The organism is Nonomuraea marmarensis (genome assembly GCF_043197025.1).
GTDB classification, from domain to species: Bacteria; Actinomycetota; Actinomycetes; order Streptosporangiales; family Streptosporangiaceae; genus Nonomuraea; species Nonomuraea marmarensis.
Window position 1 is genome coordinate 55363 of sequence record NZ_JBICRM010000025.1, and the last position, 56395, is coordinate 111757.

Annotated in this window: 56 protein-coding genes and 1 pseudogene (2 of these 57 running past the window's edge); 23 read left to right on the forward strand and 34 right to left on the reverse strand. The window is 68.9% G+C overall.

Annotated features, from left to right (window positions below):
* On the forward strand, positions 1 to 629 hold the 3' portion of the coding sequence (locus ACFLIM_RS33080; protein WP_393172229.1) for an MDR family MFS transporter. The gene continues 604 nt to the left of window position 1, outside the view; only the last 629 of its 1233 coding nucleotides appear in the window; its start codon lies off the left edge, out of view; the stop codon is at positions 627 to 629.
* Between the two features lie 222 nt (positions 630 to 851).
* On the opposite strand, the gene ACFLIM_RS33085 is transcribed toward ACFLIM_RS33080, so the two are convergent.
* The 3 genes from ACFLIM_RS33085 to ACFLIM_RS33095 form a co-directional block, all read right to left on the reverse strand.
* Positions 852 to 1571, reverse strand: coding sequence for a MerR family transcriptional regulator (locus tag ACFLIM_RS33085; protein WP_393172231.1), 720 nt, complete (start codon positions 1569 to 1571; stop codon positions 852 to 854).
* 38 nt (positions 1572 to 1609) lie between these two features.
* Complete coding sequence (locus ACFLIM_RS33090; protein WP_393172233.1) at positions 1610 to 3034, reverse strand: serine hydrolase domain-containing protein; 1425 nt, start codon at positions 3032 to 3034, stop codon at positions 1610 to 1612.
* A gap of 554 nt (positions 3035 to 3588) precedes the next feature.
* Positions 3589 to 4803: an MFS transporter gene (locus tag ACFLIM_RS33095; RefSeq protein ID WP_393172235.1), complete on the reverse strand. Its 1215-nt coding sequence runs from the start codon at positions 4801 to 4803 to the stop codon at positions 3589 to 3591.
* An 86-nt stretch (positions 4804 to 4889) separates the two neighbouring features.
* Between ACFLIM_RS33095 and ACFLIM_RS33100 the strand changes: the two genes are divergently transcribed.
* Positions 4890 to 5342 carry a winged helix-turn-helix transcriptional regulator gene (locus tag ACFLIM_RS33100; protein ID WP_393172237.1) on the forward strand — a complete coding sequence of 151 codons (453 nt, stop codon included), beginning with the start codon at positions 4890 to 4892 and terminating at the stop codon, positions 5340 to 5342.
* A gap of 131 nt (positions 5343 to 5473) precedes the next feature.
* On the forward strand, positions 5474 to 5740 hold the full coding sequence (locus ACFLIM_RS33105) for a hypothetical protein (RefSeq protein WP_393172239.1): 267 nt from the start codon (positions 5474 to 5476) through the stop codon (positions 5738 to 5740).
* A gap of 156 nt (positions 5741 to 5896) precedes the next feature.
* Here the strand turns inward: ACFLIM_RS33105 and ACFLIM_RS33110 are convergent, their stop codons facing one another.
* From ACFLIM_RS33110 to ACFLIM_RS33170, 13 genes are all read right to left on the reverse strand, one after another.
* Complete coding sequence (locus ACFLIM_RS33110) at positions 5897 to 6319, reverse strand: aconitase X swivel domain-containing protein (RefSeq protein WP_393172240.1); 423 nt, start codon at positions 6317 to 6319, stop codon at positions 5897 to 5899.
* Complete coding sequence (locus ACFLIM_RS33115) at positions 6316 to 7596, reverse strand: aconitase X (RefSeq protein WP_393172241.1); 1281 nt, start codon at positions 7594 to 7596, stop codon at positions 6316 to 6318. The genes ACFLIM_RS33110 and ACFLIM_RS33115 overlap by 4 nt, the downstream gene beginning before the upstream one ends.
* An 8-nt stretch (positions 7597 to 7604) precedes the next feature.
* Entirely contained in the window at positions 7605 to 8894 is a 1290-nt protein-coding gene (locus ACFLIM_RS33120; RefSeq protein WP_393172243.1) for an FAD-dependent oxidoreductase, read from the reverse strand.
* Between the two features lie 31 nt (positions 8895 to 8925).
* Complete coding sequence (locus ACFLIM_RS33125; protein WP_393172244.1) at positions 8926 to 10623, reverse strand: dihydroxy-acid dehydratase domain-containing protein; 1698 nt, start codon at positions 10621 to 10623, stop codon at positions 8926 to 8928.
* The gene (locus tag ACFLIM_RS33130) at positions 10620 to 11417 is read right to left on the reverse strand and encodes an ABC transporter permease (RefSeq protein ID WP_393172245.1); all 798 of its coding nucleotides are present in this window, start codon (positions 11415 to 11417) and stop codon (positions 10620 to 10622) included. The genes ACFLIM_RS33125 and ACFLIM_RS33130 overlap by 4 nt, the downstream gene beginning before the upstream one ends.
* A gap of 4 nt (positions 11418 to 11421) precedes the next feature.
* On the reverse strand, positions 11422 to 12267 hold the full coding sequence (locus ACFLIM_RS33135) for an ABC transporter ATP-binding protein (RefSeq protein ID WP_393172246.1): 846 nt from the start codon (positions 12265 to 12267) through the stop codon (positions 11422 to 11424).
* A gap of 23 nt (positions 12268 to 12290) precedes the next feature.
* On the reverse strand, positions 12291 to 13358 hold the full coding sequence (locus tag ACFLIM_RS33140) for an ABC transporter substrate-binding protein (protein WP_393172248.1): 1068 nt from the start codon (positions 13356 to 13358) through the stop codon (positions 12291 to 12293).
* Positions 13359 to 13441: 83 nt separating this feature from the next.
* Positions 13442 to 14236, reverse strand: a complete 795-nt coding sequence (locus ACFLIM_RS33145) for an IclR family transcriptional regulator (protein WP_393172250.1) — start codon at positions 14234 to 14236, stop codon at positions 13442 to 13444.
* Between the two features lie 172 nt (positions 14237 to 14408).
* Positions 14409 to 15245 carry an IclR family transcriptional regulator gene (locus ACFLIM_RS33150; RefSeq protein ID WP_393172252.1) on the reverse strand — a complete coding sequence of 279 codons (837 nt, stop codon included), beginning with the start codon at positions 15243 to 15245 and terminating at the stop codon, positions 14409 to 14411.
* A 16-nt stretch (positions 15246 to 15261) separates the two neighbouring features.
* Positions 15262 to 16233, reverse strand: coding sequence for a PDR/VanB family oxidoreductase (locus tag ACFLIM_RS33155; protein WP_393172254.1), 972 nt, complete (start codon positions 16231 to 16233; stop codon positions 15262 to 15264).
* A gap of 2 nt (positions 16234 to 16235) precedes the next feature.
* The gene (locus tag ACFLIM_RS33160; RefSeq protein WP_393172256.1) at positions 16236 to 16433 is read right to left on the reverse strand and encodes a hypothetical protein; all 198 of its coding nucleotides are present in this window, start codon (positions 16431 to 16433) and stop codon (positions 16236 to 16238) included.
* Positions 16430 to 17455: an aromatic ring-hydroxylating dioxygenase subunit alpha gene (locus ACFLIM_RS33165; protein ID WP_393172258.1), complete on the reverse strand. Its 1026-nt coding sequence runs from the start codon at positions 17453 to 17455 to the stop codon at positions 16430 to 16432. Before ACFLIM_RS33165 ends, ACFLIM_RS33160 begins: the two co-directional genes overlap by 4 nt.
* On the reverse strand, positions 17436 to 17747 hold the full coding sequence (locus ACFLIM_RS33170; RefSeq protein ID WP_393172260.1) for a hypothetical protein: 312 nt from the start codon (positions 17745 to 17747) through the stop codon (positions 17436 to 17438). The genes ACFLIM_RS33165 and ACFLIM_RS33170 overlap by 20 nt, the downstream gene beginning before the upstream one ends.
* A gap of 179 nt (positions 17748 to 17926) precedes the next feature.
* On the opposite strand from ACFLIM_RS33170, the gene ACFLIM_RS33175 reads away from it, so the two are divergent.
* A complete protein-coding gene (locus ACFLIM_RS33175; protein ID WP_393172262.1) occupies positions 17927 to 18871 on the forward strand; it encodes an ATP-binding cassette domain-containing protein in 945 nt (314 codons plus the stop codon).
* Between the two features lie 35 nt (positions 18872 to 18906).
* Positions 18907 to 19629 carry an ABC transporter permease gene (locus tag ACFLIM_RS33180; protein ID WP_393172264.1) on the forward strand — a complete coding sequence of 241 codons (723 nt, stop codon included), beginning with the start codon at positions 18907 to 18909 and terminating at the stop codon, positions 19627 to 19629.
* Here the strand turns inward: ACFLIM_RS33180 and ACFLIM_RS33185 are convergent.
* From ACFLIM_RS33185 to ACFLIM_RS33210, 6 genes and pseudogenes are all read right to left on the reverse strand, one after another.
* Positions 19613 to 22810, reverse strand: coding sequence for a BTAD domain-containing putative transcriptional regulator (locus ACFLIM_RS33185; RefSeq protein ID WP_393172266.1), 3198 nt, complete (start codon positions 22808 to 22810; stop codon positions 19613 to 19615). The genes ACFLIM_RS33180 and ACFLIM_RS33185 overlap by 17 nt on opposite strands.
* Positions 22791 to 22925: a DUF1707 domain-containing protein gene (locus tag ACFLIM_RS33190; protein WP_393172268.1), complete on the reverse strand. Its 135-nt coding sequence runs from the start codon at positions 22923 to 22925 to the stop codon at positions 22791 to 22793. The genes ACFLIM_RS33185 and ACFLIM_RS33190 overlap by 20 nt, the downstream gene beginning before the upstream one ends.
* 72 nt (positions 22926 to 22997) lie before the next feature.
* Positions 22998 to 23281: pseudogene (locus ACFLIM_RS33195) on the reverse strand (cytochrome P450); the annotation flags it as partial.
* A 142-nt stretch (positions 23282 to 23423) separates the two neighbouring features.
* On the reverse strand, positions 23424 to 23831 hold the full coding sequence (locus ACFLIM_RS33200; RefSeq protein ID WP_393172269.1) for a hypothetical protein: 408 nt from the start codon (positions 23829 to 23831) through the stop codon (positions 23424 to 23426).
* Positions 23832 to 23986: 155 nt separating this feature from the next.
* Positions 23987 to 25195: a cytochrome P450 gene (locus ACFLIM_RS33205; protein WP_393172271.1), complete on the reverse strand. Its 1209-nt coding sequence runs from the start codon at positions 25193 to 25195 to the stop codon at positions 23987 to 23989.
* Positions 25196 to 25266: 71 nt separating this feature from the next.
* Positions 25267 to 25746 (reverse strand): ATP-binding cassette domain-containing protein, encoded by a 480-nt coding sequence (locus tag ACFLIM_RS33210; RefSeq protein WP_393172273.1) that lies wholly within the window; start codon positions 25744 to 25746, stop codon positions 25267 to 25269.
* Between the two features lie 27 nt (positions 25747 to 25773).
* Here ACFLIM_RS33210 and ACFLIM_RS33215 point away from each other — a divergent pair, with 27 nt between their 5' ends.
* Both ACFLIM_RS33215 and ACFLIM_RS33220 read left to right on the forward strand, forming a co-directional pair.
* A complete protein-coding gene (locus tag ACFLIM_RS33215) occupies positions 25774 to 26280 on the forward strand; it encodes an SDR family NAD(P)-dependent oxidoreductase (protein WP_393172275.1) in 507 nt (168 codons plus the stop codon).
* Positions 26165 to 26626: a hypothetical protein gene (locus ACFLIM_RS33220; protein WP_393172381.1), complete on the forward strand. Its 462-nt coding sequence runs from the start codon at positions 26165 to 26167 to the stop codon at positions 26624 to 26626. Before ACFLIM_RS33215 ends, ACFLIM_RS33220 begins: the two co-directional genes overlap by 116 nt.
* Here the strand turns inward: ACFLIM_RS33220 and ACFLIM_RS33225 are convergent.
* From ACFLIM_RS33225 to ACFLIM_RS33235, 3 genes are all read right to left on the reverse strand, one after another.
* Positions 26598 to 28025: an FAD-binding oxidoreductase gene (locus ACFLIM_RS33225; protein ID WP_393172277.1), complete on the reverse strand. Its 1428-nt coding sequence runs from the start codon at positions 28023 to 28025 to the stop codon at positions 26598 to 26600. The genes ACFLIM_RS33220 and ACFLIM_RS33225 overlap by 29 nt on opposite strands.
* Before the next feature lie 25 nt (positions 28026 to 28050).
* On the reverse strand, positions 28051 to 29556 hold the full coding sequence (locus ACFLIM_RS33230) for an MFS transporter (protein ID WP_393172378.1): 1506 nt from the start codon (positions 29554 to 29556) through the stop codon (positions 28051 to 28053).
* Between the two features lie 274 nt (positions 29557 to 29830).
* A complete protein-coding gene (locus ACFLIM_RS33235) occupies positions 29831 to 30283 on the reverse strand; it encodes a MarR family winged helix-turn-helix transcriptional regulator (protein ID WP_393172279.1) in 453 nt (150 codons plus the stop codon).
* A 110-nt stretch (positions 30284 to 30393) separates the two neighbouring features.
* On the opposite strand from ACFLIM_RS33235, the gene ACFLIM_RS33240 reads away from it, so the two are divergent.
* Positions 30394 to 30852 (forward strand): MarR family winged helix-turn-helix transcriptional regulator, encoded by a 459-nt coding sequence (locus tag ACFLIM_RS33240; protein WP_393172280.1) that lies wholly within the window; start codon positions 30394 to 30396, stop codon positions 30850 to 30852.
* Between the two features lie 172 nt (positions 30853 to 31024).
* Here the strand turns inward: ACFLIM_RS33240 and ACFLIM_RS33245 are convergent, their stop codons facing one another.
* Positions 31025 to 32230: a serine hydrolase domain-containing protein gene (locus ACFLIM_RS33245; RefSeq protein ID WP_393172282.1), complete on the reverse strand. Its 1206-nt coding sequence runs from the start codon at positions 32228 to 32230 to the stop codon at positions 31025 to 31027.
* Between the two features lie 109 nt (positions 32231 to 32339).
* On the opposite strand from ACFLIM_RS33245, the gene ACFLIM_RS33250 reads away from it, so the two are divergent.
* Positions 32340 to 32714 carry a MarR family winged helix-turn-helix transcriptional regulator gene (locus ACFLIM_RS33250; RefSeq protein ID WP_393172284.1) on the forward strand — a complete coding sequence of 125 codons (375 nt, stop codon included), beginning with the start codon at positions 32340 to 32342 and terminating at the stop codon, positions 32712 to 32714.
* Between the two features lie 246 nt (positions 32715 to 32960).
* Here the strand turns inward: ACFLIM_RS33250 and ACFLIM_RS33255 are convergent, their stop codons facing one another.
* Positions 32961 to 33905: a LacI family DNA-binding transcriptional regulator gene (locus ACFLIM_RS33255; protein ID WP_393172286.1), complete on the reverse strand. Its 945-nt coding sequence runs from the start codon at positions 33903 to 33905 to the stop codon at positions 32961 to 32963.
* 215 nt (positions 33906 to 34120) lie between these two features.
* On the opposite strand from ACFLIM_RS33255, the gene ACFLIM_RS33260 reads away from it, so the two are divergent.
* From ACFLIM_RS33260 to ACFLIM_RS33280, 5 genes are read left to right on the forward strand one after another with little or no spacing between them, the layout of a single operon-like run.
* A complete protein-coding gene (locus tag ACFLIM_RS33260) occupies positions 34121 to 34861 on the forward strand; it encodes an ABC transporter permease (protein WP_393172288.1) in 741 nt (246 codons plus the stop codon).
* The gene (locus ACFLIM_RS33265) at positions 34858 to 35649 is read left to right on the forward strand and encodes an ABC transporter permease (protein ID WP_393172290.1); all 792 of its coding nucleotides are present in this window, start codon (positions 34858 to 34860) and stop codon (positions 35647 to 35649) included. The genes ACFLIM_RS33260 and ACFLIM_RS33265 overlap by 4 nt, the downstream gene beginning before the upstream one ends.
* Positions 35646 to 36623 carry an ABC transporter ATP-binding protein gene (locus ACFLIM_RS33270; protein ID WP_393172292.1) on the forward strand — a complete coding sequence of 326 codons (978 nt, stop codon included), beginning with the start codon at positions 35646 to 35648 and terminating at the stop codon, positions 36621 to 36623. The genes ACFLIM_RS33265 and ACFLIM_RS33270 overlap by 4 nt, the downstream gene beginning before the upstream one ends.
* A 24-nt stretch (positions 36624 to 36647) precedes the next feature.
* Positions 36648 to 37706, forward strand: a complete 1059-nt coding sequence (locus tag ACFLIM_RS33275) for an extracellular solute-binding protein (RefSeq protein ID WP_393172294.1) — start codon at positions 36648 to 36650, stop codon at positions 37704 to 37706.
* Positions 37703 to 38776: an adenosine deaminase family protein gene (locus ACFLIM_RS33280; protein WP_393172296.1), complete on the forward strand. Its 1074-nt coding sequence runs from the start codon at positions 37703 to 37705 to the stop codon at positions 38774 to 38776. Before ACFLIM_RS33275 ends, ACFLIM_RS33280 begins: the two co-directional genes overlap by 4 nt.
* Before the next feature lie 201 nt (positions 38777 to 38977).
* On the opposite strand, the gene ACFLIM_RS33285 is transcribed toward ACFLIM_RS33280, so the two are convergent.
* A complete protein-coding gene (locus ACFLIM_RS33285) occupies positions 38978 to 39703 on the reverse strand; it encodes an alpha/beta fold hydrolase (protein WP_393172298.1) in 726 nt (241 codons plus the stop codon).
* 254 nt (positions 39704 to 39957) lie between these two features.
* On the opposite strand from ACFLIM_RS33285, the gene ACFLIM_RS33290 reads away from it, so the two are divergent.
* Positions 39958 to 40863 carry a helix-turn-helix domain-containing protein gene (locus tag ACFLIM_RS33290; RefSeq protein ID WP_393172300.1) on the forward strand — a complete coding sequence of 302 codons (906 nt, stop codon included), beginning with the start codon at positions 39958 to 39960 and terminating at the stop codon, positions 40861 to 40863.
* 49 nt (positions 40864 to 40912) lie between these two features.
* On the opposite strand, the gene ACFLIM_RS33295 is transcribed toward ACFLIM_RS33290, so the two are convergent.
* Complete coding sequence (locus ACFLIM_RS33295) at positions 40913 to 41692, reverse strand: FadR/GntR family transcriptional regulator (protein WP_393172302.1); 780 nt, start codon at positions 41690 to 41692, stop codon at positions 40913 to 40915.
* A 181-nt stretch (positions 41693 to 41873) separates the two neighbouring features.
* Here ACFLIM_RS33295 and ACFLIM_RS33300 point away from each other — a divergent pair, with 181 nt between their 5' ends.
* Genes ACFLIM_RS33300 through ACFLIM_RS33325 form a run of 6 tightly spaced genes read left to right on the forward strand, consistent with a single transcriptional unit; the run spans position 41874 to position 48526 of the window.
* Positions 41874 to 42776: a proline iminopeptidase-family hydrolase gene (locus tag ACFLIM_RS33300; protein WP_393172304.1), complete on the forward strand. Its 903-nt coding sequence runs from the start codon at positions 41874 to 41876 to the stop codon at positions 42774 to 42776.
* A 13-nt stretch (positions 42777 to 42789) separates the two neighbouring features.
* Entirely contained in the window at positions 42790 to 44517 is a 1728-nt protein-coding gene (locus ACFLIM_RS33305; protein WP_393172306.1) for an ABC transporter substrate-binding protein, read from the forward strand.
* Between the two features lie 7 nt (positions 44518 to 44524).
* Positions 44525 to 45562, forward strand: coding sequence for an ABC transporter permease (locus ACFLIM_RS33310; RefSeq protein ID WP_393172308.1), 1038 nt, complete (start codon positions 44525 to 44527; stop codon positions 45560 to 45562).
* On the forward strand, positions 45563 to 46531 hold the full coding sequence (locus ACFLIM_RS33315) for an ABC transporter permease (RefSeq protein ID WP_393172310.1): 969 nt from the start codon (positions 45563 to 45565) through the stop codon (positions 46529 to 46531).
* Positions 46524 to 47528 (forward strand): ABC transporter ATP-binding protein, encoded by a 1005-nt coding sequence (locus ACFLIM_RS33320; protein ID WP_393172312.1) that lies wholly within the window; start codon positions 46524 to 46526, stop codon positions 47526 to 47528. Before ACFLIM_RS33315 ends, ACFLIM_RS33320 begins: the two co-directional genes overlap by 8 nt.
* Positions 47525 to 48526: an ABC transporter ATP-binding protein gene (locus ACFLIM_RS33325; RefSeq protein ID WP_393172314.1), complete on the forward strand. Its 1002-nt coding sequence runs from the start codon at positions 47525 to 47527 to the stop codon at positions 48524 to 48526. The genes ACFLIM_RS33320 and ACFLIM_RS33325 overlap by 4 nt, the downstream gene beginning before the upstream one ends.
* A gap of 33 nt (positions 48527 to 48559) precedes the next feature.
* Here the strand turns inward: ACFLIM_RS33325 and ACFLIM_RS33330 are convergent, their stop codons facing one another.
* Positions 48560 to 48949 (reverse strand): cupin domain-containing protein, encoded by a 390-nt coding sequence (locus ACFLIM_RS33330; protein ID WP_393172316.1) that lies wholly within the window; start codon positions 48947 to 48949, stop codon positions 48560 to 48562.
* 148 nt (positions 48950 to 49097) lie between these two features.
* Here ACFLIM_RS33330 and ACFLIM_RS33335 point away from each other — a divergent pair, with 148 nt between their 5' ends.
* On the forward strand, positions 49098 to 50129 hold the full coding sequence (locus ACFLIM_RS33335; protein ID WP_393172318.1) for a hypothetical protein: 1032 nt from the start codon (positions 49098 to 49100) through the stop codon (positions 50127 to 50129).
* 57 nt (positions 50130 to 50186) lie between these two features.
* Here ACFLIM_RS33335 and ACFLIM_RS33340 read toward each other — a convergent pair whose 3' ends face one another.
* Entirely contained in the window at positions 50187 to 53369 is a 3183-nt protein-coding gene (locus ACFLIM_RS33340; protein ID WP_393172319.1) for a hypothetical protein, read from the reverse strand.
* Positions 53370 to 53574: 205 nt separating this feature from the next.
* On the opposite strand from ACFLIM_RS33340, the gene ACFLIM_RS33345 reads away from it, so the two are divergent.
* A complete protein-coding gene (locus ACFLIM_RS33345; RefSeq protein ID WP_393172321.1) occupies positions 53575 to 54111 on the forward strand; it encodes a DUF302 domain-containing protein in 537 nt (178 codons plus the stop codon).
* An 88-nt stretch (positions 54112 to 54199) separates the two neighbouring features.
* On the opposite strand, the gene ACFLIM_RS33350 is transcribed toward ACFLIM_RS33345, so the two are convergent.
* The 3 genes in view from ACFLIM_RS33350 to ACFLIM_RS33360 are tightly spaced (at most 23 nt apart) and all read right to left on the reverse strand, a layout consistent with a single transcriptional unit that may run on beyond the window.
* Complete coding sequence (locus ACFLIM_RS33350) at positions 54200 to 54385, reverse strand: hypothetical protein (RefSeq protein WP_393172322.1); 186 nt, start codon at positions 54383 to 54385, stop codon at positions 54200 to 54202.
* A 23-nt stretch (positions 54386 to 54408) separates the two neighbouring features.
* Positions 54409 to 55239, reverse strand: a complete 831-nt coding sequence (locus tag ACFLIM_RS33355) for a carbohydrate deacetylase (protein WP_393172324.1) — start codon at positions 55237 to 55239, stop codon at positions 54409 to 54411.
* On the reverse strand, positions 55236 to 56395 hold the 3' portion of the coding sequence (locus ACFLIM_RS33360) for an MFS transporter (RefSeq protein ID WP_393172326.1). 232 nt of this gene lie beyond the right edge of the window; the window shows 1160 of its 1392 coding nt (coding positions 233–1392); its start codon lies off the right edge, out of view — the gene reads right to left on this strand; the stop codon is at positions 55236 to 55238. Before ACFLIM_RS33360 ends, ACFLIM_RS33355 begins: the two co-directional genes overlap by 4 nt.

The window sequence follows — 56395 nt, forward strand, 5'->3', positions numbered from 1 at the left end:
GGGACGTCGCGACGAACCGGCGGTTCCGGACGTTCGCGCTTTCCATGGTCGGCTCGTACGTGCTGTCGTTCCAGATCTACCTGGCCCTGCCACTGGAGCTGGGTGACGACGGTGCCGTCAGCCTGCTGTTCGTCGTGTCGGCGCTGGTGGCCCTGCTCGGTCAGGTGTGCGTCACCGACTGGGCGCGCGAGCGCTGGACCGCCTCGCAGGCCATCACGCGCGGCCTGGTGCTGATGGCGCTCGCCTTCGTGCCGCTGATTCCATACGGGATCGCGGACGCACCGATGCCCGTGGCCGCCGCGCTCGCCTGCACGGTGCTGCTCACGCTGGGAACGGTGTTGGCCTACCCGTTCGAGATGGACACCATCGTGGCGTTGTCGGGCGGGCACCGGGTGGCCACCCACTACGGCTTCTACAACACGCTCGCCGGCATCGGCGTCGCCACGGGGAACCTGGCCGTCGGTCGGCTGCTCGACCTCGGACCGGTCTGGGCCTGGACTGCGCTCGCCGTCGTGGGGGCGGTGTGCGCGCTGGCCGTACGCGTGCTCGCCCGGGATCGGGCCACCGCTAGCAGGTACCGCCTTTGGGGGCGTCCGCGCCGTATTTCGTCCACGAGCACACCGTCTTGAACGCGATCTTCCACGTGCCGCCCTGCGACACCACCCGGCCGCGTGCTGGCCGGGTTGATGCAGGCGCGAGCCGCGGACGCATCTCCACCGCATCCACGGATTCGAGTGTCTCCGCCGACATCGGAAGATCCTTCCCGCGGAACCATCACGCTCGGCCGGGCAGACTGAGATCAGATCCACCGAGATCTGACACTCCGAACCGAGCAGCACACACAATCGAGGCTAGCCTTTCATGAGTTGGGCCAGGCGGTCCCAAGCTGGGGATGAGGCTCCGGGCTGGGATTGCGCGGCCAACCGGGCGATGGCCGTGTTATGGACGGGACGGGTCTCGGATCGGCTGTGGTGATTGGTGAACCAGTTCCGGGTACGGTCCGCGAGGGCGGGGAGGCGGGGATCGTTCGGCGACCAGTCGTAGGCGGCGTCATGTTCGAGGTAGAGGGCGCGGAACTCGGGATCGGCTATGAGCTCGCGCTTTTCGGCGAGCCACAGGGAGGCGTCCTCGGGTGAGGCGGTTTGCATGAGGATCCAGCCGTCGCGTTCCAGGCGTCTCTGGCGCTCGCTGACGCCGAGTTCGCGCAAAACGTCGAGATAGTCGGCCACTTCCGGGGAAACGAAGAGCCGGTCGCCGCCGCGCAGCTGGGCGAGTTGATCGCGGGTTCGCCGCAGCTGCGCGATGCGGTCTTGGAGGTTGTGGTCGATCTCGGCGATGGCCGCCGTCAGCGCGTCCGGGTCGGCGTCAAGAAGGTCTTTGATGCGGGCCAGTGGCACGCCCGCATTGGCCAGGGTCCTGATCTTGACGAGGTCGATGGCGTCTTTGGCGGTGTAGCGCCGGTAGCCGGAGGAGTCGCGGCCGGGCTCGGCCAGCAGACCGCGCTCGTGATAGTGGCGGATGGCTTTGATGGTCACTCCGGCGTAGTCCGCGAGCTGCCCGATCGTGATCATGTTGGACATCCTTCCACCCGGCAGGTCGTTCGGAACGGTCAGGCCCGCCGGGTCAGGCGGCCGCCGCCGTTGCGGAAGAGCGCTTGGCCGTCGCGAACGTCGTGGTAGGAGACGAGCAGCAGTCGCAGATATCCGTTGAACGTCTCCAGCGGGTATCCGGCCGGCGCGAAGAGGCCGGGCCGGATGGGCACGTAGCGCTGCGGCGGGGCGGAGGTCATGCCGCCGGCGAACTCGGTGAAGATCCGCTCCTGCGATTCGTCCGCCGGTGTGTAGGTCGTCCGCTCCTCGAGCTGGCCTTCGACGATGCTGACGTCGATGCGGAGCTGATTGGAACGATAGGTGCCAACGTATGGGGTGAGGTCGACGTCCTGCTCCACTTCGGTGACCAGAGTGGGAATGTGGACACCGAGATGCTCGCTCAGGAGCCGCTGCAGGATCTGGTCCTGCAGCATGATCGCCCCCGAGGTGTTGCCGAAGGCGGTGAAGACCAGGTCGTGTTCGGGTACGACGCACAAGATGGACACGCCACCGGGCGACGCGCCCGACATGGCCAGGATGATCGTGTCGCCGAACGGGTACCGCACCCAGCCCAGGCCCATCGGCGGGACGTTCGGAGTCGCCATGTCGTGCGAGACCTGCTGCATCAGCGTGGTCGACTCGGCCGACAGAACGCGTGTGCCAGAGGGGGACACACCGCCGGCGAGGTGGGTGCGTCCGAAGGCGAGCAGGTCGGCGACGGTGCCGATCGGCGTGCCGCCGGCCGGCCCCCAGGTGTCGGGCAGCATGAACATGCCTGTGGGCTTGGCCGCCATGGTCTCGGGGTCCAGGAAGTGGCCGACTGCCGTGCTGCGCAGGATGGCCCGCTCGGCTGAGGTGCTGGAGTCCTTCATGCCGACGGGTGCGTAGACGTCGCGCTCGAGCAGTTCGGGGAAGGGCATGCCGGTCACCACTTCCAGCAGGCGGCCCGCGACGATCATGCCGCCGTTGGAGTAGCTGAGCTGCTCGCCGGGTTCGAACAGGGGGCCGCAGCTGCTCGCGAGACCGGTGACGTAGGTCTTCAGGGCGTCGCGGCCCTTGGCATCGGGAAAGAACAGGTCCGCATCGATGCCGTTGGTGTGGGAGATCAGGTGCCGGACCAGGATCTTGTCCGCCGCACCCGGCACGGTCAGGGCGAATTCGGGAAGGTATTTCACCACCGGCGTGTCGAGATCCAGCAGTCCACGCTCGACCTGCCGCAGAACCAGCGTGGTGGTCAAGACCTTGGTGACGGAGCCGAAAAGGAATCCGGTGTCTTCGAGCATCGGTGCGCCGGTGGCAACGTTCGCAGTGCCGTGGGCGACGACGATCTGCTCGCCGGCATGGTAGACGCCGGCGACGAACCCGGGGACGTTGTTGGACTCGCAGTAGGAGCCGGCCTGCTCGCGGATCTGGGCTTCGACGGTGTGCAGTGCGTTGTTGTTCATGCAGAGCATCGTCGAACCTTGACCTTGGGGCAAGGTCAAGCCCACCTACGGAAGACCGGTGAGCCTCTTTGGTCGTCAATGCGAACGCTGACGACGGCACCGCCAACCGGCACCTCCTGATCGACAAGCAGTCCGTCATGGACGGCCGGCCCAGCCAGCAAGGTCTGGATCACCGCGGCCTCCCATTGCCAGACCGCCACGGCGTCGGTGTTCGGCCTCGACCCCAAGACCGCCATCGACTACCTCGAGAACGATCAGGCGCTCCTGACGACCGCCGCAGACGAACAAGACCCCGTCGAACAGCCACCGGAGCACCAGCACCGCCTGGCGGAAACACCCCAGCGCTCGCGTGCCCTTGCGCGTTCGCCGCCTGCGGCGGCCGATCGCCGGCCTCGCGGGCGAACCAGGTGACGACCTCCCGATCCGCCGGCAGAACCCAGCGGTAGCCGACGCTAGGAGACCGTGGAAGCCCTTCTGAAGTAGCGGGCATGGGAAACGGCTGCAAGGCCGGTCAACGGTGCTCGCTCAGCGCTATGCGCTCGCGCCACCGAGTGTCAGCGGGACGTAGCCGATACGGACGCACTTGGTTGTTGCGCCCGCGGTAGGGCGGTGAAACGCCGGGTCGAGGTGGCGACGAGGAGTCCGAGTGCGGCGTAGGCTGCGCCGAGCAGGCTGGCGGCCGACCATGCCGTGGTGCTGTAGGCCCAGGTGGTGGTGATCGCACCGAGCGCGGAGCCGAGGGAGTAGAAGGCCATGTAGGCGCCGATGACGCTGCTGCTCTGGTCGGGGCGAGCGGTGGTGAGCAGGTGCTGGCTGCTGACGTGAACGGCTTGTACGGCGAAGTCCAGGACGATGACGCCGACGATCAACAGCCACAGCGATGACCCCGCTTGAGCGATCAGCAGCCACGAGGCTGTGAGCAGGGCCAGCGACCAGCCGGTGACCGAGGGCGCCAGGCCCCGGTCGGCCCATCGGCCGGCCCGGGCCGCGCCCAGCGCCCCGGTGAGACCGGCGAGTCCGAACAATCCGATCTCGGTAGTGCCGAAGTGCCACGGCGCGTCGCCGAGCGGGAGCGCCAGTCCGCTCCACAGCGTGCCGAAGGAGGCGAACAGGAAGAACGCGACCAGTCCCCGGCTGAGGAAGAGCCGGTCGCCGACGACCAGACGACCCAGCGATGACAGCAGCTGCCCGTACCGGGCTCGGGGGCGGCGGATGTCGGCCTCGAGGGTGAATCGGGCGGCGAGTGCGAGCATCGCGCAAAGCCCGGCGATTACGAGGTAGACCATGCGCCAGTCGGTCAGCTCGCCCAGTGTGCCCGCGACCACCCGCACTCCGAGGATCCCGATGACCACGCCCGAGGTGACCGCTCCGATGTTGCGGCCGCGCTCGCCGGTCGGTGAGACGGCGGCGACGTAGGCCACCGTGATCTGGACGACCACGGCGAACAGTCCGGCCAGGGCCAGGCCTGCGATCGCAATGCCACCGCTGGGTGCGGCGGCGGCCACCCCCGCACCTACTGCTGTGAGCAGCAAGTGCACCGTGATGAGTCTGCGGCGGTCGAACAGGTCACCGAGCGGGACCAGCAGCACCAGCCCCGCGAGATAGCCGATCTGGCCGGCGGCGACCAGCCACCCCAGTGCTCCTTCCCCCAGCCCGAGGTCCTCGCCCGCGGCCTCGATGACCGGCTGGATGCCGTAGATGGTCGACACCGCCACCGCGCACACCAGCGCGAGCACGGCCCGCTGCCTCCCGGTCAATCCTGACGACATATCACCCACCAATAAGTTTCAAAATGCAACCTATCTGAGGTTAGGGCATACTGGTTTCAGATTGCAACTCATCACGGAGGGGGCCAGTGGACGTCACACTCGCTGCAGGAAGCGCTTGGACCGACCCGGCCTGCCCGGTCGCACGGACCGTCGACCTGATAGGCGACCGGTGGAGCCTGCTGATCATCCGCGACGCGATGGACGGGGCGACGACCTTCACCGAGTTCCATCAGCGGCTGGGGATCGCCCGCAACATCCTCACCGACCGGCTCCGCAAACTCGTCGAGCACGGCATCCTTGACAAGAGCGCCGCCACCGACGGCAGACGACACACGTACCGGCTCACCGAAGCCGGGCAGGACCTCTTCACGGCCGTCGTCGCCCTCCGCCAATGGGGCGAGCGCCACGCCTTCGCCCCAGACGAGCCGCACTCCATTCTCGTCGACGACCAAGGGCGGGAGCTTCCCGAACTCCACCCGCTCGGCCAAGAGGGCGCGCCGCTCTCCGCCGAGGCGTCGCACGTTCGGAAAACCGCCTGAACCCAGCCGCGCCAGAACCCGTCCCATCGGGCCCTGCAATCGATGCCCCTCTACCAGTGCCGAGTCTGCGGCCGACTCGCCTGCCTGTAACTGCAAAGCGTCGCTCCGGACCTACTCAAGGCAGGATAACCGTGGCCGAGCGCTACCACGCCTACTTCCGGCGCGTCGAGCCGAACATCGTCTTCGGGAGGATCGACTCCGGCGTGCCCAACCGCGGGCGGGCGGATTCGGTGACGTTCCTCGACGCGGTCTGGAAGAACGCGCCCTTCGCGAACCAGGAACAGTTCGTGTCCACCGTGACCCGCACCGCGGAGGAATGGGTCGCGGCCGGCCTGATGACCTCCGCCCAGAAGGACACGGTGGTCTCCACGGCCACCCGGGCCAGGCTCCCCAGCTAGTGGTCGCGGGGCCGCCGCCGGCGCGGCTTTCGTGCGCGTCGGTGGCGGCCCGTGGGTCGCCGGTCCTTCAGGGCTGGTGACTGTCGCTTGAACTGCGTGGATGGAGTTTCCGGCAGGCGCAAAGTTCGGCCGGGTGGCAGGGCGCCCGCGAGGCGCCTATCCGTCCCGGCGATCGGTGGCGACGGTGACGATGCCACGGCCGGCGTCCACGATGACCCAGTCACCGGTGCGGATCAGCTCGACCGGGTCCGCGTCGAGCTCGGAGATGGCCGGGACCCGGGTGACCACCGCGCCCAGCGCCGACTTCGTGGACAGCTTGGCGACCACCATCGCCAGCGGCGCCGTGCCGTACAGGCGGGTGCTCTGGAAGAAGCCCGACCAGCCGGAGGACCCCTTGGCACCGGGGAAGACGAGCACCTTTCCGGTGAAGCAGACCCCGAACAGCTCGTGGCGGCGCTCGATGACGACGCCGGTGGCGGGGTCGATGCCGCCCCAGCCGGAGATGGTCTCCCGCGAGACCAGCGCCTCGCCTTCGGCGTAGCCTGGGACGATGCCACGGCCCCTGATCTCGATGGTCACCGCAGTTCTCCTCGCCATGTTCCGGTGATGGCCGCGTCGATGCAGTCGTCGAGGGTGCCGAACCAGGCCTCGATCCCCAGGATCGCCGGCAGATAGTGCGCCTGCTTGGCCGAGTCGGTGGCGAACACGCGGGTGCCTTCGGGTGCGGACTTCGACATCGCCGGGCACGAGTCGGTCAGGATCCGCCCGCCGGCCCTGCGGATGATCTCGGTGTAACCGTTGCGGTCGGCCACGACCCGCAATGCGCGGGGAGCCATGATCCACAGCTCGGTTCCCGGGTTGAGCTTCTTGCCGTCGAGGGCACGGGCCGCGCCGGCGATCTGGTCGATCGAGGCGTGCGGGCAGCCGAGCAGGATGAAGTCGACGTCGGTGGACTGCCCCTGGTTGTTCAGCGTCCCGTAGACGGCGCGGCGCTCGCGCTCGCCGTACATGATCTTCTCCGGTAGGGGCAGGCCGCCGAACGCGGCCTCAAGGGTCGGCGCCTCGGGGGTGATGCCGGGGATGTGGTACAGCTCCACGCCCCCCGACGAGGCCGTCGCCGCGCCGAAGTGCTTGAGGTCGGTCAGGTCGGGCTGCCGGAGGTCACCGATCACGACCGGCCGGTTCTCCTGCACGATGTCGCCGACGAAGTAGCCGAACATCCCCCAGTCGAGGAACCCGCCGACCGGTAGGACCGACTCGATCAGGTGTGTGCCATAACGGTTCCCGGTCAGATGGTTGCCCCAGCAGGGGATCTTCCCCGTCAGGCCCGCCGCCCCCGTCGACGCGCCGCCTTCGCAGTTGGTCCGGGCGCCGAGCACGGAGTTGGCGTAGACCACCGCCGACGACTCCATCCAGGCACAGTGCTCCCCGCGCACCGGCAGGTTCCCTACCTGGTACGGCGTGCAGGTGGCGAGGATGTTGACGCCGTGGGCGCCGTAGAAGGACTCGGCGTCTCCCTGGAGTTCGACCATGCTCGGCGGGTACGGCGCGATGCCGAGGGCGTCGTCGCTGAAGCCGTGTTGCAGCTGGCAGGTGGGCACCCGCATGTGCGGGATCTCGAAGTCCTCGTCGCTGTCCAGGTTGATGGTCGAGAACGCCTTGTTCCAGCCGCCCTCGCGGACCAGCTTGGCCTTGATCGGTGACGGCTGGGTCATGGTCCCCGCGACGTTGCGCGTGTCGCAGAGCCGTTCGGCGCCGAGCGCCTCGCCATACCTGACCAGGAGGTCCATCGCGGCGGCGACCGCCGGTCCCTCGGCGCCGTCGAGCATCGCCTTCTCGTCGTCTGCCAGTTTCACTCGGCCTCCTAGCTGTCGACGTTCTCGTGGACGCGCCGGCGAAGTTCGGCCCGATCGATCTCCTGGACGCTGCCGTCGCCGGCGAGGTCGAGCGCGTGCGCCGCGCCGAACCCCATCGCCGCACACGGCCCCATCACGCGGACACTGGACAGGGCGGCGGCGTCACCGTCGACGCAACGGCCGGCCGCGACGAGGTTGTGCGCGCCCATCGGTATCAGGCTGCGCAGCGGAACATAGTGCACGTGGTCGGAGTCGTACACCTCCCACACATATCCCTCGATCCGATCGTGCAGCTCGATGGGCCAGGCCGTACGGGCGACGGCGTCCTCGAAACGCACTCCGGTGCGGACCTCGTCCACGCTCAGCTGGTGCATGGCGGCGATCCACCGGGTCTGCCGGCGGCCGGGGAAGCCGTAGGTGCGAACCTTCGCGTCGCCGAACGCCTTCGGGAACTCCTTGCGCAGGAACTCCACGACGCGGTCGGCCTGGGCCCGGCCCTCCAACTGGGCCGTGGCCGCCTGGACCGCTTCGAGCGGGGCCTCGACGTGCGTCATGTTCATCACCGCCGTGTTGCGTCCCGGGAAGAAGAAGGCCAGGCCGTCGCGCCGTACCAGCCCGTACTCCTCCGCCTTCTCGCCGACCCGGGCGACCAGCTCCTCGCGGCCGGGCTTGAACTCCTCGCGGAGGTTCTCCAGCCGGATCTGCTGCGAACCCCAGACCGTGCGCTCGGGCACCCGGCAGGGCATGCCGGCCTCCCACGTCAGCGAGGCGTCACCGCTGGCGTCGACGAAGCCGGTCGCCGCGACCCGGACCAGGCCGTGCCGGGTGGCGAAGGTGGTGGCGCGGACGTGACCGTCGCTCGCGTCGACGTCGAGCACCGACGCGCCGAGGACGACCTGGATCCCCAACGAGTAGACCAGGTTCTCGATCCACCGGCTGAGCGCGACCTCCTCGTAGCTGACGGTCATCGTGTGGGTCCGGTTGAAGTGGATGTCGTGCGTCTTGCCGAGGTCGGCGAACATCGGGTCGAAGATCCCGTGCGTGAGCTGGCGGTACTCCGGGCCGTTGCCGTACACCCCGCAGAACAGGCCGATCAGCGAGTTCACGCACTGGCCGCCGAGAACCGGCAGGGCGTCCACCAGCACGACGGACCGGCCCAGCCGGCGTGCCTCCACCGCGGCGGACAGGCCCGAGATGCCGGCGCCGACCACGCAGATGTCCGCGGTGAGTTCCTCACGCGGATCACCACCGGGTTTGGTGACGGTGTTTATCTTCAGCTCGGTGAGCTCATGGGGCATGACTTCTCCTGGAGGATTCGGCGCGGCGTGGTCAGACCGGAGTCACGGGGAGGTCGTTGCCGCGGAGCGTCGCGCCGCGGGCGAGTGGTTCGACCGACCGCGCATAGACCGGCAGCCAGCCGGACCTCCCGCCGGGAACCTCGTGCCGCGCGCGTCTCTCGTGCCGCCGGGTCAGCTCGGCCTCATCGACGAGCAGGTCGGCACGCCGGGTGGTCAGATCGATCGAGATCCGGTCGCCGTCCTCGACCACGCCGAGCGGCCCGGCCAGCGCGCCCTCGGGGATGACCTCGCCGACGACGATTCCCTTGTTGACCAACCCGGAGAGCTGCCCGTCGGTCACCACGGCCACATGTTCCGTCAGGCCCGCGCCGTTGAGCGCGAAGACCGTCTGGGAGGCCATGCCCATGCCGGGGGTGCCCACCGGGCCGAGCCCCCGCAGGACCAGGACCTCACCCGGCCGCACCACTCCGCCCTCGATGGCGGCGAGGGCCGACGGGGCGTCGTTGAAGACGCGGGCGACGCCGTCGAACGTCGGGGCCCGCTCCTCGCTGACCGACAGCTTCACGATCGCCGACCCGGGGGCGAGCGAGCCGCGGATGACGACGACGGTCGGGTGCCCGCCGCGCGGGTCGGCCAGCGGCCGGATGATCTGCTCGTCCCCGACCACGGCCGACGCGACCCGCTCCGCCATCGGCTCGCCGGTGACCGTGGCCGCCTCGCCGATGAGGGAGTCGCCGAGCTGCTTGAGTACCGCGAGAGCGCCGCCGGCGTCCTCGAACTGCTCGATGGTGTCCTCGCCGTTGGGGCGTACGGCCGACAGCGGCCGGATCGTGTCGGCGTACCTCTCAAACAGCGCGTACACGTCGACGCCGGTGCCCGCCTCGCGGGCCACCGCCTGCAGGTGCTTGACGGTGTTGATCGAGCCGCTGATCGCGAGCACCGCCATCACCGCGTTCGCGAACGCGTCGGGCGTCAGGATCGTGCGCGGCCGGCGGTCCGCGAGGACCGCTTCGACGATCGCCGGGCCGCTCGCCCGGACGGCCCGCCACATCGCCTGGCTGTTGGCCCGCACCGGTGCGGTGCCCGGCAGCGTCATGCCGAGCGCCTCGGCGACGACGTGCATGGAGTTGGCGGTGCCCATGCCGGTGCAGACACCGGGGCCGGTGATCGCGCGGGTGCTCATGTCGCACAGGCCGTCGAAGGTGATGCCGCCGAACTTGAGGTGTCCCGCCTGCAGGAAGACGTCCTCGATGTCGACCCGCTCACCCGTGTCGAGCCGCCCGCAGCTCTGGTAGCCACAGGTGATGATCAGAGTGGGCACGTCGAGGCGGGCCGCGGCCATCAGCTGGCCGGGGGTCGTCTTGTCGCACGAGGCCAGGCAGACCATGCCGTCGAGCTGGGCGCCCTCGACCACGGCCTCGATGTCGTTGGTCAGCAGGTCACGGCTCGACAGGACGTAGCCGCCGCTGCCGCCCGCCGCCATGATGAAGTCCGTCGGCGCGACGGTGCGGATCTCGAACCCCACGCCGCCGGCCGCCGCGACCGATTCCTTGACGGCGGCGGCGATGGGATCCAGGTGACTGAAGCACGGGGCGAGTCCGGACGACGAGTTCACGATGGCGATCTTGGGTTTCGTCAGGTCGTCGGCGGTGAGCCCGAGCGCGTGCCACTGCGCGCGCCTGGTGGCCCAGCGCGGGCTGCCCTCCGGAAGGTTGCTGCGCAGGTTCACCGGTTCACGTCCTGCTGGCTGTAGACCGACTCGTGCCAGGGGATGAAGAAGCGCTTGAGTCCGTGTACGGCGAAGTACAGCAGCAGCCCGAGCACGGACAGCAGGATGATCACCGCGAACAGTGCGGGGGCGTTCAGCTCGTTGAGCGTACGCACCACCAGGTAGCCCAGTCCCTCGCTGCCGCCGAGGTACTCCCCGACGATGGTGCCGATGATCGCGAAGACGATGCCGACCTCCATGCCGGCGAAGACGTACGGCATCGTGCTCTTCAGCTCCAGGTGCCGGAACGTCTGCCACCTGTCGGCGTTGAGGCTGCGCATGACCTCGCGCTGGCCGGCCTCGACGGAGCGGACGCCCAACTGCACGTTGAGCATGATCGGGAAGAATGCCAGCATCGCGGACATGATCACCTTGGAGGTCATCCCGAAGCCGAACCAGATGACGAACAGCGGGATCAGCGCCACCTTGGGGACGACCTGGGAGGCGACGATCATCGGCCGGAGGCTGCGCTCCAGCCACGCCACCTTGCCGAGCACGACCCCCACCGCGACACCGGACACCATGGCGATCAGGAACCCGCCGATGGTCTCGGCGGCCGTCACGCGGGCGTGGTCCCAGGTCGCCGGATCTCCGATCACCTCCACGAGGCTGTCTAAGACCGTCAGCGGAGGCGGCAGCACCAGTTCGGAGATGTCGTTGACGCGGACGAACAGGTCCCACGCGACGATGAAGGCCACCAGGATCAGCGGCGTGCTGATCCATGGGAGCAGCTTCTTGGATTGTTCCCTCGACATGCCCTTACTCCTCCTCGTCGAGCGCGTGGCGCAGGTCGCGGACTATCGCGCCGAACGCCGGCTCTGTCTGCACGTCGATGCTGCGCGGCCGATCGAAGTCGATGGACCTGATCTGGCGGATCCGGCCGGGGCGCGGCGTCAGGTGGACCACCCGGTCGCCCAGGAAGACCGCCTCGGTGATGTCGTGGGTGACGAAGACGACGGTCGCCTCCGTGGCGAGCGCGATGCGCTGGAGTTCGAGGTTCATCCGTTCCCGGGTGAGCGCGTCGAGCGCGCCGAACGGCTCGTCCATCAGCAGCAGTTTCGGCCGGATGCTCAGCGCCCTGGCGATGGCGACGCGCTGGCGCATCCCCCCGGACAGCTCCCGGGGATAGGAGTTCTCGAATCCCTTGAGCCCGACCAGCTCGGCCAGCTCGTGCGCGCGCTCGCGCCGCTCCTGCTTGCCGTCGCCGCGCAACCGCAGCGGGAGCGAGATGTTGTCGGCGACGGAGTACCAGGGGAAGAGGTTCGCCTCCTGGAACACGACGCCGAGCTGGGACACCACCGAGGAGTCGACCTTGGTCCCGCTCCAGAGCGACCTGCCCTCGATCAGGATCTCCCCCTTAGTCGGGCTGAGCAGCCCGGCCAGCATGCGCAGCAACGTGGTCTTGCCGCACCCGGACCGTCCGATCAGCGACACGAACTCGCCGTCGCTGATCGTCAGGTTGATGTCGGACAAGGCGTGGGTGCTCGCCCTCTTGGAGCGGAACTCCTTGCCGATCCCGACCAGTTCGAGCTTGGTGGCCGCCGAGGGCGGCGCGTCCTGGGCGTCCGAGGTCTGCTCGATCGTCTCGGACCTGTGCGCGGACATCTGACTCCTTTGATCCATGTAGCTCAGGCCTTGCGCAGCAGGCTGTTGTCGAACCAGGAGCCGGCGTCGCCGCCGGACTTGGCGAGGCCGGCGGCGGTGAGCTCCTGGTAGCCGGTCGCCCACGCTGCCTCGTCGGTGACCAGCAGGGGCTTGCTCGAATCGCCGCCGGTCCAGGTGTCGCGCAGCATGGTAAGGCTGGCCTTGGCGACCTTGTCGTCGTCGAGGGTGGCGAAGGAGTACTTGCCGCGCAGCTGCTTGATGGTCTCGTCGAGTGCCTCGTCCGCCACGATCGCGGCCAGCGCGTCGTTGATTCCCGCCATGAACGCCCGCAGGGTTGCCGTGTCCTTCTTCAGGGCGTCCTTGCTGGTGACGTAGACCTGCAAGTCCGATTTAACGGTTTCGCCGGGATTGAAGAGGCCGACATCGGGGTTCTGTGCCGTCAGGATGTTGGCGGTGTCGACGCTGACCACGTAGCCGACGAGGCGGCCCTGCTCCACCAGGCTGAACGTGCCGGGGGTCAGCCCGACGACCTGGCGCTTGGTCTTCTTCGGGTCGAGCCCGGCATTGGCCAGCACGAGCGAGACCACCTTGTCGCTGGTCCCTCCCTCGGAGGGCACGCCCATCGTCTGGCCGACGAAGTCCTCGGGCTTTTCGAGCGGGTGGCGCTTCTTGCTGTAGACGAAACGCAGGGACGAGCCCCGGCTGAGTGTGCCGATGTTGACCAGCGGGTGGCCGGAGTCGGCGACCGCCGTCATGACGTCGATCTGGCCGAGCCTGGTGATGGGCGCGATGCCCGACAGCAGCGTCTGCATGGCCTGGGGCGAGCCCTTCACGGGCTGCAACGTGACGTCGAGCCCGTGCTTCTCGAAGTGACCTCCCGCGACCGCGAGCAGTTCGGGCGCGAGCGAGAGGGTCTCGAGCGCCAGATAGCTCAGGAACGTGACCTTCCCGCTGCCGCCCGCGCCGGCGGAGTCCGAACCGCACCCGGCCAGCAGCGTGGGACCAGCGGTCGCAGCGGCCACGGCGACCGCGGAACGCTGGAGGAAGGACCTACGGCTGAGGGGAATCGAGGTGAGCGTGTTGGAAGGCACCGTCTGTCTCCTAGATTTCGATCTGGCCAGCCTCACACCCCGTAGCTGACCAGAATGAGGTTCGCGTCACACGCCGGAAGCGGCTACCTACTTTTCCGCATATCGGAAGGCGGGTGCGGATGAATTTGGCGCGTGCGCGCTCCGAGCGCACGGGAGATCCCGCGCGCGCTGGCCTGAACCAGGTGCGCGAGGTTCGGTCCGTGCGACTCGGTGTACGGCACGATCAGCGACAGCGCCGCGACGACGGTGTTGCCGGGGCCGTAGATGGGTGCGGCGACGGAGGCGTACTCCGGATTGATCTGCCTGTCGCTGATGGCGTATCCCGAACGCCGGACCTCGGCGAGCACCTGCCGCAGCTCGCGCTCGCTCGAATATGTCCGCGAGGTATACGACACCAGTGGCCTGCTGATGACCTCCTCCTGCAGCTCGGGCGGCGCGTTCGCGAGCAGCACCAGCCCGACGGCGGTGGCGTGCATGGGGTACCGGCCGCCTACCCGCGGTCGATCCCCCGCCGTCTCCGGGCTCACGAAGCGCTCGACGAAGACGACCTCGTCCTTCTCCCGTACGGCGAGGTGCACGCCGCGATGAGTCGTCTCGAAGAGATCCTGCATGAACGGCAGGGCGACGCGTTGCAGGCCCACCGACCGGGGCGCGAGCGCCGCCACCTCCCACAGGCGCAGGCCGATCAGGTAGTCGCCGGAGTCGTCGCGTTCGAGCGCGCCCCACTCGTGCAGCTCGGCCACGATCCGGTGCGTCGTGGTGAGCGGTACGCCGGAACGGCGGCTGAGCTCGGAAAGGCTCAGCCCGCCTTCGGCGTCCTTGCACGTGTCCAGGATGTGCAGCGCGCGCCGGAGCACCGACCGACGCTCCTTCGCCATCCGCACCACCTCGTCCACTTCGCGCGGCTCACGACCAGCCTCGCTGCGGCCCGGGCTCGATCGTGACAGGGGCGGCCATCCTCGGCGAGCACCTACTTGAGATCATCGACCAGGCGTCCAGTAGATTCGGACAAGAAGGTCTTTCAACCTTGTAACGGGACAACACCCCGGGCTACCGCACCTGTCCGGTCATCGACAGCGTCCGGCCGATCGCCCGCGCGGCGCCCTGGACGACGAGGGCGAGCGCCGAGGGCTGGGCGCCGTCGGCGCGGACCACCAGCGACACCGCGGCGACCGCCGTCACGGCGGCTCCGCTGACGGAAAGGATGGGGGCGGCGACGGACAGCGCGTCCAGCGTGACCTGGCCGTCGCTCACCGCGTAGCCATCACGGCGCACCTCGGCGAGCTTCTGCCGCAGTCCGACGGGATCGGTCAGGGTCTTGTACGTGTACGCCTGCAACGGCGAGGCCAGCACCTGTTCCTGGACCTCAGGCGGGGCGTGCGCGAGCAGAGCGAGCCCGACGCCCGTGGCGTGCAGGGCGAACCGCCCGCCCACGCGGGTCAGCACCGGTACGGCGTGCCGGCCGGCGATGCGCTCGACGAAGACGACCTCCACGCCGTCGCGCACGGCGAACTGCACGTTCTCGTGGGTGAGCTCGTAGAGGTCCTCCAGGAAAGGCAGCGCCGCCTCGCGCAGGCCGAGACCGCGTGGGGCCAGCGAGCCCACCTCCCACAGCCGCAGGCCGATCCGCAGGCGCCCGTCCGGGCCTCGTTCGAGGGCTCCCCACTCGACGAGCTCGGCGACGCGGCGATGCGCGGTCGGCATCGAGACGCCCGCCCGGCGTGCCAGCTCGCTGAGCGTCAGCGTGGGCGTCTCCGGCCCGAAAGCCGCCAGCAGGGCGAGCACCTTGCTGGTGACCGTACGGCCCCGGTCTCCGGCGCTCCCCGTCTCCTCCGGCAGCCGCCCGGCCGCGGGGAACGTCGCTGCTGGTCGTGAGGGGGTGGACACGGCAGACTCCCTGCGGTCAGAGATCGAGGACCAAGCGGGCGGAGGCCGCCCTGGACACGCAGATCATCATCAAGTCGCCTGCCGCCCGCTCCTCCTGGGTGAGGATCGAGTCGCGGTGATCGGGCACGCCGCTGAGCACCGGGGTCTCGCAGGTGCCGCAAGTGCCCTCCTGGCAGGACGACAGTACCTCCGTGCCCGACTCCTCGACCACCTTGAGGATCGACTTGTCCGGCGGCACCGGCAGGATCTTGCCGGATCGGGCCAGCTCCACCTCGAACCAGCCCGTGCGGCCCGCGCCGGCGTCGGCCTTCGGTGCGAACCGTTCCACGTGCAGCGCCCCGCGCGGCCACCGGGCGCTGCGCTCCTCCACCGCCGCGAGCAGCGGTTCCGGGCCGCAGCAGTAGATCTTGGTGTGCGGATCCGGTTCGGCCAGCAGCGTGTCGAGGTCCAGCAGGCCGACCTCATCCTGGGGGCACACGCTGACCCGGTCACCGTAGGTGCGCACCAGGTGCTCGTGGAACGCCATCGAGGCGCGCAGTCGCCCGCCGTACACCAGTCGCCAGTCAGCGCCGGACCTCTCGGCGGCGGCGAGCATCGGCAGGATGGGAGTGATACCGATGCCGCCCGCGATAAACAGGTACCTCGGCGAGGCGACCAGGGGGAAATGGTTTCGCGGACCCCGGATCCGGACCCGGCTGCCGGGGCGCAACTCGTCGTGCACATGGCGAGATCCGCCGCGGCCATCGGGTTCCCTGAGCACCGCGATCCGCAGCACCGACCGATCCGCCGGATCCCCGCACAGGGAGTACTGGCGGACCAGATCGGGCCGCAACACCAGATCCACATGCGCGCCGGGCGTCCAGCGCGGGAACTCCTCGCCGCCGGTGGACCGGAACGTCAACAGGATCACGCCGTCCGCGACGGCCCCCTCGCCGTCGAGCACACAGTCCAGGTCGAGTTCGGTCGCGGGGAGACTTCGCACGGTCACGCCTACGCCGCCGGGTGTTGAGAGGCCGGGAGCGGCCGGTGGCCGTCGGGATGGGCGAGCAGCCAGTTCCACAGCTCGACGGGATCCTCGCAGTCATGCGCCGCACCGCAGTGGCACACGCCGACGAGGAGGTCGGTGCCCGGTTTCCAGTGGACCCGGTAGACGGTGTCCCCGCGCAGCATGGTGGCCGCCGCACTCATGTCCGGGCCATGCGGGAGAGGATCCGGCGCGCGGCCAGCGCACCGGTGTCGATGTTGATGCTGAGCTCCTGGTAACCCTCGGGCTCGGTCGCGATGACCTTCTCCAGGATGTTCAGCGCGACGACGTCCTGCATCACCACCGTGTGGTTGCTCTCCCGGAGGAAGTCCGAGACACCCTGGTCGTCCAGTGCGAAGTCGCGGGCCACCGCCCAGAAGTCGAGCGTGCTGTGCTCGGTCTCCGGCGTGATGGCGTAGACCACCTCGACGTGGAAGGCGTGCGGATCGCCGCCGTCCTCCTCCGGCAGCACTCCGACCGGGGCGATTCTGCTGTGCAGCAGGTACAGGCACGGCGGGTGGTACTCGATGTCCTGCCAGCGGGTGATCCGCCCTTCGAGGCCGGTCGACTTGGCGTAGAACGGCGGGCAGGCCGCGTCGGCCATGTGCCGGCTGACGTGGACGACGCCCTTCTCGTCGTCCACCTCGGTCGTGATGGGCGTCTCCGCCACCTCGGGCGACCCGATGTACCCGCCGTGCAGGTACGTCTCGTGCGACAGGTCCATCAGGTTGTCCACCAGCAGCTCGTACCTGGCCGCGAGCGGCTCCATCCCGGACACCGTGGCGTACGCTGGATCGGCCAGCCAGGGCGCGCGGGGGATCAGGCTCGCATCGGCCCGTTCGCGCTCGCCGATCCACACCCAGACGAACGAATCCTGTTCCACCACCGGATAGGACGCCACCCGGGCGGTGCGCGGCACGCGCCGCTGGCCGGGTACGGCCACGCAGATGCCGGTGCTGTCGTAGGTGAAGCCGTGGTAGCCGCACACGATGGTGTCGCCGTGGAGACGGCTCTCCGACAGCGGGAACCGGCGGTGCACGCATCGGTCCGCCAGAGCGACCGGCTCGCCCTCTCCTGTGCGGTACAGGACCAGCGGTTCACCGAGAATCGTCCGGGCCAGCAGGTCCCGGCCCACCTCGTAGCCATACGCCGCCACGTACCACTGGTCACGAACGAATGTCACCATGGCCTGCAAGCTCCTCGTCCGCCTCGATGGAGACCGGGTATTCTCGCACCGGCCGTCGCCCCGAGAATCGGCGATCCCCGCATGGCGGGAAAGCCGTGTTTTCATCTGCTGAAAAGGAAACGGAGGCCGCGTCACCGGACCCGTTTCCTGGAGTGCCGCTCCGGTTGCGGACGACGGCGTTCTCGGCTTTGGCGGCGATGTCGTCGGGCGGGTTGGTGTCCAGGCGCAGGTAGCGGTCGTTGGCGTGGCCGAGGAGGCGTTCGAGTTCGGCGCGGTTGTGGCCGGAGGCCATGGGGTCTCATCGCCGTCATGTAGGGACGGTAGCGCCGGATTCTTCTCTTCACCGCCCGGTCCCGCCGCGCCAGGCCGGCCGAGGTCCCGGCGGCGATCAGGTCTGATGCGGTGTCGTGTCAGCGGCCGTGTCAGCACGGCAACGGCCCGGTATCAGAGCGGTCGGCGATGGTGGATGCCATGAACGGTTCAGCCATTACGGCCTCGGGGCTGCGAAAGGCATACAAAGACAAGATCGTGCTCGACGGCATCGACCTGAATGTCCGGACCGGCACGGTCTTCGCCCTGCTCGGGCCCAACGGCGCTGGGAAGACCACGACGGTGAACGTGTTGACCACGCTGCTGACCCCCGACGCCGGGAAGGTGGTCGTCGCCGGGCACGACGTGGCCACGGAAACCAAGGCGGTGCGCGCGGCGATCGGGGTCACCGGGCAGTTCGCTTCGGTCGACGACCTGCTCACCGGCGAGGAAAACCTGCTGCTGATGGCGGATCTCCTGCACCTGCCCAAGGCGGAGGGCAAACGCATCGCCGACCGGTTGCTCGACCGGTTCGATCTGGTTGAAGCGGCGAGCAAACTGGCGGCATCCTACTCCGGCGGCATGCGCCGCAAACTGGACCTTGCCATGACGCTGGTCGGCAAGCCGCAGATCACCTTCCTGGACGAGCCCACGACGGGACTCGATCCGCGCAGCCGCCGCACCATGTGGGAGATCATCCGGGAACTGGTCGCCGACGGCATGACCATCTTCCTCACCACGCAGTATCTGGAGGAGGCCGACGAGCTCGCTGACCGGATCGCCGTACTCGATCAGGGCCGGCTGGTCGCCGAGGGCACCGCCGATGAGCTCAAGCGCCGGGTTCCCGGCAGCCATGTCCGGCTGCGGTTCACCAATCGGCACGAACTCGACATCGCGGCACGGGTCCTGCACGGGTCCACGAGGGACGACGAAGAGCTGACCTTGCGTGTTCCCGGCGATGGCGGGGTGAGGTCATTGCGCGCGCTGCTCGATCGGCTCGATGCGCATTCCATAGAAGTCGAGGAATTGTCGGTGCATACGCCGGACCTGGATGACGTCTTCCTCGCCCTTACCGGTCACGGGAACAAGGAGGTCAGTGCACGATGAATGCCATCTCAGCTTCCCTGGCGGATTCCGCGACCATGGTGCGGCGCAACCTCCGGCACACGATGCGAAATCCGCTGGCACTGTTCAACGCCATCATCGTGCCGATCTTCGTGGTGTTCCTCATGGTCTACGTACTCGGCGGCGCGTTCAGCGTCGGTACCGACTACGTCGACTACGCGACGCCAGGATTGATCATCATGACCATCGGCTACGGCATCGGCCCCACCGCGACCGCGGTGAATTCCGATATGACGACCGGATTCATCAACCGGCTTCGCGTCATGCACGTGTCACGGGCCGCGGTGTTGAACGCGCACGTGATCGAGATCATGCTGCGGACCCTGGTGGCCATCGCGGTCATCATCGGGGTCGCGTTGCTGATGGGATTCCGACCGTCGGCGAGTTTCCCGGAGTGGCTCGGCGCGATCGGCATCGTCGTGTTGACGGTACTGGCGATCGGCTGGCTGACCGTCGCGGCCGGTCTCGCGGCGAAGTCACCGGAAAGCGCGGGCATCCTCGGCGTCCCGCTGATGCTTCTTCCCTTTTTGAGCAGCGCATTCGTGCCGGCCGACACGATGGGGCCGGGTGCGCGGCAATTCGCCGAGTACCAACCGTTCACCTCGATCATCGAAACCCTGCGCGGGTTCCTGACCGGCGCGCCATCGGCGGGCACGGCCATCACGGCGATCGCCTGGTGTGTGGGGCTCACGTTGATCGGCTACCTGTGGGCTCGTGCGACGTTCACGAAGCGAGCGTGATCTCGGCCAGCTCACGCCAGTCCTGCTGCTGCCCGGCACGGGTCGCCTCGGCGAACACGGTTTCGCCGAGGCGATTGCGCGTGTCCGCGGCGATCCTGGACGCGTCCGGCTGCGAACGATCCGGCGTACCGCGCACGCCGTCGCTTGCCGCGAGCAATCGCACGGCCTGCTCGTACTGTCCCTGGCGCAGCGCGAGATCCGCGATCCCGATCAACACCTCGGCGATCGTCGGTGGATGCATATGCTTCATGGCCGCGCGGAACGCCTCGGTCCGATACGCGCGGGCCTTCTCGAGATCCTCGGTGAGGTAGCCGTACAGGTGCATGGTCATGGCGCGGACGGAGTCGACCATTTCCGCGTCGCCCAGCACCGCCCGTACCGTGGCCAGGTGCTGGTGTGCCTGGTCCGGCTCGCCTCGCCAGCGCGCCAGTTGCGCCTTCGCAAGCGCCAGCTCGGCAAGCGCGTCCGGCCAGGCGATCCCGCCCGCGCACCGCTGCGCTTCTGCCATGGCGGACATGCTGGATGGCTCATCGCCGAGCAGCCAGTACAGCTGAGCCTGCCGCGCCCGCAGGCCGACCACGTCCTCGGTCGCGCCTACCTCGGTCAGCGCCGTGGCCGCCTCTTCGTAGTGCTCACACGCGCGTGCGAACTCGCCGCGCATGGCGAGCCGATCGGCCAGGAAGGTCAGCGCGAACGAGATCCCCATCCGGTCACCCAGCGTGCGGAACTCGGCAAGGGCGATTTCGCCGTCGATGTCCACGTCAGTCTCGTCGCCGCCGATCGTGAGCCGCAATCGGCCACGACTGAGCCTGGCCTGCGCGCGCACCCACGGATCGTCGTCGGCGATGAGCGGCTCGAACGCGGGCAGGAACTCCGTCGGGCCCTGCAGCGTCCGCTCCAGCAGCCCGACGAACCCGAGCAGCGGGTGGCGAGACCCGCTGCTCTGGGCGAACCGGTGCGCCTCGTGGATCCACTCCCGCGCCTGATACTGATCGCCGCTGACCCCGGAGGTCACGAAGATTGTCACGATGAGGTACGCCATCGCCCGCACCTCATCGGACACCTCACCGTGCAGCGAGGCCGCCGCGATGCTCAACTCGCTGCCCTCGGCCCTGTGCCCGCTGAGGTACCAGTACCAGCCCGCGGCCGCGACCAGCCGCATCGCCTCCTGGGCCCATCCCTCGGCGATCGCCCTGCGCAGGGCCGCACTGATGTTGTCGTGCTCGGCCTCGAGCGTGGCCAGCCATTCCAGCTGTTCGGCCCGACGCAGGTGCGGATCGGCCGTCTCGGCCAGCTCGGTGAAGTAGGCAAGGTGCGCCCGGCGCGCCGGCTCGCTCTCCCCGGCTTCGGCGAGCCGGTGCGCCGCGTATTCCCTGATGGTGTTGAGCATCCGGTAGCGCGGCGTGCCCTCGCCATCGGCGAGCAGCAGCGACTTCTCGATCAACGCGGTCAGCACGTCGAAGACCTGCTCCCCGGCGAACGCCTCGTCCCCGCACACCCGTTCGGCCGCTTCCAGGCTCACCCCGCCGGAGAACACCGAGAGCCGCCGCAGCACGCTACGTTCGGCCTCGGTCAACAGATCCCAGCTAAAGTCCACGACCGCGCGCAACGTCTTGTGCCGAGGAAGCGCCGTACGGCTGCCGCCGGTCAACAGACGAAAACGGTCATCGAGCCCACGTGCCAGCTGATCGACAGACATGGTGCGCAGCCGTGCCGCGGCCAGTTCGATCGCCAGCGGCATCCCGTCCAGCGCCCGGCAGATCCGCGCCATAGCCGACAAGGTGTGCGCGTCGGAGCCGATGTCCTTGCGCACCAAATCCGCGCGGTCCCGCAGCAGCCGCACCGCGGGCGAGGACCCGACCTCGGCGGGGTCGGCTCCCTTCGCGGGCAGCGCGAGTGGCTCGACCTGCCACAGCACCTCCCCGGTGATACCGAGCGGTTCCCTGCTCGTGGCCAGAATCCGCAGCCTCCGGCACTCCCCCAAAAGCCGATCCGCGAAAGCCGCGGCCGCCTCGATCACGTGCTCGCAGTTGTCCAGGATCAGCAAGATCGCGCGCTCCCTGACCGCGGCAATGAGCCGATCCATCGGTTCCCCACCCCGCGCACCACCGAGCAGTCCCTGGTCCCGCAGGCCGATCGCGGTAAGGGCGGCCTGCGCCAGCTCACCACCTGCCCGCACCGAGGCCAATTCGACCAGCCACGCCCCATCCGGCAGCTCGGCGAGCATCGTCCGCGCGGTCTTCGTGGCCAGCCTTGTCTTGCCGGAGCCACCCGCCCCCGTCAAGGTGACCAGTCGGTGCTTGATGGCCAGACCGGCGACCACGGAGATGTCATCGTCCTTGCCGACGAAACTCGTCAGCTCGGCGCGCAGGTTCGTCCTGCGGTTCTCCGCCCGCTCGCCCAGCTCGCCCCGCAGCAACGCGGTGTGCAGCGCGGAGAGCTCGGCCGATGGATCGGCGCCCAACTCCTCAGCGAGCCGCTCACGCGTCCGCTGGTACACGGTCAACGCCTCAGTCCCACGCCCCGCCTCGGCGAGCGCTCGCATCAAGGCCGCGACGAACCCCTCCCGCAGCGGATACGTGGCAACCAGCTCGGTCAGCTCGGAGACCAACTCCGAGCCATGGCCGAGGCGAATATCCGCATCCACCCGATCCCCGAGCGCGGCAACGTAGAGTTCGTCCAGACGCGCGACCGCGGCGTCGAACGCATCGCTGCCTTGCAGTGCGATGTCCGCCATGGCCGTACCGCGCCACAATGCCAAGGCCGAGCGCAGCAGATCCGCCCGCGCCGCAGGCTCGGCGGCACGGGCCTGACCCACCAGGTGCTCGAACCGGCACACGTCCACGGCATCAGGAGCCACGGCCACCCGGTACCCGCCGGACTCCGCCTCGATCACACCGTCCGGCAACACCCTGCGCAGCCGGGACACCAACGCCTGCAAGGCATTCACTTCGTCCGCGGGCGGCCGTTGCCCCCAAATCCAGTCCACCAACCTCGCACGCGTGACGATCCGGCCAGGTTCGAGGGCGAGTGCGGCCAGCAGTGCGCGCAGCCGAATCCCAGGAACCTCCACCACGGCCCCATCGCGGTTCCGGACCTCGAACGGTCCGAGCAATCCGATTCGCACATGAGTAATTGTGCCGAACCGTGGCGACGACTGACTAACCGCCACTGCGCGCACACCGCCGACCTTCATCGGCGCTGGTGAATCTTCCTGTGGCGAGGGCCTCGCCGAGCGCCGCTGCGACGCGGTCGCGGTCGGCGTCCGAGGCCCGCAGGGCGGGATCGTCGGTCACGGTCAGACATGGTATGCGCAATCGCGATATGTCGCGAGCCGGTCTTGCGCAACGTGCCGGTCCGGCCCTGGGTCAGCCGTATCCAGACTCGGCGGGCGCGCTCGAGAGGCTCTTCACGCCGTAGATGTCCGCGGCCTCCGGGCGCAGGTCAAACCTCTTCGGCCGGTACGGCCAGGCGCAGCGTGGGGAAGCAGTTGACCAGCGCGGGGAAGGCGACCCGCATCTCGACGCGGGCCAGCTGCTGACCCAGGCAATGGTGGAATGCCGTGGCCGAAGGCCAGGTGCCCGCCGTCCTACCGCCGGAGGTCGAGCACGTGGGGCTCGGCGAAGCGCTCGGGGTCGCGGTTAACGGTGTTGGGCCGTTCGTAAGAACCATGCGCCCAGCCGCCGGATTGTTGATCATTTGCCGGCAACTGAGACATCCCCAGCCACGCCGCCGTGTCACGGGGTCCCGGGAGGGGCCCGTGACACGTTGTAGCTGCGCAGGTCGACATCCCGTCAAGCGGCGTCGAGGGCTTCGGTGATCTTGCGGGCCATCTCAGTCATGGTGGGGCTGGGCTCGCCATGGTGGGTCCGGGCGGCTGCTTCGATGGCGACGATGACGGTGCTGCGGAAGTTGTCGGCCTCTGCTGGAGCCTGCTTCTTGAGCATGCTCATGGCTGCCGTCAGGGCCGGCAGCACGTGGTCGGCGATTCCGGCTACGGACTTGCTGTTCGGCTTCATGCCCTTGGGCTTCTCGGCGAGCACGTGCCCGACCAGGCCGGTCGCGGAGTACAGAGCGATGGAGCCGTCGGTGGCGACCCTGTGGGGCGAGCCTGCGGCACCAGCGGCGGCCATCAGCGTGACGGCGCCGTACGCGGCGGTCCGCAGGGTGAGCTTGTCCTGGTCGGTAAGGGTGATGGACATGGTTGTGTGCTCCTTCAAATCTGTCATGAAATTCGATTGAACGGACGGATGGTGGAATGCGGGAGTGCACGGCGCCGCGGACGCGATCGCCGCAGGCGGGCAACCACAGCGGGGGCGGGCGGCCGTACGCGCCCTCACCCGTCACTGGCTGGCGGTCACACGTCCCAGGTGACCGGGAGGCTCTTCACCCCGTAGATGTCCGCGGTCTCCGGGCGCAGGCCAACCTCTTCAGCCGGTACGGCCAGGCGCAGCGTGGGGAAGCGGTTGACCAGCGCGGGGAGCGCGACCCGCATCTCGACGCGGGCCAGCTGCTGACCCAGGCACTGGTGGATGCCGTGGCCGAAGGCCAGGTGCCCGCCGTCCTGCCTGCGCAGGTCGAGCACGTGGGGGTCGGTGAAGCGCTCGGGGTCGCGGTTGGCGGTGTTGTACGACAGAAGGACCGTCGTGCCGGCCTTGATGGTCTGGCCGCCCAGCTCGACGTCCTCCAGCGCCACCCTCCCGAAACCCTTGGCGACGCTCAGATACCGCAGCAGCTCCTCCACGGCCCCGTCGGTGAGCCCGGGGTCGGCGCGCAGCGCGGCCAGCTGCGCCGGGTTCTGCAGCAGCGCGAAGGTGCCCAGCGCCAGCATGTTCGCGGTGGTGTCGAACCCGGCCGACAGCAGGATCAGGGCGATCCCCCGCAGCTCCTCATCGGTCAGATCGCTGTCGATGAGGTCGCTGAGCACGTCGTCGGTGGGGTTGGCGCGCTTGGCGGCCACCAGCTGCGCGAGGTATGCCTGGGTCGCGGTGTAGGCCGCGATCAGTTCCTCGTCGCCGACCTCCCCGCCGAGGAACTTGTCGATGTTCTCCTGGAAGGAACCCCGGTCCTCGTACGGCACGCCGAGCAGCTCGCAGATGATGATGGCGGGGATGGGCTTGGCGAACGCGGTCACCAGGTCCGCCGACGGCCCTGCCTTCTCCATCGCGTCCAGATGCTCGGCGGTGACCTGCTCGACGCGCTCGGTGAGCAGCCGAATCCGGCGGACGGTGAACTTGCCCACCAGCGGCTTGCGGTAGCGGCTGTGCTGCGGCTCGTCCATGAGCAGGAACTCGCCGGGCGGCGCCGGCGGGACCTCGATGTCGCCGTAGTCGATCAGCGGGTGGTGGCGCATGAGCTCCTTGCGTGAGCTGAACCGAGGGTCGGCCAGGACCGACCGGACCAGGTCGTATCCGGTGATCAGCCAGCCCTGGTGCCCGTCGGGGAAGGGGAATCGGCTGATGGGGCCGTGCTCGCGGGCCTCGATCAGCTCCTTGGGCGGGTCGAAGGGGCAGCCGGGCTGACGCGCCGTCGGCATCGTCGTGACGGTGTGGAGGGATTCATTCATGACCTTGTCCTCATCTCGCGATAGTTCGTGTTTGATACAGCTCGAAAGCTGCGTTGCATTCAGAATTCTTGTCAACTGGAGGAAGTGCATTCAGGCAGGTAATTAGCACTAATTGAGGCAATGACACTGCGCGCGAATGCAATGTTGCGTTGCAATGACCGTGCGGCGCGAGCGCAGCGGGCAGCCACGTCGTGCCCGGCGACGACCACCTTCCCGGCGTCGGGGGTCAGCAGCGTGGTCAACACGTTCACCGTCGTGGTCTTCCCAGCGCCGTTGGGCCCGAGCAGAGCGAATACCGTGCCGGTCCGGACATCCAGGTCGATGCCGTCGAGCACGATCTTGTCTTTGTATGCCTTTCGCAGCCCCGAGGCCGTAATGGCTGAACCGTTCATGGCATCCACCATCGCCGACCGCTCTGATACCGGGCCGTTGCCGTGCTGACACGGCCGCTGACACGACACCGCATCAGACCTGATCGCCGCCGGGACCTCCGCCGGCCTGGCGCGCCACCCGACGACATCGCCGCCGGCTTCGTTGAAGACCTCTGACACCCGAGATTCCTGACGTCCCCACCCCGGATGCCATGTTCTCGCTGGTCAGGCAAATGTGTTGGAGATTCGGCGGATGCTGCAGCGACCCCCTACAACAGCGCGGGCATCCAGATCCCGCCCGGCGATGCCGCCGACGAACCCGCCGACAGGTTCGAACGCGTCAACGCCATCAACCTGCGCGGTGTCTGGGCCAGCATGAAGCACGAACTGCGGCACATGCGCGCACAAGGCAGCGGAGCCATCGTCAACTGCTCCTCCCTCGGCGGCCTCGTCGGCATCCCCGGCCGTGCCTCCTACCACGCCTCCAAACACGGAGTCATCGGCCTGACCAGCAGCGCCGTCCTCGAATACGCCCCGCGCAACATCCGCATCAACGCCGTCTGCCCCGGCACCATCGACACCCCCCATGGTCAGCGACATGATCGCCAAGGGAGAGCTCGACCGCGCCGAGGCCGCAGCCAACCAGCCCATCAACCGGCTCGGGACCGCCGAGGAGATCGCCGCCCTTCACCACGACAACACCCTGCTGCGTGAGAAGCTCGCAGCCCGCGGCGGCACCGTCACCCCGCTGCACCGAGGATGCGGGCCGTCGTCTCGGCGTCCAGCCAGGCCGCGATCCCGGGCGAATCCGTCAGGAGGTGGTGCCGATGCGCGAGTGCTGCGCCCGGAACCAGTCGGCGGCGATGTCGGTTTCCGTGATGCGTCCGATCAGCGCCAAGGCCGAGCTGACGCTCTCCGGCGGCTCCACGCGATCGTGGCCTGCGCCCCGGCGAGTTTGGCGGGCTCGATCACCGCCGCCGACATCTCTGTCGAGAATTACATGTCGATCCTTACCTCATGTCCTGCGCCGTTCAGGATCGGGTGTGCTCACCGTTACTGAACGGCGGGATGTTGTGGTTGATACGGAAAAGGTGGTTCGGGTCGTACTTCGCCTTCAGCGCAGCCAGCCGCCGGTAGTCCGCCTCGGTGTAGGCCCGCCTGACCCGCTCGGGAGCCGAGTCGTGGTCGAACAGGAACCCCGGAAGCGTGGCGCCGGTGTCCCACCGCCGGAGCCGCTCCAGCACCTTGTCGGCGGCCTTGCGCACCGCGTCGGCCTGCTCGGCCGGAGCCGGCATCCGCATCCACAGGAGGAAGGCCGCGCCCTGGGTGCTGACCGCGTGCGAGCGGCCGGGCGGCCGGTTCAGCGCCCCGCCTAGGTGACGTAGCTCGATGCCGGGGAACGGGCCGCCGGGCGTCGACGGGTCGATGAGCGAGACCAGCTCCTCCACGGCCTCGTCATCCAGTTCGTGCAACAACGCGCTGCGCAGGTGCGCCATGACCGGGTTCTTGGGGTCTTGGTAGATCTCGGTGATCTGCTTGTACGGCATGGCGCCGCAGGTGTCCTTCTCCGGGCCGAGCGCACGCAACGGCTCCACCAGCCGCGCGCCCTGCTCCTCGTCCCCCGTGTAGACCACCCGGACCTGCACGAACGAGCGGCCACGGAACTCCTCGGGCAGCTGCGGCGCATCAGGCAGACGCATCAGTGTCACCGAGGACGACATCTCCTCCGGCTGCTCCTTGGCCCAGGCCAGGTAGGAGCCGAGCACGTGAGCGGCGTGCGTGGGATCCTCGCCCGGGTACCAGAGCTCACCGCCGTAGATGGTGCGCAGCGGCAGCAGGTCGATCTCGGCTGCGACCACGACACCGAAATTGCTCTTGCCACCCCGCGCCGCCCAGAACAGGTCGGCCTCCTGGGCGGGCGAAACCGTGCGGAGCAGGCCGTCGGCGGTGACGATGTCGAGCGAGCGGACGTGGTCGGCGGCGAAGCCATACGTGCGGCCGGTCAGCGGAAGCCCTCCGCCGGTCAGGTAGCCCATCACCCCGACCTGGCCGGAGGAGCCGCTCAGCGGCGCGAGGCCGTGCTCGGCCGCCGCGGCGAGCACCTCGCCCCACCGCAGCCCGGCTCCGATCCGTGCGGTGCGGGCACGCGGGTCCACCGACAGCTCGCGCAGCTCCCCGGTGGCGATGAACACGGCTCCATCTGCGGGCACCGACTTGCCGTGCCCGGTCGACTGCACCGCAACCGGGCGTCCCGCCTCCGCCGCGAACCGGACGGCGGCGGCCACGTCATCGGCGTCCGCGGCGACCACGACCACCGCGGGCCGGTGCTTGACCGTCAGCAACCAGCCGGAGCTGGCCTCCTCGAAGCCCTCGTCACCGGGGTAGAGTGTGCGCCCCCGGATCAGCTCGCGCAGGCTCACCAGGTCGCGCCAGTCGACCGTTGAGTTCGTATCCAGCATGTCAATCATCCGCCTTTCCGGCATGTCACTTATGCGCCTTCTCGAAGGCGTTCGTCTGGTCGTCGGTTTCCCTGGGCGACGGAGGGCTCGGCATCCGCGCGTTGCGCAGCAGCGTCGCGGCCCCCGTGGCCAACAGCGCGGCGAGCACCGCACCGACGATCGCGGTCGTCTGCAGGCCGTACACAAAGGCCTCACGGGCCACCGACAACAGCGGGGAGCCCTGGACGGCCGGTAGCTCGCGGGCGACGCTGACAGCGGCGGCGAGGGTGTCCTTGGCCGTCTCGACGACGCGGTCGGGCAGCCCTTCGGGGAGCTTGTCGGCCAGGTTCGCCCGGTACACCGCGAAGCCGACGCTGCCGATCACCGCGATGCCCAGCGACGCGCCGAGGTCGGTGCCGGTCGCCGCCATCGCGGAGGCGGCACCGGCCCGCTCGGGCGGTGCGGCTCCCACGATCAGTCCGGTGCCCAGCGAGATCATCGGTCCGAGCCCGAGTCCGATGACGGCCGCCCCTGCCACCACGACATACAGGTCGGAGGGACCACTGACCTGGGCCAGCACCACCATGCCGACCGCAGTGACCACCAGGCCACCGGCGAGCAGCGTGCTCAGCTTCATGCGGCTCGCGAGGGCAGGGGCCCCCATGGCGCCGATCATGACCGCGATGGTGGTGGGCAGCGACCAGAGCCCGGCCTCAATCGGGGGCAGCCCGTGCGCCACCTGCAGGTACTGCATGACAAAGAACTGCGCGGCCGAGTTGAGCAGGGTCGCAAGGAGGAGCATGCCAAGGGCGCTGTCGAACAGTTTGCTACGGAACAACGAGAGGTTGACCAGCGGTTGCTCAAGTCGATGCTGGCGGGAGATAAAGAGCGCCCCCAGCGCCAGGCCGACGACGATGGCAATGCCCGACTCGAGGCGCAGACCGTCCTCGGCGATCCGCTTGAGACCGTAGATCAGGCCAAGGACCCCGACGATGGACAGGATCGCGCTCATGAAGTCCGGGCGGCCGACTGACTCATCCCGGTACTCCGGCAGCAGGATCGGGCCACACACGATCAGCAGCAGCATGATCGGGACGCCGAGCAGGAAGACCGAGCCCCACCAGAACAACTCCAGGAATGTGCCGCCGACCAGCGGCCCGATCACCGTGCCGAGACCGAAGAAGCCGGTCCAGGCCCCGATCGCAGCACCCTGCTGCTTGGGGTCCTGGAACATGATCCGGATCAGGGAGAGGGTGGAGGGCATCAGTGTGGAGCCCGCGAGGCCCAGGAGCGCCCGGGCGGCGATGAGCATCGCCGGATTGACCGCGAATCCCGAGAGCACCGACGCCACTCCGAACGCGAACGCGCCGATCATCAGCAGCCGCCGGCGACCGATCCTGTCCCCGATCGCGCCCATGGTGATGAGGAAGCCGGCGGTGAGGAAGCCATAGATGTCCACGATCCACAGCAACTCGGTATTGCTGGGCCGCAGGTCAGCGGTGAGGGCGGGCAGTGCCAGATGCAGCACGGTCAGGTCCATGGCCATGAGCATGGTGGGAAGCGCGAGGACCGCCAGCCCCAGCCATTCCCTTCGGGTCGCCCGCGGTGGTGTCGCCGTACCGACGTCGGTAGCCACAGGAATCTCCTTGCATTGTGGTTGAAGGTTGGGATCTGGCCGGTGGCCACGGTGCCGAGCGCCATCCAGCGACGTGGTGGTGGTGGTGCGCTGGAGCGGCTCAGACCGGAGTAGACCCGCCGCGATAGACAGGGCGGACGTTCAGGTACTCATCCAGCGCCCGACGGGGCTTCGAAGCGTTCCAGGCGATTCAGGCGGCGGACAGCAGCGTGTTCGCGCGGGAGAGGACGGTGTTCAGGACGCGGCCGGCGGCGGCCAATTCCTCCTCCGGCAGGTCGCCCCACAGCTTTTCGATGATCCGGGTGATGGCGGCGCGGACCTGGCTCCACTGGGCCTTGCCGTGCTCGGTCGCTTCGACGGTGCCGTCCGGGCTGGTGCGGACCAGGTTCGCGGCCGTCAGTTCGACGATGCGCTGGTGCGCCGTAGCCTGGGCGACCTTCAAGGAGTGGGCGACCCGCTCGGCCAGGGCATCGCCGGACAGAGTTCCGTCGCTGACCACGGTCAGCGTCAGCGTCACCCACTGGGGTTCGGTGAGGCTGGTCCCGGCCAGCTGCCGCTCCAGGATGGCGTTGAGCGCCTTCTCCGTCTGGCCGATGACCTGGGTGCCGAAGGCAGGCCCGGCCGGCTGAGCGATGGTGGTCATGTCTGGGCTCCTCAGCGTCATGAGAACAGAATGTTGGTCAAGCCAACATTGGCTCGGCCAACACTACAGCTAATCGTGGGTTTGGCCAACAACTTGCTAGATTTGCCCACGTGAACACCCCAGAGGGACCGCCGCCTCAGCGGCTGCGCACGCTGCCGAGCAGGTTGACCAACCATGCAGCACTGATCGCCAACCGGCTCGTGGATCAAGCGTTCGCCCAAGCCGGCGTTCGGCGCTACCACTACGCCCTGCTCGCCGCGCTGGAGGAGTTCGGCCCGGCCAGCCAGGCCGCCCTCGGTCGCCGCATCGGCATCGACCGCAGCGACATGGTGGCGACCGTCAACGACCTCGCCGAACGGCAACTCCTCAAGCGCGCACCCGACCCAGAAGACCGCCGACGCAACATCATCACCATCACCGCGGCAGGCCGAAGCCAACTCACCCACCTCGACCGGCTAGTCGCCGCCGCCCAAGACGAGTTCCTCGCCCCGCTGCCCGCGGCCGACCGGCGGAACCTGATCGACCTGCTCACCCGCCTCGTCGATCATCACGGCGACAAGCACAACTGATGTGTCATTCGGTGATCGGGAGTACGCCAACCCCACTGCGACCGGCGACTGCGAATGTGACGGTGATGTGACTCGCCAGGTGAACGCCATGGCTGAACCCGCTTTCGGGACGGATCGGCCTCGCGTGCTACGACAGAACCCATCGCGAAACACCACGGGAGGCAGCGCGTGCTCAGGCGATCGGGAGGGCCAGGCGCTCGTTGACGGGTTCGACCAAGACCTGCCGGTTGGTGAGGACGACCCAGGTCTGGCTGCCGCCCGGACTGACGAGCCCCGGTCTGACGATCAGGGACGCGGAGAATCCGAAGCCGGCGCCGGGGTGCCCGGCGATGTCCTTGGGCAGGTTGAGCATCCAGCCGAGGCCCGCCTGGCCACCTGGGCCGTCGTTCCGCTCGGCCTGCGGCCGAAGCGCCTCGCGGGCGAGCGCGTCGGGCAGCAGCGAGGACCAGGCGCGGCCCAAGTGGACGAGGTCGGCCGCCGTGGTCCACAGACCGCCCGCGGCCGGCATTTTGAAGACCCGCGTCGGTGCGCGCTCGAACACGCCCTCGTCGGTGAGGCGGTGGCCGGTGGTCACTCTGGTGGCCGGACGGCTGCGCGGGAACCACGAAGCGCTCATCCCAAGGGGTTCGAGCACCATGCGGGTGGCCGCGTCCTCGTAACGCGATGCGGTGACGTCGGCGATCAGCTGCCCGAGCAGCGCGTACCCGCCGTGGCCGTAGGCGAACGTGCCGCGTGGGCCGCCGCACGCCGCGACCGGCCCGGTAACCGAGGCCAGGTCGGGGACGCGGTCGGCGAACATCGACGCGGGGCTGTCGACGGCGCCGGTATGGGACAGGAGCTCCCGTACGGTGACGGCGTCGTCGGCGAGCCGGATGGTGCGCAGGTACGCGTTCGCGGGCTCGTCGAGCCGCACGCGCCCGTCAGCGACCAGCCGCAGGACGGCGATCGCGGTGATCAGCTTGGTGATCGAGTACGCGGGAAACCGGTGTTCGGGCAGCAGCACCTCATCCTGGTCGAGGCTCGCCCAGCCCCGTGCGGTCACCCACACCGAGGCGTCACCGGTCGTGCCGGCCACAATGAGGCCGACCAGCCCCAGCTCGGCGAACGCATCCGCGGCCACCGCGGCAGCCTCCTCCGGCACCGCACCGGAGGTACGCGTCGCCGGTGCCGCCACGCGCGGGTCTTTGACCTTCGTCTCCAGTGGATACAACCGCAGCGTGTGCAGCCGGTACGGCGGGTCGGCCTCGGTCGCCGCCTCGACCCGCAGGTCGGCGACCCGCGCGCGCAGGCGCAGCGGCTCGGCCCGCACGTCGGCGAGGTCCTCGCGCAGCCGCTGGGCCACCGAGCTGAGCACGCCGGTCAGCGTGTCCGGCGGCACGAGGCTCAGGTAGTGGTCGTCGAAGTGTTGGCGCAGTCTCAGAGAAGCCGTCAGCCTGCTCGAACACCAGGTCGAACAGCAGCTACGCGCCGACGGCGACATCAGCTACGTGCAGTTCCAGCTCCTGGCCCGCCTCTACCACGCTCCCGGCCCGCTGACCATGACCGAGCTGGCCGACGGCGTCGTCTACAGCCGCAGCGGCCTGACCTACCAGGCCGGCCTGGTGGCAAAGGCCGCTCTCATCACCCGCGGCCCCGCCCCCGAAGACGACCGCGCCACCCTGGTCACGATCACGAGCAAGGGGCGGGCCCTGTTGGAACGCGTCCTGCCCGGCCACGTGCAGCTCTCCCGCCGCCTGCTGTTCGATCCCCTGACCGACGACGACGTGCGCCACCTCGGCGACATCATGACTCGCGTACGCGACCACATGCGCGCCCAGCCGCCCCGCTCCGCCGCCCCCCGCAAACGCCGCAGCGCCCCGTGAACTCGCAGGGGGACACGGATGGTTCTCGTCTATCTCGCCAAGCGCCTCGGATCGCTACGGCAAGTCGTAGACGCTGGCCGCGATGCCGCGCTCGGCCGGCTGCCGGTTGATAAGCGGCTCGATCCGGTCCCAGGAGCCGCCCGCCACCCCGGCGCCGATCCGTGGCGTGTGCACGCCCGCTCCCAGCCGGACAGCTTCCTCGGCGAGGGCCGCCAGGCGAACCGGATCCCTGCGCGGACGATCCGCCTAGCTGATCGGGACGGTGAGGCGACGTCTGGTGGGTGGTGGTGGCTCCCTGCGCTCGCCGAGGAGGGTCATGAGCTGGTCCATGGCCACCTCGCCGAGCTTTTCGCCATCCACGTCGATCGAGGGGACATCGCCCAAGCCGAGGCTCTCGACGACCATGCGCTCCGAGCTGACCACGACATCGCGGATTCCGCGGCTGAGCAGGGCGAACATGAGGCCAAGGCCGATCGAGGTCGCGTAGGGGACTACGGCGGTGGCACGGGCGGCCACCACGGCCTCTGCCGTCCCCACCCCGGCGGCGAACGTCGAGGGGTAGGGGCCGAGCATGGTCAGCGTCGCGCCGCTCGACTCGGCCGCGGCGCGGATGGCTGCCTGGCGCTGGCGATCCTGCCAGGAGCCCGCCGGGCCGCCGATGTAGACGATGCGCTCGTGGCCCTTCTCGACGAACCAGCTGACGAGCGCGCCGAAGGCGGTGGCCGTGTCGGCGACTGCCGAGGTCATGCCCTCGATCTCGCGGTCGATGAGCACGGTCGGCTTGAACGACGCGGCGGCGCGGACGATCTCGTCTGAACCTCGGGGCGCGGTAAGCAGGAAGCCGTCGGCCTGGTGCGCGAGTTGCTCGACCGCGGCGAGCTGGGCTGGGTGCTCCAGAGAGTGCACCGCGATGGTCAGCTGCATGCCCGAGTCGGCCGCGCGCGCCTGGGCACCGCCGATGATCGGGGTGAAGAAGGTGTTGTCGAGCGTGGGCACCACGACAGCGATCACCCCGGTCCTCCCGCGGGCCAGCTGGGTGGCTGCCCGGTTGGGGACGAATCCGAGCTGCTCAGCGGCTGCGCGGACGCGGGCCACCGTTTCCGGGGCGGCCAGGGCCGGCCGGCTCAGGGCGCGGGAGGCCGTCGCCTTGGAAACCCCGGCCAGCGCGGCGACGTCCGCGAGTGTCGGCACTGATCCTCCTTGAGTCGTTACAGGCAGTTAACACGGAGGTTTGTGCGCGAGGCCGCTCATAATCTATGGTCAGACTCGTGCAACCGGTTCCGCAACCGGTTCCACCCAAGCGTACGCCACTGAGAAAGGACGCCGACATCTCCCGCAAATCGGCCTTTCTATTGGTGCCTGGTCTCGTCCTTCTCGTCGCAGGTTTCCTCATCCCCTCCGCCGCGATGCTCTTCGCGCCGCCGGATGTGCCGACCAGCGAGATCTTCGCGCGCCTGGGCGAGATGCTCACGGATCCTTACGATCTGGAGGTGATCGGGCGCACGGTCGGACTGGCCCTGGCTGTCACGATCATCTGCGTCGTCCTCGGCTTTCCCATCGCCTACTGGCTCGCCCGCTCGCCGTCACGCTGGAGCGGAGTCTTCCTGGCAGTGGCGATCTTCCCATTGATGCTGAGCAACGTGGTGCGGACGTTCGGCTGGCTGGTGATTCTCGGTTCCAAGGGGGCGCTCGGCCGACTGCTCGTCCAGCTCGGCATCGTCGACGTGGCGCCGCAGCTGCTCTACACCAAGCTGGCGATCATCCTCGGCCTCACCCAGCTCTTCCTGCCGCTGGCGATCATCTCCTGCTACTCGGCCGTCGCCCAGGTCGATCCTGGCCTGGACGACGCCTCGCGAGGGCTCGGCGCCAGCAGGATCCGCACGATGTGGAACGTCGTCATCCCACTGACCATGCCGGGCATCGTGGTGGCCGCCACCCTGGTCTTCGCGGGGTCCGTCACCGCCTACACCACGCCCTATCTGCTCGGCGGGTCCAGCCAGCGGATGCTCTCCACGCAGCTCTTCAACTACGCGAGCACCACGCTCGACTGGGCCTCCGCCTCGGCGACGGCGCTCATCATGACGGTCCTGGTCTTCCTGGTCTCCGGGCTGTCCTCGCTGATCGGGCGGAAGGGGGCCACCTCATGAAGCGGCCGATCACAGCGGCGCTCGCGGTCATCGGCTACGTCATCATGATCGTGCCGATCATCTTCGTGGTCGCCACCGCCTTCACGGCGGGAAGCACCCTGAGGTTCCCGCCCGACGGTATCTCGCTGCGCTGGTTCGACGAGGCGCTCGGCTACGAGCCGTTCATCGAGGCGGCGATCTCCAGCCTGGAGCTCGCCGTACTCGCCACCGCTCTCGCGCTGCTGATCGGCGTGCCTGTCACGCTCGCCATCCACCGTGGAAAGCTCCCTGGCAAGGGCCTGGTCGAGGGGTTGTTCCTGGCGCCGCTCATCGTCCCTGAGCTGGTCGTCGGCCTAGCGCTGTTCCAGCAGCTGATGATCGGCATGGACCTGGACAACTTCAGCACCCTGCTGGTCGGGCACACGGCGCTGATGCTGCCTTATGCGGTGCGCGTGACCGGCGCCTCGCTCGCGCTGGCCGACCCCGTTCTGGAGGAGGCCGCCCGGGGTCTCGGTGCCTCGCCGCTGCGCGCGTTCTTCAACGTGACGCTGCCCCTCCTGCGTCCGGGCATCTTCTCCGCCGGGTTGCTCAGCGTGGTCACGTCCTTCAACAACGTGCCGCTGTCGCTACTGCTGCAGGGGCGCGACCTCCGGACGCTGCCAGTGACGATGCTCGACTACGTGCAGCAGTCCTATGACCCGATGGTCGCCGCCGCTTCCACCCTCATTCTGGCCGCCACCGTGGTCATCGCGATGATCGCCGAGCGCACGGTCGGATTCGCCAAGATCTTCGGAGGGATCAACCAATGACCGCCGCCGCCGAGTTGATCGCAGTCACCCAGAGGTTCGGCTCCTTCACCGCCGTCGATGAGATCGACCTCGCCGTGCCATCAGGGAAGCTGACGACGCTGCTGGGCCCGAGCGGCTGCGGCAAGACCACCACGCTCAGGATGATCGCAGGCTACTCGGCGCCGACGTCGGGGACGATCCGCATCGACGGGATCGACAGCACGCGCACGCCGCCGGAGAAGCGGAATCTGGGGATGGTCTTCCAGTCGTACGCGCTGTTCCCGCACATGACGGTGGCCGACAACGTCGGTTACGGGCTCAAGCTGCGCAAGGTGCCATCCGCGGAGAGACGGTCGCGGGTCATGGAGACGCTCGAGCTCGTCGGGCTCGCGCACCTGGCCGACCGCAAGCCGAAAAAGCTCTCTGGCGGGCAGCAGCAGCGGGTGGCACTGGCCAGGGCGATCTCGATCAGGCCCAAGCTCCTGCTGCTCGACGAGCCGCTGTCCAACCTCGACGCCCGCCTGCGCGTCCAGATGCGGGCCGAGATCAGGCGCATCCAGGCGGAGACCAAGCTGACCGTCATCCTCGTCACCCATGACCAGGACGAGGCGCTGGAGATGTCCGACGAGATGGTCATCATGAACGAGGGCAGGATCGTGCAGCAGGGCTCTCCTCAGCAGGTCTTCCCCCGTCCGGCTGACCGCTTCGTCGCCGAGTTCCTCGGCTACGAGAACTTCCTCACCGCGGCCGACGGCACCCCTCTGACCATCCGGCCCGAGCATCTGCGCATCGTCGAGACAGGTCACGGCCTTGACGCGATGGTGGTCGACGTGGCCTTCCGCGGCGTCGACCTGCTGGTCTCGCTCGACGTGGTGGACCCGTCGGGCGCGACCGTCAGGCTGCTCGCCGACGTACGCAGCGGCGCGACCCTGACACCCGGATCGAGCGTCACGGTGATCGCGCCAGATGACCATCTGGTCTCAGTCGCCCGCTGAAAGCCCACTGAAAGAAGGAACCCCATGCCCACGCGCCGTGCCGTACTGGCCGCTGCTCTGACAGTGCTCGCCGCAGCCGGATGTTCCGGCTCCGGCTCCAGCTCCGGTGAGAAACAGGCCGATCAGCACACCATCGTCGTCAGCACCTTCCCCTTCGGTGTGAAGGAGTTCGAGCAGGCGGTCGTCGCTCCGTTCACCAAGCAGACCGGAATCAAGGTCGAGCTGGACACCGGGTCCAACGCCGACCGGCTGTCGAAGCTGAAGCTCGCCAAGGGTGAGCCCGAGGCGGACGTGGTGCTGATCTCCGACTACTTCGCCGCACTCGGGCAGAAGGACGGCCTCTTCCAAAAGGTCGACGTGCCCAACATCAAGGAGCTCGCGCCGTTCGCGACCGAGGGCGCCTACGAGGGGCCGGCCTACACGCACCAGCTCAACGGCATCATCTACAACACCGGCAAGCTCAGCCAGAAGCAGGCCGCCGACTGGGAGCTGTTCGCGAACGCGGCGAACAAGGGAAAGGTCGCGCTTCCCGATATTTCGGTGACCGCCGGACAACTCATGATCTCGAGTGTGGGTGAGTCGTACGGCAAGGGCCCCTACGACATCGACACCTCGTTGCAGACCCTGGCCGGCTGGGCGCCGAACGTCCTGCAGTTCTACACCTCCTCGACCGAGGTCACGAACCTGCTGACCCAAGGCGAGATCGTCGCTGCCGACGCGCTGAGCGGCTTCGCCACCAAGCTTGTCATCTCGGGCGAGCCGATCGCCTGGACGGCTCCCGCCAAGGGCCGCTACATGGCCACCAACCGGGCGATGATCCCCAAGGGCGCGCGCAACCAGCAGGGAGCGGCGAGGTTCATCGACTACATGCTGTCGGCCGAGGCGCAGAGCGCCATGGCGAAGGCTGTCGGTGACCTGCCCACGAACCCGAAGGCCGAGATCCCGGCCGACATCGCCAAGGTAACGGGCGAGGCGGCGAAGGACCCCGTGGCCGCCGGATTCAAGACCCTCGACCCCGCCCAGCTCGTCGACACCCGCGCCACCTGGGTCGACCGCTTCACCCGCGAGGTGGCCGGCAAGTGAACCTCGACCTGATGCCCAAGGTCGATCTGCACTGCCACCTCATCGGCACCGTGCGCGCCTCGACCTTCGCCGAGCTGGCCCGGCGGGAGGGGCTCGACCTGCCCGACACACCCGAGCGGATCTACGCGGATGTGAACTCGCTTCCGCCGGACCCGGCACTCTACCTGAACACCCGGATCCCGGTTCCGCAGGGTCGGAGCGCGGACGAGCCCGAGGTCTCCTACTCGCTGTTCCAGGTGTCCTCGTGGGTTCTCCGGCTCCTGCGCGACGCTGACGATCTCACCAGGATCACCTATGAGGCGTTCGAGGACGCCCACCGGACCAGCGCGACCAGGCATCTCGAGCTCTCCTTCGACGCGCTGACCGAACATCAGGAGAAGCTCGGCTACGCCACGGTGATCGAGGCGTACGCCGAGGGCATCAGGACGGCAGAACGCGACTTCGGCATGTCGGGCAGGCTCATCGCGGCCATCGACCGGAGCGCGTCGGGCGAGGAGGCGCTCTCCTGGGTACGCACGGTTGTGGACAACCCGCACGACTACGTGGCGGGGATCGGGCTGGACAACCTGGAGACCGCCGGGCCGCCCGAGCGGTTCGAGGCCGCCTTCCGGCTCGCCGGTGAGGCCGGGCTCCGCCGTACTGCTCACTCCTCCGAGCACGCGCCCGTCGCCGCCAACACGATCACCTGCCTCGACGTGCTCGGGTGCGACCGGATCGACCACGGCTACTTCGTACTCGAGGACGACGAGGTCGTCGCCAGGGTCAGGGACGAGCAGATCCCGTTCACTGTCATCTCGACCACCTCGCGGCGCTCGTGGCGGCCGTGGCGGCGGGCGTCGATCGCGGCGATGCTCGAGGCCGGGCTCAACGTCATTCCCGCTTCCGACGACCCTGGGATGTTCCCGACGTCGCTGGCGAACGAGTATCGGATCCTCTCCGATCAGCTCGCCGTACAGGATGAGCGGTTGCGTGCGATGGCGCTGGCCGGGGTGGAGGCGTGTTGGCTTCCGGAGCCTGAGAAGGACGCGCTGCGCAAGCGCTTTGAGAGAGAACTCGCGAGCGTAGAGTAATCGGCATGCTGCGTGCGGTCGACGATCCGCGACAGGCTCCTGCCCGAGGATCCGTTCGCCCTGCTGACGGGCATGCTCCTCGATCAGCGGCGCCCGAGACCGGCTGACTCAGGCCGCCGCATTCCTGGCCTGGCTCGACGATCGCGGACGCACGATCGGTCATGACCGACCTCAGCGACATCGCACTGCTGGCCGGCGCTGTCAGCCGAGCTTGAGCAGCAGTTCGGTGAGTTCGACCGGCATGGTGATCATGCAGTCGTGACCGGTCGCCAGTTCCCACACCTGCGCTGGGGTACCGTTGGGCTGTATCGCGGGGACGGGGCGATGGGTAACGCCCTCCGGCATGCCCACAGTGCAGTGGATGTGGGTCCGTGGGATCGTGTTCACGGCCGGGTTGTCCAGCCGGACCGGCTGTTGGAGGCAGCGCACCGGCTGATCCGACAGCATCGTGCGCAGCCAAGCGACGTCTGCGGGATCGGTGACCCCGAACAGACCCGCGGGCGGCGGCATCTCGGGTAGCGGCGGAATCCGCCAGCCACTGTCGGACTTCAAGGCGAGGTCGATCAGGGCCTGGGATACGGGTTGGACATCGGCCGCGCTCTCGCCGTCATCCGGGACCATCGCGTCGAGGTAGACCAAATGTGCGATCCGATCCGGGACCTCATTGGCCGCGGACGAGATGACCAGCCCAGCGTAGCTGTGTCCCACGAGTATCACCTCGGTGAGATCTTCCTCGGTGATCAGCCGGACGATGTCCTCGACGTGCGTGTCAAGCCCCACCTCGGGGCCGGCCAGGTGCACCTTGTCGCCATAGCCGGTCAGCGACGGCGCGACCACCTTATGTCCGGCCGATGCCAGCAACGGGACCACCCGCTCCCAAGCCTGTTCACTATGCCAGGCACCGTGTACCAGCAGATATGTTGCCATGGTTTCGCTCCTTGCTGTCCTTGTCCCGCGTTGGAAGTCGCGGAAGGGTGAGGACCACCAGCCGCGTTCGCCGACGTCCTCCTGGCAGGTGCCGGTGGGGCCGTCCGTAATCGTGGGCGTTCCGTTCGCGGGAACGTCGGCTCGGTGGGCCGCTGACCAGGCTGCCAACCAGGCTCTGACGGAGCCAGGGCCCCCGCGATCCTGGGGGTGACAGGACCAGGCACACGCGCAGGTGCGCAAATTACAGTGGAGACATGAGCGACGAATCGAACCTGCTGGGCGATTTCGTACGAGCCCGCCGTGAGCTCGTCACTCCTGAACAGGTCGGTATCCCCCTCTTGGGGGTACGGCGCGTGCCGGGCCTGCGCCGGGAAGAGGTCGCGATGCTCGCCGGCATCAGCGCCGACTACTACCTGCGCCTGGAACAGGGCCGCGACCGCAACCCCTCCGTGCAGGTCCTTGAGTCTCTCGCCCGCGTGTTGCAACTCGACGACGACGCGACGGCATACCTGCTACGCCTTGGCGCCGACAAACCCCGGCGGCATCGGCGCCGTCCCCGGAAGGAGACCGTCCCCGCGGGCATCGCCAAGCTCGTCGCCACGCTCCCGCTACCCGCGTACGTCGAGGGCCGCTACTTCGACGTCCTCGCCGCCAACGCCTTGGCGACTGCTCTGTCGCCGCGCCTCGTGGCGGGAGCCAACCGCTTGCGGGACCTGTTTCTCGACCCCGCCGAGCAGGCCCTCTACCCAGACTGGGAGAACGCCGCCCCGGGCATGGTCGCCGGCTTCCGCGAGTCCGTCGGCACCGACACGGACGACGCCCGGTTCATCGAGCTCGTCGGCGAGCTCTCCCTCGCCAGCCCCCGCTTCAGCCGGCTCTGGGCCCGCCACGACGTCATCGCGTGCGAAGGAGCACCCAAGCACTTCGACCACCCCCAGCTCGGCGACCTACAGCTGCACCGGGAGCGGCTGGGCATCGGCGGCACGGCAGGCCAGACGCTCGTCATCTACCACCCGGACCTCGGCACCGACAACGCCGACAAGCTGGCACTCCTCGCCTCCGTCACGCAGACACCGGCTGCGCCTCCAGGCACAACCACCAGCCAACAGGTACGAGCGGATGCCAACCGCGCGGACGACAGCCGCGGATTCGCCCGCTGATCGCCCGACGCGGCACCGAACACGGCTCCGGCCTCGGCGAACAGCGCGGTCAGCACCCAGGCCTGCGACTGACCGTCGTTCCCAGGCCGCGGGCCAGGACCTCGCGCACCGCCTCGTTGCTGATGACGAAGTGGCCCTGGGCGATCTCGCCCGCGCGCTGCTCGTCGCCCGCCGTGATGGCCTCGCACAGCGCGGTGTGCTCGGCGAGCGCACGCTCGTAGACGGCGGGATCGCTGTCGTAGGGCTCGACGGGGAAGCCGAGGCTCACCTGGGTGAGCAGGTCGCGGCTGAGCCGGACGATCTGGGGGTTCCGGGTCGATCCGACGATGGTCTGGTGGAAGGCGATGTCGGCGGCGTGCTTCTCCTGCGGCGTCCGCGCGGCGGCGAACCGGTCCAGCGCCGCGCGGATCCGCGCGGCGTCCTCGTCGCTGCGGCGCTGGGCGGCCACCCGTGCGACCATCCCCTCGACCAGGCAGCGCAGGTCGAAGAGCTGTTCGAGCTCCGCCCAGCGGGGCAGCAGGGTGCGCCGGACCGCCTCGGCCGACGCGCTCGTCCAGGTCTCCCTCACGTACGCGCCGCCCTGCCGGCCGCGCCGGATGTCGACGATGCCGACGGCCAGCAGCCGGCCCACCGCCTCGCGCACCGTCGAGCGGCCCACGTGCAGGATCCTGGCCAGCTCGCGTTCGGCGGGCAGCCGGTCGCCCGGGAGGTACTCGCCGATCGCGATCGCGGTGATGAGCCGGTCGGCAACCTCGGCCGCGGCGGTCGGCAGGCGCACCGGCCCCAGCACCGGGCCGGGGGCGGCGCCGTCGAGGACATGGCCGAGCACGCGGGCCAGCTCAGCGTGCCCCTCGGGATCCGATGTGCCGGTCAGGGGTCCTCCCTGGTCGTACTGATCAGAGTCGGCGGCCGGTGATTCCGTCGTGTTAACGCTGTGAAACAAACCCGGTAAAGGTCTTGTGGCCGGACCTTTAATCCATACATCCTACGCATCAAGGTAAGGAGGCAGGGTGCCGATCCCAGAACCTACTTCGACTGGTGCCATCGACTTCCGCGGCTGGCAGACCTGGTACCGAGTCACTGGAGACCTGCGGTCCCCCAAGACGCCGCTCGTCGTCCTGCATGGCGGCCCGGGCGCGGCGCACAACTACGCGCTGAGCATCGCCGGCATCGCGTCGAGCGGACGGGCCGTCGTCCACTACGACCAGCTCGGCATCGGCAATTCCACGCATCTGCCCGAGAAGGGCGCCGACTTCTGGACGGTCCAGCTCTTCCTCGACGAGCTGGACAACCTGCTCGGCGCGCTGGGCATCGCCGGCCGCTACCACGTCCTCGGCCAGTCCTGGGGCGGCATGCTGGCGGCCGAGCACGCGGTACGCCGACCGGCGGGGCTGCGCGGGCTGGTCATCGCGAACTCGCCGGCCTCGATGGAACTGTGGTTGTCGGAGGCGAACCGGCTGCGCTCACTGCTGCCGGCCGACGTCCAGAAGACGATGCTGACGCACGAGGCGGCCGGCACCACCGACCACCCCGACTACAAGGCCGCCGAGGCGGTCTTCAACGCGCGGCACGTCTGCAGAATCGTGCCGAACCCGCCCGAGGTCACGGCGACCTTCGACGCGATCGAGGCCGATCCCACCGTCTACCACACCATGAACGGCCCCAACGAGTTCCACGTGGTCGGCACGCTGAAAGACTGGACGATCATCGACCGGGTCGACCGCGTCGCGGTGCCCACGCTGCTGATCTCGGGTCGCCACGACGAGGCGACCGAGGCGACGGTGCGCCCGTACGCCGACCGGATACCCGATGTGCGCTGGGAGATCTTCGAGAACTCCAGCCACATGCCGCATGTCGAGGAGGAGGAGTCCTACCTCCGCCTCGTCGGCGCGTTTCTTGACGAGAACGACTGACGGGAGCCCGTCCGTGGCACGTTCCCCCTTGCGCGCCCAGGCGATCGCGGCCACGCTGGCCGCCGCCGCGCTGGCACTCAGCGCCTGTTCCGGCCCGGCGGGCCAGACGCCCACCGCCACCCAGCCCGCCACCCAGCCCGCCGCTTCGGCGGCCTTCCAGCCCGAGCACCAGGGCGGCACGCTGAAGCTGCTGGCCAAGAGCGCGGCGGGCTCGCTGGACCCGATGGTGAACTACACCCTGCAGTACTGGCAGCTGTACCAGTCGATGTACGACGGCCTCGTGGCGTTCAAGAAGGTCGGCGGGCAAGACTCGTTCACCGTCGTGCCCGACCTGGCCGAGGCGATGCCCCAGGTCACCGACGACGGCAAGACCTACGTCTTCAAGCTGCGCAAGGGCATCAAGTTCGCCACTGGCGACGAGGTCACCGTCGACGACGTCGTGGCCTCCTTCGAGCGCATCTTCAAGGTGTCCAGCCCCACGGCCGGCACCTTCTACAACGGCATCGTGGGCGGCGACGCCTGCCTCAAGAAGCCGGCGTCGTGCAAGCTCGACAAGGGCGTGATCGGCGACGCGGCGGCGGGGACGGTGACGGTCCACCTCGTCGCGCCCGACCCGGAGTTCCTGTACAAGCTGGGCGTGCCGCACGCCACCGTGCTGCCCAAGGACTCGCCGCCCAAGGACGCCGGCACCACGCCGCTGCCGACGACGGGCCCGTACATGATCGGCTCGTACGACCCCAACCGCGCCCTGAAGCTGGTGCGCAACCCGAACTTCAAGGAGTGGTCGCGGGACGCGCAGCCGCAGGTCTACCCCGACGAGATCGACTACTCCTTCGGCCTCACCGTGGAGGCCGCGGTCACCGCGGTGGAGAACGGCCAGGCCGACTGGGTCTTCGACCCCCCGCCGGCCGACCGGCTGAACGAGATGGGCACCACCTACGCGAGCCAGGCGCACGTCAGCCCGCTGACGGCCCTCTGGTACCTCACGCTCAACACCAACCTGGCGCCCTTCGACAACGTGCAGGCCCGGCAGGCCGTCAACTGGGCGGTCGACCGCGACGCCATGGTCCGGTTCTACGGCGGGCCGAACCTGGCCCAGTCGACCTGCACCTTCCTGCCGCCCGGTTTCCCCGGACACCTCGACTTCTGTGACTACACCAAGGGCGGCGGCGCCAAGTGGACCGCCCCGGACGTCGAGAAGGCCAAGCAGTTGGTGCAGCAGTCGGGCACCGCGGGCCAGGAGGTCGGCATCGTCGTGCAGGACGACGAGGTGAACAAGAGCATGGGAGAATACCTGCAGAGCGTGCTCAACGAGATCGGCTACAAGGCGGTGCTGAAGCCGCTGTCGGCTGACATCCAGTTCACCTACATACAGAACACCAAGAACAAGGTGCAGCTCGCCCTGACCTCGTGGTACCAGGACTACCCGGCGGCGTCCGACTTCCTCAACGTCCTGCTGTCGTGCGCGTCGTTCAAGGAGGGCAGCGACTCCAGCATCAACATCTCCGGCTTCTGCGACAAGGACGTGGACGCCCAGATGCAGACGGCGCTGACCACCGAGCAGACCGACCGGGCCAAGGCCGGCCGGCTCTGGGGCCAGATCGACCAGGCGATCTCGAAGCAGTCGCCGGTGGTGCCGGTGTTCAACCCGAAGTTGATCGACTTCGTGTCGAAGCGGGTCGGCAACTACCAGTTCAGCAAACAGTTCTACATGCTGGTCGGCCAGCTCTGGGTGAAGTGAGCAGCCGGTGGCCGTAGTCACGCAGCCGGGCGGAGCGCTGGTCGCCCCGCCCGGCCGGGGATCCGAAGGCCCGTGGCGGGTCGCGCTGGGCCGGCTGGTCCGCGACCGCGCGGCCGTGGCCAGCGCGGTGGTCTGCCTGGTGATCGTGGTGGGCTGCCTGCTCGCCCCGGTGTACGCCGGGAATGTCGCGCACGCCAACCCGTTCAGATCGAACGTCTCCGGCACCACCCTGGTCGGCGGCAAGACGACACCGGTGCTCATGCCGAGCAGCGCCGGCCTGGGACTCGGCGTCACGCCCATCGGCCCCACCTGGGATCCGGCCCACTACTTCCTGGGCGCCGACAACCAGGGCCGCGACGTGATGGCGAGGCTGCTGTACGGCGGCCGCAACAGCCTGCTCATCGGGCTGAGCTCGGCGGTGCTGTGCTGCCTCGTCGCCGCCGTCGTCGGGGTCCTCGCGGGATACGCCGGCGGGGCGCTCGACGCGGTGCTCTCGCGCATCCTCGACGTGCTGTGGTCGGTGCCCGTCTACCTCCTCGCGATCTGCCTGTCGGTGGTGCTGCTGACCAGCGGCCTGCACATCGGGCCGATCGACGTCGCGGCGGGCAGCCTGTGGGTGCCCATCGTCATCATCGGGGTGGTCTACATTCCTTACGTGGCCCGCCCGATACGCGGCCAGGTGATATCCCTGCGCAACCGGGAGTTCATCCAGGCGGCGATCGGCGTCGGCGCCTCCGACCTGCGCATCATGCGCCGCGACCTGCTGCCCAACGTGCTGCCGACGCTGATCGTGTTCCTGCCGCTGATGACGGCCCTGTCCATGTTGACCGAGTCGGCCCTGTCGTTCCTGTCCGTCGGCGTACAGCCGCCCGACGCGAGCTGGGGCACGATCATCAACGACGGCCTGGGGCTGCTGTACACCCGCCCGGCGGTGGCACTGGCGCCCGGCCTGCTCATCGCGCTCACCGCGGTGGTGCTGAACATCTTCGGCGACGCCACGTCCGAGGCGCTCAATCCGGGCGTCAAGCTGCGCGGTGGTGCGTAGATGCTCGCGTTCTCCCTGCGCCGCCTGGGCTCCGCCGTACTCGTGCTCTTCGCGATCAGCGCGCTGGTGTTCCTCATCTTCTTCGCCACGCCGGGCGTGGACCCGGCGGCCCGCATCGCGGGCCGCAACGCCGACCCGGCGACACTCGCCCAGGTACGCCACTCGTTCGGGCTCGACCAGCCGATTCCGATCCAGTACGTGCAGATGATGCGGCACCTGTTCGTCAGCCGCGACCTGGAGTCGTTCGTCAACCGCGGCGCGAAGGTGATCCCGCAGATCCTGCAGGCGGCCCCGGTCACCCTCTCGCTCGTGTTCGGCGCCGCCGTCATCTGGATGCTGCTCGCGGTGCTGATGGGCACCACGGCGGTCCGGCTGAGAGGCACCATCGCCGACCCGATCATCATGCTGGCCGGAGTCGTCGGCCTGTCCCTCCCGGTGTACTGGCTCGGGGAGGTGGTCAACCTCATCACGCAGAACCGGCTGCACGACGGACTCTTCGCCTGGGTACCGCCGCTGGGCTACACGCCCTTCGGCCAGGACCCGGTGCAGTGGGCGCTGCACCTGCTGTTCCCCTGGCTGACGCTGGCCGTGCTGTACGCGGGCATCTACGCCAGGCTGCTGCGCTCGGAGCTCATCACCACCCTCGACCAGGACTACGTGCGCACCGCCCGGGCCAAGGGCATCTCGGAGCGGCGGATCCTCATCCGTCACGCGCTGCGCTGCTCGCTGATCCCGATCGTCTCGCTGTTCGGCCTCGACTTCGGCGCGTTGGTCGGCGGCGCCGCGCTGCTCACCGAGGTGGTCTTCGGCCTGCCGGGAGTCGGCAAGCTGACCTATAACGCGCTGCAGAACATCGACCTGCCGATGATCATGGGCACGGTCCTCTACGCCGCGTTCTTCGTCGTCCTGGCGAACGCGGTCGTGGACATCCTGTACGCCAGGCTCGACCCGAGGGTGCGCCGTGGCTGAGCCGTTGCTGGACATTCGCGACCTGCGGGTCAGCTTCCGCACCCGCCGGGGCGTCATCACGGCCGTCGACGGGCTGTCCTTCTCGGTCGACGCCGGGCAGGTGCTCGGCATCGTCGGAGAGTCGGGCTCGGGCAAGAGCGTGTCGATGCTGAGCCTGCTCAAACTGATCAGGGACCCGAACGCGCAGGTGTCGGGCACGGCGACGTTCGCCGGCCAGGACCTGCTCGCCATGAGCGACAAGCAGCTGCGCGCGATCCGCGGCCGCGACATCGCGATGATCTTCCAGGACCCGATGACCGCGCTCACCCCCGTCTACACGATCGGCTGGCACATCGCGGAGCAGATCCGCACGCACGAGGCCGTCTCCAGGAACGAGGCGCGCGAGCGGGCGGTGCGGCTGCTGGAGGAGGTCGGCATCGCCAACGCGGCCCGGCGGGTCGACGACTATCCGCACCAGTTCTCCGGCGGCATGCGCCAGCGGGCCGTCATCGCGCTGGCCCTGGCCTGCAATCCCCGGCTGCTCATCGCCGACGAGCCGACCACGGCGCTCGACGTCACGACGCAGGCGCAGATCCTCAACCTCATGCGCCGGCTGCGCGAGACCCACGGCTCGGCCATCGTGGTCATCACCCACGACATGGGCGTCGTCTCCGAGATGTCCGACCGTGTCCTCGTCATGTACGGCGGCCGGGCCGTCGAGCACGGGACCACGACGGAAGTCCTGCGCCGCCCGCGGCACCCGTACACGTGGGGGCTGCTGGGCTCGGTGCCCCGCGTGACGGGCCCGAAGGCGCGGCGGCTGGCCGCCATTCCCGGCGCCTCCATCTCGCCGTTCGACGTCCACACCGGGTGCGCGTTCGCGCCGCGGTGCGCGTTCCGGCTGCCCGACTGCGACGAGCCTCCGCGACTGACCGGCGCCGGGGGGCATCTCGACGCCTGCTGGCTGCCGGCCGGCGACCGCGACCAACTGCGCCGAGCGAGCCGGGAGCCGCGATGACCGAGGTGCTGCTGCGGGCCACGGACGTGGTCAAGCATTTCCCGCTGCGACACGGGGGGCGGGGCGGTCCGGTCGTCCACGCCGTCGACGGGGTGTCGCTGGAGGTGACGGCGGGACAGACCCTGGGGCTGGTCGGCGAGTCCGGCTGCGGCAAGTCCACCCTCGGGCGCTGCCTGGTGCGGCTGACGGACCTCACCGCCGGAAAGGTCGAGTTCGACGGCAACGACATCACCCGGCTGTCGCGGCGCAGGCTGCGCCCGGTGCGCCGGGAGATACAGCTCGTCTTCCAGGACCCGTACGCGTCGCTCAACCCGCGCCGCCGGGCCGGCGACATCGTGGCCGAACCGCTGCACGTCCACGGTTTCGGCTCAGGCTCCGCCATCCGCCGACGCATCGAGGAGCTCTTCGACGTGGTGGGGTTGTCGTCGGCGTACGTGGACCGCTACCCGCACGAGTTCTCCGGCGGGCAGCGCCAGCGCATCGGCATCGCCCGGGCGCTCGCCATGAACCCGCGGCTCATCGTGGCCGACGAACCGGTCTCCGCGCTCGACGTCTCCATCCAGGCCCAGGTGCTCAACCTCTTCGCCGACCTTCAGGAGCGCTACGGGCTCACGTACGTCTTCATCGCGCACGACCTCGGCGTGGTGCGCCACGTCGCCGACCGGATCGCCGTGATGTACCTCGGTGAGATCGTTGAGATCGCGGACGCCGAGGCCGTGTACGCGGGGCCTGCCCACCCCTACTCGGAGGCGCTCCTCTCGGCGGTGCCCGAGATCGACGATGGCACGACGCCGAATCGGCAGCGGATCGTGCTGTCCGGCGACGTGCCCAGTCCCATCGACAAGCCGTCCGGCTGTCCCTTCCACCCGCGCTGCCCGTACGCGCGGCAGCGCTGCCGCGACGAGCGGCCGGCGCTGCGCGAGGTGGCCCCCGGACGCCACGCGTCGTGTCACTTCCCCCTCGCGAAGGAGCCGCCCGCCGCCGCCCCGGCGAACTGACGTCCGCGCCCGGCTTCGCCGAATCAAGCCGGGCTAGTGGGTTGGTGGTGTCAGTCCGTAACGCGCCACGACGTCGTCGAACCAGTCGGGGTCGCCATAGGTCAGGCCGTATCGCGTTGCGAGTTCGGCGAATTCGGGCGTCTCGCGGAGGTTCACGCCGGCTGTCGGTTCGACGGAGGTGATCAGGTCGCTGAGTTCGCGGAAGTAGTTCTCGAAGCCGCCCGGCGTGATGACCTCGATGATGCGGCCGGGCTCCGTCCCCGCGTTCCACATGGCGTGCATCTGCCCGCGTGGTTTGGTGATGTAGCCACCGGGCCCCAGGACGACCTCGTCGGCATCGGACCGAAACCCGATCTCGCCCTCGAGCACGATGGAGTGCTCGTCCTCGCGCGTGTGGCGGTGCGGCGCGGTGATCGTGCCCACGGCGAACGGATGCTCCAGAGGTGTCACACCATGCGAGCTCAAGATCACCATTAATAACAGCTGCGGTTTCGGAGACATATCCGGTCCGGACCTAATACGGTGGCCCGTTGACGATCGGCCAAGCCCGTAAGACTTCCGGAGTCTCTTCATGCGTACCGCAGCCGCAATCCTCTCCTTCGTGCTCGCCATCACCATCCTGCCCGCCCGGCCGGCCACCGCCGCGGGTATGGCCTCGCCGCTGCCGGGCGGCAAGACCACCTATGTCATCTCACAGGGTCATCTGAAGGCCGCCTCCCGGCAGAACTGGGTGCGCCTGGGCAGCTACCGCTTCGCCGCGAACGGCACGGTGACCGCCGCCCTGTACCTGTGGTGGCAGCGTCATCCCAAGGCCAGGCAGCGCACCGGCACCGTCCCCGACCCGAGCTGCACCACCAAGGCGGGCGGTGCCGCATCGCGGCCCCGCGCCTGCGAGGTGCTCACCGCTGGGGGCTTCACCGGCGCCCCCGACGAAAGCCGCACCGGGACGTACACCATGGCGGGCGACGTGCTCACCATCCGATGGAAGATCGCCCAGACGTGGACGGAGCAGTGGTACGTGCGGCCCTCGCCTGACGGCAAGCTGGCCCGCCTGGACCTCAAGCAGAGCACGCTGGCCACGCACGGGTACGGCTACGGCAGCAACGCCGCGCCCAGCACCCGCCGCGCGATGAGCTCGGTGAAGGCGTTCCCCGGCTCGCTCAGGCAGGACCTGACGAGCTGGGCGAGCGGCAAACTCGTCACCTCCGGCAATCAGCCGTTCGGCCACGCCGCCTTCCGCGCCTGCGCCGCCACCACCTCGTGCCTGACCTACCTGCAGCCGTCCTCGCGCGGCGCGTGCCAGAAGTCCGGCGGCTGCCCCAAGTACGGCGGCGGAACGCGCCCCAACATCAGCTCCATCCAGTACTACCTCACGATGATCTCCAAGTCCGACCGCCGCGACACACTGTGGCACTGGTGCACCTGCCTGGCGATGGAGCGCGGTGAGTTCTGCTACACCGGCAACTCCCACGTCAAACCGCTCATGCAGATCATCGACGACACGGGAGCCTTTCGCGGCTGGGTCGGCGCGGAGGCATCCTTCTCGACCGGCTCCCGGGCGACGGACATGCTAGCGGTGCTGCGCATCTCCGACTTCCGCTGACCGGTGCGACGATCAAGCTATTCCGGCTCCTGAGCCGGCCCACCCGGGATCCACGAGTCAGTAGCGTTCGCTGAGGTTGAGGTTGATCTCGGTCAGGACGGTGGTCGCCTTGCCGTACCTGAGCAGGTTCGCGAGGTTGTCGGGCAGCAGGAGGGTCGCCTGCGCGTGGCGGGCGGCCCCGCCCACGGACCGTAGCTCCAGCGCGGCGGCGGCCAGCGAGAAGATCCGGGTAGCCGCGTTGATCCGCCGGTCGGCGAGGTTGAGGTAGCTGGTCAGGAGCTGGGCGCGTAGCAGGTCGGACTGGTTGATCGACAAGGCGTAGACCGCGTTCACCTCCGCCCGGGTGAGCGCGCCGTCCGGGGCCGAGCCGTCGGCTCCGTCGAAGCGGGCGTCGGTGGCCTGGACGCGGCCCAGCAGTTCGGCGCTCTGCCGCTGCGGCTGCAGTTGCCAGGACAGTTGCGGCCATGGGTTCCTGGTAGGCGTGACCTCGGTGATGCGGGTTGAGGTCGTCGCGGTCGCCGGCTCGTAGATGCAGCCGTTCGTGTTCTCGTACGCGACCGAGGCGGAGCCGGACAGCTCGTTCCCCGCGACGAACAGCAGGCTCGGCCGGGCGGTGAACCGGACGCTGGAGCTCGCGCCACCGTCGAGCGAGCCGAGCGACCAGGCGAGCGTGGTCGTGCCGTCGGGGTTGGTGGTCACGGTCGCGGGTTTCGGCCCGGTGCCCTGGTCGAGTGCCCGGCTGTAGAAGACCTCGGGCGGGAGGGTGTCGGTGAGGGTCACGCGAGTCGCCGTGCCGCTGCCCGCATTGGCGACCTTCAGCTCGATCGTCATCGCCTCGCCGGCGTTGACGGTCTGCGGCGCGGTCTTGGCCAGGGTGAGCTTCGGGGCGTGCACGGTGGTCGCGGCCGTCGCGGTGTTGTCGGCCGTGTTCGCCTCGGGTCCGCCCCCGGTGTCCTTGGCGGTCGCCGTGGCCGTGTTGGTCAGGACGCCCCCGTTGGTGGTGTCGCAGGGAATCAGATAGCCGAACGTCTCGGTTTTCGACAGACCCGCACCGAGATGGGGCACCGAGCGGGTCTGGGCCGGGCCGCTGGGCGGGGTGTCGGTCAGGCCGATCGCCGTCGCGGCGCCGGTGCCGACGTTGTCCAGCTTCACCTGGTACGTGAGCGTGTCGCCGGGATCGGCGTCGGGATGGTCGACGGTCTTCGTGGTGGCGATGTCGGGATCGTATTGGTTGAAGAACGCCGTCTCCTGCCGGAGCACTGTGGCGAAGTCGAGTTCGTCCGCCGGGCCGCCACCGGCCCCGGTGCAGGTCGGCGCACTCGCGGGGTAGCTGCTGCAGGCTCGCCCCCTGTTGTCCGGTGAGTGGATGGCCCGGAACCTGACGGCCGCCCAGTCGTCGTGATCCGTGAGGGTGTTGTTGCCGTCGCCGCCGAGACCGTTGATGTCCACGCTCACCGGGTTCGGGTCGATGATCGGGGCGCCGGTGCCAGGGGTGGCGTCGTCGTCCCAGTTGAGCGGCCCGTTGCCGGGCCCCGCTCGCAACGGCCTGACGGTGCTGGCCGGGTGGGCGAGGTTGTCGGTCTTCCAGAAGGTGTAGTCCGTGCCGTCGCCTATCCCCTTGCTCTCGTCGAGTGAGCTCTTGACCAGCAGGGGAAGTTTTCCGCTGGAATAGCCGATGCGGGTCGCGCCGATCTTCCAGGTCCCCATGTCGTCCACGAGCAGGGGCGGCGGGCTGTTGGGGATGCCCGTCTGGAAGAAGAAGTTCATGACGCTGAGGTAGTTGGGCTTGTAGTTGTCGACGCTGTTGTCGCCGCCGTGCGCCAGCCCGAGCGCGTGCCCGAGTTCGTGCATGAGCGTGCCGGCCTGGTCCTGCACGGTGCCGACCTCGGCGTCGGCGTCGCCCGTTCCGGGGGTGAGCACCTGCAGGTCGGTGACGTTCGTGCTGGTCGTGTTGCAGATGCGGTCGCGGCCCACCTGGATCGCGGTGTTGACCACCCTGTCGTCGCCCGCGGGCTGCGTCTGGAGTACGCCGTCGCCGGCGTAGTCGGGGCCGAAGTCCGCCACGCAGACGGTCCGCCACGAGCCGAGAGTGACGAGGAAGTCCTTGTTGTTGTCCCTGTCGAATTCGCAGCACTCGCCCGACGTTCCCGGGCTGGGCTCGCTGGTGATCGTGTCGCCCTTCTTACGCGTGACGATGAGGTCGTGCCCGAAGATCGCGTAGTGCGCGTAAGGGAACAGCTCTCTGGGCAGATGGGCGGTGCGCGCGTCGGTGAAGTCGTCGTTGTTGACCAACCCGATGGCCGGCTGTTCGTTGAGTCGCACGCCCGGGATGTGGATGAAGTCGACGCCGTCGGGATGTGCTCCCGCGTACGGGCACGGATTCGCCGCTGCGACCGGCGCGTTCTTGAAGGCGTTCCTGACCAGGTCGATGGCGGCGTCCTTGGGCCGGTGGGAGTGCCTGTCGTCGGTCATGAAGTCGATCTGCAGGATGATCGTCTTACGGCACGGGTCGGCGCCCAGCGCCGGCAGGTCGGCGATGACCCCGCCGTTGCGGTCGCGTATCCCTGAACGCTCGACGATGTCCGGGATGCCGTCCTGGTCGGTGTCGGGAAGATAGGTGGAGACGGTGATGCCGAGCCTGGCCCTTCTACCGTCGTTGTCCTTGGGAAAGCCGTGATCCCCGTTGCCCTCGACGCAGGTCTGGCCCTTGAAGTCGCCGTTGGAATGGATACAGGGCGTGCCGTGGACGATGCCGTCCCCCGACAGGGAGCGGGAGCGGACGTCGTAGACGAGGTCGAGCTCGACGTCCTGGGGCCGGGGGCTGATGTCCATCCGGTCGTCGTTGGTGCGCAGGCCGTTGTCCCAGTCCCACAGGCTGACGGTGATGTTCACGGTCGGCTGGTCGCCGGGCAGGTCCGTCTTCATGAAGATCCAGCCGCCGGGCGACTCGGGCAGGCCGAAGGGCTCGAACTCGTCGTCCTCGATCCGCGGGCCCTCCTCGAGCGGCCCGTCGCCGATCCTGACCTTCGGGTAGTAGTCCCCGTCTCCCCCGTCTCCGAAGAGGCCGTCGTCGGGGTTCTCGAGCTGGCGGACGTAGTCGATGCTGAGTGTCAGCCCGATGCTCGGGGCCGCGGCCGCCGCCGGCGTGGCCAGGGCCGGGATCAACACAACGATCAGCACGCCGATCGCGGCCGGCGCCAGCCGTCGGCTCCAGGTTCTCGCTCGATGTTCAACGCCCACGGTCGTCTCCTCCTGGGGTTCGCCCTCCGGAGGATCGTCCGCCGCATTTTCCGCTCACGCGTGAGTAGGCCCCTACTCAAGATCCGGGACCGCTCGGGCCACCGGGTTGCGGGGTGACACCGCCGCCGGGCGTGTCACCTCGACAGGCGAACCCGGCGCCCACTAGAAGTGGATCGAGGCGAGGTCCCCCGGGGGAGGAATTGCCATGAGAGCTCCGAACGCGGCGACGTCCATCACGCACACCAACGTGCGCCTGCTGATTCCCATGCCCGGCTCGTTCGACGAGGCGATGAGCAACTACGAGACGCTCTTGCCCGCCCTGGACTCCGACCGCGTGGGAGACCTCGTCCGGCGGCGGGCGCCGTGGGACGAGGTGGTCGAGCAGTTCCGCGAGAACGCGCCGCACGGCTTCGTGATCTTCTGGCGCTTCGAGATCACGCCTCTCATGAGCCTGGCCGGTGACGAGTGGCCGTGCGTCATGTACCTCATGGGCAACCACACGGTCGCGCAGCGGATGTTCCACCACGACCCCGCGGTCATGCTGAGCGCCCCGCTGCGCACGGTGCTCTGCGCCGACGCGTCCGGCGTCGTGACGTTGCATGTCGACCAGCCCAGCAGCCGCTTCGGCAGCTACGGCAACCCCGAGATCGCCGCCGTGGGACGCGAACTCGACGGCATGCTGGCCGACCTGCTGGATGCGCTCGGCGCCCCGGTGCCGAGCGAACTTCGGGCTCAACCCTGACGATGCCGGGCGAACAGCTCGGGATTGTCCGCGACGAACTCCTCGACGCCGGACGGCGGCCTGCCGATGATCTCCCGGACGTCGTCCGTCAGGGCATGTCCTCATGTTCGCCTCTGGCGGCGTTGATCAGCCAACTCGGCCAGAGACGAGGACGCGCCGAGCGGCCCCCGGGCCGGTCGTGAAGAGTCCGCTCGTCGAACGCCGCGGTGAACTTCGCGTCCCGGTCGCGGATGAGGAACCGGAGGCCTTCGGCCCGGTCCCCCAACTCGATCATCAATAGGTTCCGGGCCTGCCGAGTCAGGTCCACCAGCCTCCGACGACCTCGACGCCCTCACTCTCGAGGGCGTTGTGCCACACCGGGTCACGCAGCAGCCGAGCCTCCCAGGTCCGCACGATGCCGTCCGGTCCCGTGACCGCGTCCTCCCGGGACGGGTGCAGGAACAACTCGCTCGTCCCCTCGGGCAGGGCTGCGAGCCGGCGGAGGTAATCGTCCCGCAGTCGCTCGTAAGCGCCGAGCTCGTGTGCGCCGCGCCGGTTGGTCGCGATCGTCTGCGGGAGGGACACGCCGAGTGCCTCGGCGAGGGCGACGGCGCGCTCGTGCGCTGCCGCGAGCTGCGGCGGGAGCGACCCCCCGAAGTACGGCTCCGGGTCACGGGGCAACCGGAAGGCAAGGCCATGGCGCGCACACCACTCAAGCGCCTCGGCCAGCCACGATCTGCCGTGCAGGCCGTAGAGGGTGCCGGCGTGGGAGTCGGCCGCCTCGGGCATGGGGCCCCGGCCGCGCATCCAGTGCAGCTGCGCGTCCGCCTCCCGTATGACATCCTGGGCCTCGCCGCGGGCTCCGAGAGCCAACGGATCATCGCTGAGCGTCCCGTCCGGATCGACGAGGCTCGCCGCGCCGTTGAGCGGCCGCCAGCGCGGAAGCCCGCGCTCGCTCGTGAGCGTCACATGCAGCCGCGGCACGACGCCGAGCTCCCAAACCTGGTTCGCCGCTTGCTCCGCGGCCGGCGAGACGCAGATGAGCGTCGTCGCAGTGACATGTCCCTCGGCAAGCAGTGCGACGATGACCTCCGTCGTCCCGGGTTCCCGGCCGAGATCGTCGGCCGTGATCACGACGCGACGGGTCATCGGGGGCGCTCCACGGCGGACTCGTCCACGGGACCGGCGAGCGGCGGCTCGACCGGCTCAGCCGCCTCAGGCGGCGTCTCGATCGGGACCGAGATGAGTCGCGCCGCGACCGCGCCGATCGTCGTCAGCACGAACGGGTACACGCATAAGTACACCCGGAACGCGAGCCCGGGGTCTGCGCCGGGGTCGTCGCCCGAGTTGTAGCCGAAGAACACGCCCAGCGATGTGAGCGCGAGTCCGGTCACGATCCCGTTGAGCCGGCCGAAGAATCCGAACGCGGACAGGAAAAGCCCTTCGCGGTGCTCCCCGTTGCGCGCTGCGTCGGCGTCCAGCACACGCGCGACGATGAGGTCGTTCGTCGCGAGCATTCCCGACCACCCGGCCCCGACGAGCACCCCCGCGGCGATCCCGGTAACCAGGTCGGTGGCGAAGAACAAGCCGGCGAAGCTGGCCGCGAGGACCGCGAAGGCAAGCCGCCAGGTCCACAGAGCGCCGCGGCGTGCGACGACACGCGTCCACACCACCAGGCCGCCTGCCGAGACGAGGATGACGATGCCCTGAAGGTAGAGCGCGTTCCCGACCGGGAGCCCGAGCGAGTAGCGGACGTACAGCTGGATGCCCGAGAGTACGAGCGCCATGGCTATCCCGTAACAGGCGCCGGTGAGCCCGACCGTCCAGAACGTCGGGTTGCGCACGATCGACCATACGCTAGGCAGCAGCAGCGGCCGCTCGCGCGTGGAGTAGCGGGGACTCTCGCGCGCGCCGAGCGCCATGAACGCGATCACGACGAGCGCGACCGCGCCATAGATGATCGCGGTGATCTGGAAGCCTTGGGTGGATTCCTCGGTGCCGAACACACCCGTCGTGAGCAACGGGGTGACCGCGAGCGAGATCACGAGCGCCACGAGCTGGAAGCCCTGGCGCAGACCGTTGGCCACGGCGCGGTCGCGCTCCTGCGGGTACAGCTCGGGGAGCAACGCGCCGTAGTTGGCGTTGAGCATCGAGTCGAAGGCCTCGCAGAGGATCGCGAACACCGCGAACCAGAGCACGAGGCCGATGCCCTGCAGAGAGGTCGGCGCGGAGAAGAACGCGATCATGCAGGCCGCGAGCATCGGCGCGCCGACGAGCAGCCACGGGCGGCGCCGGCCGAACCGGC

Coding starts and splice junctions, on each gene's coding strand:
- ACFLIM_RS33165 (WP_393172258.1), bottom strand. CDS start 17,455: ATGGTGACATTCGTTCGTGACCAGTGGTACGTGGCGGCGTATGGCTAC.
- ACFLIM_RS33085 (WP_393172231.1), bottom strand. CDS start 1,571: ATGATCACGATCGGGCAGCTCGCGGACTACGCCGGAGTGACCATCAAA.
- ACFLIM_RS33315 (WP_393172310.1), top strand. CDS start 45,563: ATGCTCGCGTTCTCCCTGCGCCGCCTGGGCTCCGCCGTACTCGTGCTC.
- ACFLIM_RS33355 (WP_393172324.1), bottom strand. CDS start 55,239: ATGACCCGTCGCGTCGTGATCACGGCCGACGATCTCGGCCGGGAACCC.
- ACFLIM_RS33290 (WP_393172300.1), top strand. CDS start 39,958: ATGAGCGACGAATCGAACCTGCTGGGCGATTTCGTACGAGCCCGCCGT.
- ACFLIM_RS33270 (WP_393172292.1), top strand. CDS start 35,646: ATGACCGCCGCCGCCGAGTTGATCGCAGTCACCCAGAGGTTCGGCTCC.
- ACFLIM_RS33200 (WP_393172269.1), bottom strand. CDS start 23,831: ATGTCCATCACCCTTACCGACCAGGACAAGCTCACCCTGCGGACCGCC.
- ACFLIM_RS33205 (WP_393172271.1), bottom strand. CDS start 25,195: ATGAATGAATCCCTCCACACCGTCACGACGATGCCGACGGCGCGTCAG.
- ACFLIM_RS33225 (WP_393172277.1), bottom strand. CDS start 28,025: ATGCTGGATACGAACTCAACGGTCGACTGGCGCGACCTGGTGAGCCTG.
- ACFLIM_RS33345 (WP_393172321.1), top strand. CDS start 53,575: ATGAGAGCTCCGAACGCGGCGACGTCCATCACGCACACCAACGTGCGC.
- ACFLIM_RS33220 (WP_393172381.1), top strand. CDS start 26,165: ATGATCGCCAAGGGAGAGCTCGACCGCGCCGAGGCCGCAGCCAACCAG.
- ACFLIM_RS33230 (WP_393172378.1), bottom strand. CDS start 29,556: ATGCTCATGGCCATGGACCTGACCGTGCTGCATCTGGCACTGCCCGCC.
- ACFLIM_RS33325 (WP_393172314.1), top strand. CDS start 47,525: ATGACCGAGGTGCTGCTGCGGGCCACGGACGTGGTCAAGCATTTCCCG.
- ACFLIM_RS33335 (WP_393172318.1), top strand. CDS start 49,098: ATGCGTACCGCAGCCGCAATCCTCTCCTTCGTGCTCGCCATCACCATC.
- ACFLIM_RS33175 (WP_393172262.1), top strand. CDS start 17,927: ATGAACGGTTCAGCCATTACGGCCTCGGGGCTGCGAAAGGCATACAAA.
- ACFLIM_RS33090 (WP_393172233.1), bottom strand. CDS start 3,034: ATGAACAACAACGCACTGCACACCGTCGAAGCCCAGATCCGCGAGCAG.
- ACFLIM_RS33350 (WP_393172322.1), bottom strand. CDS start 54,385: ATGATCGAGTTGGGGGACCGGGCCGAAGGCCTCCGGTTCCTCATCCGC.
- ACFLIM_RS33235 (WP_393172279.1), bottom strand. CDS start 30,283: ATGACCACCATCGCTCAGCCGGCCGGGCCTGCCTTCGGCACCCAGGTC.
- ACFLIM_RS33215 (WP_393172275.1), top strand. CDS start 25,774: ATGCCATGTTCTCGCTGGTCAGGCAAATGTGTTGGAGATTCGGCGGAT.
- ACFLIM_RS33095 (WP_393172235.1), bottom strand. CDS start 4,803: ATGTCGTCAGGATTGACCGGGAGGCAGCGGGCCGTGCTCGCGCTGGTG.
- ACFLIM_RS33170 (WP_393172260.1), bottom strand. CDS start 17,747: ATGGCCTCCGGCCACAACCGCGCCGAACTCGAACGCCTCCTCGGCCAC.
- ACFLIM_RS33265 (WP_393172290.1), top strand. CDS start 34,858: ATGAAGCGGCCGATCACAGCGGCGCTCGCGGTCATCGGCTACGTCATC.
- ACFLIM_RS33285 (WP_393172298.1), bottom strand. CDS start 39,703: ATGGCAACATATCTGCTGGTACACGGTGCCTGGCATAGTGAACAGGCT.
- ACFLIM_RS33275 (WP_393172294.1), top strand. CDS start 36,648: ATGCCCACGCGCCGTGCCGTACTGGCCGCTGCTCTGACAGTGCTCGCC.
- ACFLIM_RS33120 (WP_393172243.1), bottom strand. CDS start 8,894: ATGCCCCATGAGCTCACCGAGCTGAAGATAAACACCGTCACCAAACCC.
- ACFLIM_RS33145 (WP_393172250.1), bottom strand. CDS start 14,236: ATGGCGAAGGAGCGTCGGTCGGTGCTCCGGCGCGCGCTGCACATCCTG.
- ACFLIM_RS33160 (WP_393172256.1), bottom strand. CDS start 16,433: ATGAGTGCGGCGGCCACCATGCTGCGCGGGGACACCGTCTACCGGGTC.
- ACFLIM_RS33135 (WP_393172246.1), bottom strand. CDS start 12,267: ATGTCCGCGCACAGGTCCGAGACGATCGAGCAGACCTCGGACGCCCAG.
- ACFLIM_RS33260 (WP_393172288.1), top strand. CDS start 34,121: ATGCTCTTCGCGCCGCCGGATGTGCCGACCAGCGAGATCTTCGCGCGC.
- ACFLIM_RS33180 (WP_393172264.1), top strand. CDS start 18,907: ATGGTGCGGCGCAACCTCCGGCACACGATGCGAAATCCGCTGGCACTG.
- ACFLIM_RS33130 (WP_393172245.1), bottom strand. CDS start 11,417: ATGTCGAGGGAACAATCCAAGAAGCTGCTCCCATGGATCAGCACGCCG.